Annotated in this window: 45 protein-coding genes, 4 pseudogenes and 1 CRISPR repeat array; of the genes and pseudogenes, 25 read left to right on the forward strand and 24 right to left on the reverse strand. The window is 70.6% G+C overall.

Annotated features, from left to right (window positions below):
- Positions 1-91 precede the first annotated feature (91 nt).
- Together ACWDCZ_RS22120 and ACWDCZ_RS22125 are read right to left on the reverse strand one after the other, a co-directional pair.
- Positions 92-910: a hypothetical protein gene (locus ACWDCZ_RS22120; RefSeq protein WP_449816745.1), complete on the reverse strand. Its 819-nt coding sequence runs from the start codon at positions 908-910 to the stop codon at positions 92-94.
- Positions 907-1,095: a hypothetical protein gene (locus ACWDCZ_RS22125; protein ID WP_449816746.1), complete on the reverse strand. Its 189-nt coding sequence runs from the start codon at positions 1,093-1,095 to the stop codon at positions 907-909. Before ACWDCZ_RS22125 ends, ACWDCZ_RS22120 begins: the two co-directional genes overlap by 4 nt.
- A 48-nt stretch (positions 1,096-1,143) precedes the next feature.
- Between ACWDCZ_RS22125 and ACWDCZ_RS22130 the strand changes: the two genes are divergently transcribed.
- The 7 genes and pseudogenes from ACWDCZ_RS22130 (at position 1,144) to ACWDCZ_RS22160 (ending at position 6,391) form a co-directional block, all read left to right on the forward strand.
- Positions 1,144-1,890: a hypothetical protein gene (locus ACWDCZ_RS22130; RefSeq protein ID WP_449816747.1), complete on the forward strand. Its 747-nt coding sequence runs from the start codon at positions 1,144-1,146 to the stop codon at positions 1,888-1,890.
- A gap of 5 nt (positions 1,891-1,895) precedes the next feature.
- Positions 1,896-2,825: a tetratricopeptide repeat protein gene (locus ACWDCZ_RS22135; RefSeq protein ID WP_449816748.1), complete on the forward strand. Its 930-nt coding sequence runs from the start codon at positions 1,896-1,898 to the stop codon at positions 2,823-2,825.
- A gap of 828 nt (positions 2,826-3,653) precedes the next feature.
- On the forward strand, positions 3,654-4,013 hold the full coding sequence (locus tag ACWDCZ_RS22140) for a hypothetical protein (protein WP_380662435.1): 360 nt from the start codon (positions 3,654-3,656) through the stop codon (positions 4,011-4,013).
- Positions 4,014-4,397: 384 nt separating this feature from the next.
- Positions 4,398-5,219, forward strand: a pseudogene (locus tag ACWDCZ_RS22145) (IS5 family transposase); the annotation flags it as partial.
- Between the two features lie 46 nt (positions 5,220-5,265).
- Complete coding sequence (locus ACWDCZ_RS22150; RefSeq protein WP_449816749.1) at positions 5,266-5,709, forward strand: hypothetical protein; 444 nt, start codon at positions 5,266-5,268, stop codon at positions 5,707-5,709.
- Positions 5,710-5,809: 100 nt separating this feature from the next.
- A complete protein-coding gene (locus ACWDCZ_RS22155) occupies positions 5,810-6,121 on the forward strand; it encodes a hypothetical protein (RefSeq protein WP_380662434.1) in 312 nt (103 codons plus the stop codon).
- Between the two features lie 75 nt (positions 6,122-6,196).
- Positions 6,197-6,391, forward strand: a complete 195-nt coding sequence (locus ACWDCZ_RS22160) for a hypothetical protein (protein WP_449816750.1) — start codon at positions 6,197-6,199, stop codon at positions 6,389-6,391.
- Here the strand turns inward: ACWDCZ_RS22160 and ACWDCZ_RS22165 are convergent.
- From ACWDCZ_RS22165 to ACWDCZ_RS22175, 3 genes and pseudogenes are all read right to left on the reverse strand, one after another.
- Entirely contained in the window at positions 6,388-6,675 is a 288-nt protein-coding gene (locus tag ACWDCZ_RS22165; RefSeq protein ID WP_449816751.1) for a hypothetical protein, read from the reverse strand. The two genes, ACWDCZ_RS22160 and ACWDCZ_RS22165, sit on opposite strands and share 4 nt — an antisense overlap.
- A gap of 41 nt (positions 6,676-6,716) precedes the next feature.
- Positions 6,717-7,040 (reverse strand): hypothetical protein, encoded by a 324-nt coding sequence (locus tag ACWDCZ_RS22170; protein WP_449816752.1) that lies wholly within the window; start codon positions 7,038-7,040, stop codon positions 6,717-6,719.
- A 328-nt stretch (positions 7,041-7,368) separates the two neighbouring features.
- A pseudogene (locus tag ACWDCZ_RS22175) lies at positions 7,369-7,842 on the reverse strand (helix-turn-helix domain-containing protein); the annotation flags it as partial.
- A 62-nt stretch (positions 7,843-7,904) separates the two neighbouring features.
- Here ACWDCZ_RS22175 and ACWDCZ_RS22180 point away from each other — a divergent pair.
- On the forward strand, positions 7,905-8,240 hold the full coding sequence (locus ACWDCZ_RS22180) for a hypothetical protein (protein ID WP_449816753.1): 336 nt from the start codon (positions 7,905-7,907) through the stop codon (positions 8,238-8,240).
- A gap of 6 nt (positions 8,241-8,246) precedes the next feature.
- On the opposite strand, the gene ACWDCZ_RS22185 is transcribed toward ACWDCZ_RS22180, so the two are convergent.
- On the reverse strand, positions 8,247-8,438 hold the full coding sequence (locus ACWDCZ_RS22185) for a RapZ C-terminal domain-containing protein (RefSeq protein ID WP_380665711.1): 192 nt from the start codon (positions 8,436-8,438) through the stop codon (positions 8,247-8,249).
- An 839-nt stretch (positions 8,439-9,277) separates the two neighbouring features.
- Between ACWDCZ_RS22185 and ACWDCZ_RS22190 the strand changes: the two are divergent.
- Positions 9,278-9,536: pseudogene (locus tag ACWDCZ_RS22190) on the forward strand (hypothetical protein); the annotation flags it as partial.
- 34 nt (positions 9,537-9,570) lie between these two features.
- Entirely contained in the window at positions 9,571-10,383 is an 813-nt protein-coding gene (locus ACWDCZ_RS22195; protein WP_449816754.1) for a hypothetical protein, read from the forward strand.
- Positions 10,384-10,858: 475 nt separating this feature from the next.
- Here the strand turns inward: ACWDCZ_RS22195 and ACWDCZ_RS22200 are convergent, their stop codons facing one another.
- From ACWDCZ_RS22200 to ACWDCZ_RS22210, 3 genes are all read right to left on the reverse strand, one after another.
- Positions 10,859-11,812 (reverse strand): recombinase family protein, encoded by a 954-nt coding sequence (locus tag ACWDCZ_RS22200; RefSeq protein WP_449780100.1) that lies wholly within the window; start codon positions 11,810-11,812, stop codon positions 10,859-10,861.
- Between the two features lie 258 nt (positions 11,813-12,070).
- Positions 12,071-12,721 carry a response regulator gene (locus tag ACWDCZ_RS22205; protein ID WP_449780099.1) on the reverse strand — a complete coding sequence of 217 codons (651 nt, stop codon included), beginning with the start codon at positions 12,719-12,721 and terminating at the stop codon, positions 12,071-12,073.
- Positions 12,718-13,869: a sensor histidine kinase gene (locus ACWDCZ_RS22210; RefSeq protein ID WP_449780098.1), complete on the reverse strand. Its 1,152-nt coding sequence runs from the start codon at positions 13,867-13,869 to the stop codon at positions 12,718-12,720. The genes ACWDCZ_RS22205 and ACWDCZ_RS22210 overlap by 4 nt, the downstream gene beginning before the upstream one ends.
- Before the next feature lie 133 nt (positions 13,870-14,002).
- Between ACWDCZ_RS22210 and ACWDCZ_RS22215 the strand changes: the two genes are divergently transcribed.
- Entirely contained in the window at positions 14,003-14,755 is a 753-nt protein-coding gene (locus ACWDCZ_RS22215) for a class I SAM-dependent methyltransferase (RefSeq protein WP_449816755.1), read from the forward strand.
- On the forward strand, positions 14,752-15,345 hold the full coding sequence (locus ACWDCZ_RS22220; protein WP_449780097.1) for a DedA family protein: 594 nt from the start codon (positions 14,752-14,754) through the stop codon (positions 15,343-15,345). Before ACWDCZ_RS22215 ends, ACWDCZ_RS22220 begins: the two co-directional genes overlap by 4 nt.
- Before the next feature lie 111 nt (positions 15,346-15,456).
- Here the strand turns inward: ACWDCZ_RS22220 and ACWDCZ_RS22225 are convergent, their stop codons facing one another.
- From ACWDCZ_RS22225 to ACWDCZ_RS22235, 3 genes are all read right to left on the reverse strand, one after another.
- Complete coding sequence (locus ACWDCZ_RS22225) at positions 15,457-18,675, reverse strand: Tn3 family transposase (RefSeq protein WP_449816756.1); 3,219 nt, start codon at positions 18,673-18,675, stop codon at positions 15,457-15,459.
- Positions 18,676-19,050: 375 nt separating this feature from the next.
- A complete protein-coding gene (locus ACWDCZ_RS22230; RefSeq protein ID WP_449816757.1) occupies positions 19,051-19,671 on the reverse strand; it encodes a 2'-5' RNA ligase family protein in 621 nt (206 codons plus the stop codon).
- Positions 19,668-21,158, reverse strand: a complete 1,491-nt coding sequence (locus ACWDCZ_RS22235) for a helix-turn-helix domain-containing protein (protein WP_449816758.1) — start codon at positions 21,156-21,158, stop codon at positions 19,668-19,670. Before ACWDCZ_RS22235 ends, ACWDCZ_RS22230 begins: the two co-directional genes overlap by 4 nt.
- A gap of 433 nt (positions 21,159-21,591) precedes the next feature.
- Here ACWDCZ_RS22235 and ACWDCZ_RS22240 point away from each other — a divergent pair, with 433 nt between their 5' ends.
- Positions 21,592-21,894 carry a TfuA-like protein gene (locus ACWDCZ_RS22240; protein WP_449816759.1) on the forward strand — a complete coding sequence of 101 codons (303 nt, stop codon included), beginning with the start codon at positions 21,592-21,594 and terminating at the stop codon, positions 21,892-21,894.
- 355 nt (positions 21,895-22,249) lie between these two features.
- Positions 22,250-22,477 (forward strand): annotated as a pseudogene (locus ACWDCZ_RS22245) (transposase family protein); the annotation flags it as partial.
- Positions 22,478-22,624: 147 nt separating this feature from the next.
- Here ACWDCZ_RS22245 and ACWDCZ_RS22250 read toward each other — a convergent pair.
- The gene (locus tag ACWDCZ_RS22250) at positions 22,625-23,392 is read right to left on the reverse strand and encodes a hypothetical protein (RefSeq protein ID WP_449816760.1); all 768 of its coding nucleotides are present in this window, start codon (positions 23,390-23,392) and stop codon (positions 22,625-22,627) included.
- 30 nt (positions 23,393-23,422) lie between these two features.
- Here ACWDCZ_RS22250 and ACWDCZ_RS22255 point away from each other — a divergent pair, with 30 nt between their 5' ends.
- Positions 23,423-24,331, forward strand: coding sequence for an RICIN domain-containing protein (locus ACWDCZ_RS22255; protein ID WP_449816778.1), 909 nt, complete (start codon positions 23,423-23,425; stop codon positions 24,329-24,331).
- A gap of 193 nt (positions 24,332-24,524) precedes the next feature.
- Here the strand turns inward: ACWDCZ_RS22255 and ACWDCZ_RS22260 are convergent, their stop codons facing one another.
- The 5 genes from ACWDCZ_RS22260 to ACWDCZ_RS22280 form a co-directional block, all read right to left on the reverse strand.
- Positions 24,525-24,758, reverse strand: coding sequence for a hypothetical protein (locus ACWDCZ_RS22260; RefSeq protein WP_380670520.1), 234 nt, complete (start codon positions 24,756-24,758; stop codon positions 24,525-24,527).
- A gap of 63 nt (positions 24,759-24,821) precedes the next feature.
- A complete protein-coding gene (locus tag ACWDCZ_RS22265) occupies positions 24,822-25,742 on the reverse strand; it encodes a hypothetical protein (RefSeq protein ID WP_449816761.1) in 921 nt (306 codons plus the stop codon).
- Between the two features lie 74 nt (positions 25,743-25,816).
- Positions 25,817-26,245 (reverse strand): peptidase inhibitor family I36 protein, encoded by a 429-nt coding sequence (locus ACWDCZ_RS22270; RefSeq protein WP_449816762.1) that lies wholly within the window; start codon positions 26,243-26,245, stop codon positions 25,817-25,819.
- Between the two features lie 332 nt (positions 26,246-26,577).
- A complete protein-coding gene (locus tag ACWDCZ_RS22275) occupies positions 26,578-26,997 on the reverse strand; it encodes a DUF2690 domain-containing protein (RefSeq protein WP_449816763.1) in 420 nt (139 codons plus the stop codon).
- 134 nt (positions 26,998-27,131) lie between these two features.
- On the reverse strand, positions 27,132-27,734 hold the full coding sequence (locus tag ACWDCZ_RS22280) for a hypothetical protein (protein WP_449816764.1): 603 nt from the start codon (positions 27,732-27,734) through the stop codon (positions 27,132-27,134).
- Between the two features lie 334 nt (positions 27,735-28,068).
- On the opposite strand from ACWDCZ_RS22280, the gene ACWDCZ_RS22285 reads away from it, so the two are divergent.
- The 3 genes from ACWDCZ_RS22285 (at position 28,069) to ACWDCZ_RS22295 (ending at position 33,629) form a co-directional block, all read left to right on the forward strand.
- Complete coding sequence (locus ACWDCZ_RS22285; protein ID WP_449816765.1) at positions 28,069-31,941, forward strand: nSTAND1 domain-containing NTPase; 3,873 nt, start codon at positions 28,069-28,071, stop codon at positions 31,939-31,941.
- A gap of 544 nt (positions 31,942-32,485) precedes the next feature.
- A complete protein-coding gene (locus tag ACWDCZ_RS22290; RefSeq protein WP_449816766.1) occupies positions 32,486-32,761 on the forward strand; it encodes a hypothetical protein in 276 nt (91 codons plus the stop codon).
- A gap of 4 nt (positions 32,762-32,765) precedes the next feature.
- A complete protein-coding gene (locus ACWDCZ_RS22295) occupies positions 32,766-33,629 on the forward strand; it encodes a hypothetical protein (RefSeq protein WP_375876886.1) in 864 nt (287 codons plus the stop codon).
- A gap of 53 nt (positions 33,630-33,682) precedes the next feature.
- Here the strand turns inward: ACWDCZ_RS22295 and ACWDCZ_RS22300 are convergent, their stop codons facing one another.
- Positions 33,683-34,300 (reverse strand): hypothetical protein, encoded by a 618-nt coding sequence (locus ACWDCZ_RS22300; RefSeq protein ID WP_449816767.1) that lies wholly within the window; start codon positions 34,298-34,300, stop codon positions 33,683-33,685.
- 439 nt (positions 34,301-34,739) lie between these two features.
- Between ACWDCZ_RS22300 and ACWDCZ_RS22305 the strand changes: the two genes are divergently transcribed.
- Complete coding sequence (locus tag ACWDCZ_RS22305) at positions 34,740-34,886, forward strand: hypothetical protein (RefSeq protein ID WP_375876884.1); 147 nt, start codon at positions 34,740-34,742, stop codon at positions 34,884-34,886.
- A 902-nt stretch (positions 34,887-35,788) separates the two neighbouring features.
- Entirely contained in the window at positions 35,789-37,114 is a 1,326-nt protein-coding gene (locus ACWDCZ_RS22310; protein ID WP_449816768.1) for a hypothetical protein, read from the forward strand.
- A gap of 152 nt (positions 37,115-37,266) precedes the next feature.
- On the opposite strand, the gene ACWDCZ_RS22315 is transcribed toward ACWDCZ_RS22310, so the two are convergent.
- Both ACWDCZ_RS22315 and ACWDCZ_RS22320 read right to left on the reverse strand, forming a co-directional pair.
- Positions 37,267-38,154, reverse strand: a complete 888-nt coding sequence (locus ACWDCZ_RS22315) for a serine peptidase (protein WP_449816769.1) — start codon at positions 38,152-38,154, stop codon at positions 37,267-37,269.
- Positions 38,151-42,458 carry a hypothetical protein gene (locus tag ACWDCZ_RS22320; RefSeq protein ID WP_449816770.1) on the reverse strand — a complete coding sequence of 1,436 codons (4,308 nt, stop codon included), beginning with the start codon at positions 42,456-42,458 and terminating at the stop codon, positions 38,151-38,153. Before ACWDCZ_RS22320 ends, ACWDCZ_RS22315 begins: the two co-directional genes overlap by 4 nt.
- A gap of 257 nt (positions 42,459-42,715) precedes the next feature.
- A CRISPR array of direct repeats spans positions 42,716-43,171; the repeat unit is 29 nt; unit sequence GGAGCCATCCCCGCGCGTGCGGGGCCGAC.
- Positions 43,172-43,855: 684 nt separating this feature from the next.
- Between ACWDCZ_RS22320 and ACWDCZ_RS22325 the strand changes: the two genes are divergently transcribed.
- The gene (locus ACWDCZ_RS22325) at positions 43,856-44,494 is read left to right on the forward strand and encodes a ParA family protein (RefSeq protein WP_375876880.1); all 639 of its coding nucleotides are present in this window, start codon (positions 43,856-43,858) and stop codon (positions 44,492-44,494) included.
- A 29-nt stretch (positions 44,495-44,523) separates the two neighbouring features.
- A complete protein-coding gene (locus ACWDCZ_RS22330; protein ID WP_449816771.1) occupies positions 44,524-45,660 on the forward strand; it encodes a ParB/RepB/Spo0J family partition protein in 1,137 nt (378 codons plus the stop codon).
- A gap of 274 nt (positions 45,661-45,934) precedes the next feature.
- Here the strand turns inward: ACWDCZ_RS22330 and ACWDCZ_RS22335 are convergent, their stop codons facing one another.
- Genes ACWDCZ_RS22335 through ACWDCZ_RS22345 form a run of 3 tightly spaced genes read right to left on the reverse strand, consistent with a single transcriptional unit; the run spans position 45,935 to position 48,043 of the window.
- Complete coding sequence (locus ACWDCZ_RS22335; RefSeq protein WP_449816772.1) at positions 45,935-46,129, reverse strand: hypothetical protein; 195 nt, start codon at positions 46,127-46,129, stop codon at positions 45,935-45,937.
- Between the two features lie 60 nt (positions 46,130-46,189).
- Positions 46,190-46,732, reverse strand: a complete 543-nt coding sequence (locus ACWDCZ_RS22340) for an N-acetyltransferase family protein (RefSeq protein ID WP_449816773.1) — start codon at positions 46,730-46,732, stop codon at positions 46,190-46,192.
- A 9-nt stretch (positions 46,733-46,741) separates the two neighbouring features.
- Positions 46,742-48,043: a hypothetical protein gene (locus ACWDCZ_RS22345; protein WP_449816774.1), complete on the reverse strand. Its 1,302-nt coding sequence runs from the start codon at positions 48,041-48,043 to the stop codon at positions 46,742-46,744.
- 546 nt (positions 48,044-48,589) lie between these two features.
- Between ACWDCZ_RS22345 and ACWDCZ_RS22350 the strand changes: the two genes are divergently transcribed.
- From ACWDCZ_RS22350 to ACWDCZ_RS22360, 3 genes are all read left to right on the forward strand, one after another.
- A complete protein-coding gene (locus ACWDCZ_RS22350) occupies positions 48,590-49,156 on the forward strand; it encodes an ATP-binding protein (protein ID WP_449816775.1) in 567 nt (188 codons plus the stop codon).
- 350 nt (positions 49,157-49,506) lie between these two features.
- The gene (locus ACWDCZ_RS22355) at positions 49,507-50,457 is read left to right on the forward strand and encodes a hypothetical protein (RefSeq protein ID WP_449816776.1); all 951 of its coding nucleotides are present in this window, start codon (positions 49,507-49,509) and stop codon (positions 50,455-50,457) included.
- Positions 50,454-50,726: a hypothetical protein gene (locus tag ACWDCZ_RS22360; protein ID WP_449816777.1), complete on the forward strand. Its 273-nt coding sequence runs from the start codon at positions 50,454-50,456 to the stop codon at positions 50,724-50,726. The genes ACWDCZ_RS22355 and ACWDCZ_RS22360 overlap by 4 nt, the downstream gene beginning before the upstream one ends.
- The last annotated feature ends 146 nt before the right edge of the window (positions 50,727-50,872 follow it).

Genomic DNA, 50,872 nt, shown 5'->3' on the forward strand with positions numbered 1-50,872 from the left:
CGCCGGACAACATCACCCGAAGGGTGGGGAGATCAACTGAGCAGGTTTGGCCAACCTCAGAGCACAGACTGGGGAAATTCAGAGAGCGTCATCAATGACGCGCGAGGAGAACGGCAGCCAGGCGGACAAGCCCAGGCGTCGGCCGCAGAACTGGTGGGAACTGCCCGACCGGGAGTTGCAACCGCCTCGTCCAGCAGGGGCTTCCAACGATCCCGGTACCCCCTCGCCCCGCTCTGGCGGTCCTTCCGGGGAGGCTGGTGAAACCCGTGTCCGCAATCAGATCAGCGGCAGTGTCGTTCACGGGAACGTGATTCAGGGCGGGGTCGTGCACATCCACCCCAATCCCGTCCAAGGCGGCAACAGCACCGGTGGTGGGCGGCACCTCGGGAAGCCGATCGGACAGTGGGACCCGCACGACCTGGAGGTCCACCCGGCCGGCACCGGCCGAATCGAGCAGGGCCGGCTGGACAGGCGGCAGGTCCGCGTCATGCCGGGCTACGTCCGCCGAGCCCACGACCGGGAACTCGACAACGCCGTACGCGACGCCACCGAAGGCCACAGCAGGATGGCGGTCCTGGTCGGCTCGTCGTCCACCGGCAAGACCCGGGCGTGCTGGGAGGCCATCCAGCCGCTCGCCGGCCAGGGATGGACGCTGTGGCACCCCTTCGATCCCACCCGCGCCGAGGCCGCTCTCGCCGACCTCGACCGGATCGGGCCGCGCACGGTTGTCTGGCTGAACGAGGCGCAGCACTACCTCGGCGACGCGCGACACGGCGAACGCATTGCGGCCGTGCTCCACGGTCTGCTGACCGATCCTGGCCGGGGCCCGGTTCTGGTCCTGGGCACGCTGTGGCCCGAGTACGCCGGGCGGTACACGGACCTTCCACAGCCGGGCGGCTCGGATCTTCACAGCCGGGTCCGGGGCTCCTGGCCGGGCGTCTTCTCACCGTTCCCGAGGCCTTCGACCGGCACGCGCTGGACGCTGTCCGGGTCCTCGCCCGCGGCGGCGACCGGCTGCTGGCCGACGCCCTCACCCGAGCCCTGGACACCGGGCGCCTGGCCCAGGACCTCGCCGGCGCGCCGGAGCTGCTGCACCGTTACGAGCAGGCCGGTCCAGCTTCCCGGGCTCTGCTGGAGGCCGCCATGGACGCTCGCCGCCTTGGTGTCGGTCTCCACCTGCCCAGGGCGTTTCTCGCCGACGCCGCCGTCGACTACCTCGCCGACCACGACTGGGGCCAGCGCGCGGACAACTGGGCCGAGGCCGCGTTCGCCGATCTCGCCCGCCCCGTCCACGGCAAGCAAGCCCCCCTGCGCCGCGTCAACGCCCGCGCCGGGTCCCGGCCACCAGTCGCTCCGGCGCCCACTCCAACACCTCGCCCGGACGAGGGGCTGGTGTTCCGGCTGGCCGACTACCTCGAACACCACGGCCGCGTCACCCGCGGCCGGATCTGCCCGCCCGCGTCCTTCTGGCACGCCGCCCACACCCACCTCACGAGCCCCGACGACCTCAACGCACTCGCCGAGGCGGCCCTTAACCGGTACCGCTACCGCTGGGCCCACCACCTGCGACGCCGAGTCGCCGAGGTCGGCGACCCAGAGCTCCTGGTCAGATTGGCGAAGCAGCGCTCCCTGGGCCCAAGAGACGTCAAGACCTTCTATCAGGCGGCCGCCGACGCCGGCCACCCCGACGCCGCATTCGAACTGGCAAGAGACCGGGAGCTGCACGGGGACCGGGAGGGCGCCGAGGCGCTCTACCGCCAGGCCGCCGACTCCGGCCGCCCCAGGGCCCTCACCGACCTTGCGCGGCTCCGGCTGAAGGCCGGGGACCAGGAAGGCTCTGAGGCGCTCTACCGGGGGGGGCGGCCGCGACCGGCGACCCCGATGCCCTGATCGACATGGCGGCGATGCAGAACCCCGTCCGGCTCACGGAGACGGCCGAAGCCCTGATTCGGCAAGCCGCCGATGCCGGGCACTTCAGGGCCCTGGTCCACCTCGCGAAGGAACGGGAGCGGTTTGGAGACTGGAAGGGCGTCGAAGCCCTCTATCGGCGGGCCGTCGACAACGGCGACATCGCTGCCCTGCTCGGCTTGGCACGACTCCAGAACGACCACGGGGAGCTGACGGGCGCGGCGGAGGCGATCTACAGGGTGGCCGCCGAGGCCGGCTACCCCGAAGGTCTGTCGTTCGTATCAGAGGAACGGGAACTGGCCGGGGACCAGGAAGGCGCCGAAGCACACGCCTGGCGGGCAGTCAACGCCAATGAGGCGTACGTGTTCTGTCTCTTCGAGTTGGTGCGGACTCGGCAGCTTACCGGGGACGGAGCGAACGCCGAACGCCTCGCCCGGCAGACTGCGAACGCTGGTCACCCTTTCGTCCTGTCCTTCCTGGCAGGACAACGGGAGAAAGCCGGTGACCTGGAGGACGCGGAACGCCTCTACCGCGAGGCCGCTGTCCACGAGCGCACTGGACTCTTCGACGTAGCCAGGATGCGGGACCGCGCCAGGGACCTGGAGAGTGCTAACCACCTCTACCAGCAGGCCGCCGACGCCGGCAGCACTCGAGCCCTGGCCCGCCTGGCACTGATACGGGAATTCGTCGGAGACGGGGAAGGCGCCGAGGACTTTGCCCGGCAGGCCGCTGACGCTGGTAGCCCTGACACCCTGGTCAAACTCGCGGAAAGCCGGGAGCAAGCCGGTGACCTGGAGGGCGCCGAGCGCCTCTACCGCGAGGCCGCCGACACGGGCACCGCGCTCTCCACCTCGGCACCGGACCGCTGGCCCCACGGACTGGACCCCGACGGCACACCCACACCCCCCTGGCGCTGACCACCAAGGGCCAGGTCGACCAGGGCGTCACGGGTGGCCTTGTCGTTCCGGCGAGACCAGATGCCAGAGCTCACGAGCGGTGGCGCGCTGGAACAGGCCGAGCGACACCAAGACCCCACGCCGCACCGGTTCCGTCGAGTCCGCCTTCCACCGCACCCCAGCAGCGGCAGGAAGAGGGTTGTCGCCACGGCTTCGGCCCCTTGTCCTGGGCTGCTGGCCTGCGGAAACGGGCTGATCCGGCGTCGGGGGCGCTGAGGTGCCGGCGGAGGTACCCGCGGAGGCGGCGCCCGGGACCGGGCCGAAGGCCGGGGCGGGGCCCGGGCCGTCGACTACCTGCGCGGTGTCCTGCTCGACGTCGGGCGGATCCACACCGCCTTCGTTGCCGACGCCCGCCGGCGCGGTGAGGCCTGCGGGCCCGCTCGACCTCCTGCCCGCCCCGGAGCTGCCGGTCGGGGGCGGCGGGGTGTACAGGCCCGCCGCCGAGCTCGCGTACACCGCCGGCACCGGTGAGGAGCGGCACCGGCTGCGGGCGTTCGTCGAACGCCACCGCCCCGGGGTCGGCGCCGAGGAGACCGCGGCCCGTCCGCACCCATCTGGCACCCGCTCGGCGGCAGCGGGCGGGCCTGCGGGTGGACTGCGCTGTAGACGCCGGGGCCGGAGCAGTGCGGTGACCTACCGTCCGGTGCGGGAGCGGAGAGCGGGCCGGCCACCCTCGGCGCAGGGCCGGAGCGGGCATGGGGCGGGATAGAGCAGGCCCACCCCGGACGGTGCCTCGCGGACCCTGCCGAAAGTGGTCAGCGTCACTGGTAGGACGCCCCGGTCGCCACCGTGCGCTACCTGCGACTGGTCCTGAACGGGATCCGCGCCTTGGGCCTGACCCGCGCCGGCCAGGTGCTGGAAGGGCTGCCGGCGGACTTCATGCTGGGCCCTCACGACGTCCGGGACCTGGCCGCCGCCCAGATCAAGCGCCAGCGCCGCTCGCTCGCGCGCCAGGACGCGCTGCAGCAGCGCGCCTACGCGCGCCTGGTCACCGAACTCGCGGGCCCCGAGCGAGGTGGCAAGACGCGCGCCGGCAAGGCCCTGGGTGTCACCGATGTCCAGATCGGCCGGATCATCCGCGAGGACCAGGAGCGCCGCGCCCTGCTGGCCAGCAAGGTCAGCAACGCGCGCGACGACTACGACCTCTGAATAACAGGGCGGCCCACGGAAAGGCCATAGCCCTGAAGGGCTTGGGGCGGACGGGCTTCTGGCCTGTCCGCCCCGCCAACGTCCCGCCGCCGTCCCTACGGGACTACGAGGCTGAACCGTGCGCGCCGGGGTGAACAGGTGGGTGCCCAGGTCCTCCAGGAGCTCGCGCACCGCGTCCGTGCCCGGGTCACCGGCCACCGTACGGCGCAGCACCAGCAGGACGTCCCAGAGGGCTTCCTGAGTACCCGGGAGGCCGGACAACAGCCAGCACCCGCGCTTGAGAGGGTGTTCTGCGAGTCTTGGGCGGTTCTCGTAGTTCTTTGAAGGCAAGTTGTCCGGTTCCGGTACTTCACGGCGGGCCGTCGGCGCGGTGTGCTGACGGATGTGGGTGAGCGCCCTGCGTACCCGAGCGACCTGTCGGATGAAGCCTGGGAGCTGATCCGGCCGGTCCTCACCGCTTGGAAGGCGAGGCATCCCTCGGTCAGCGGCCATGCGGGCCGGTACGAGATGCGGGAGATCGTTAACGCGATCCTCTACCAGGCCCGCACCGGATGCCAGTGGCGCTATCTGCCCCACGACCTGCCACCCAAGAGCGCGGTGTACTACTACTTCGGTACATGGCGTGACGACGGGACCGCCGAGACCATCCACGACCTGCTGCGCTGGCAGGTCCGCGAAAGCCGCAGGCGACACGAGGACCCCACCGCGGTCGTCCTGGACTCCCAGACCGTGCGGGCCTCGACGAACGCGCCGAAGGAGACGACCGGACTGGATCCCGGCAAGAAGAGCCCGGGGCGCAAACGGGGCATCGCCACCGATGTACTCGGCCTGGTCATCGCCGCCGTCGTGGTCGCGGCGAGCGTCCACGACAACGCGATCGGCATCGCGCTGCTGGACAAGGTCGCCCGGAGCGCGCCGACCGTGACCAGGGCATGGGCGGACGCCGGGTTCAAGAACGCCGTGGTCGAGCACGGCGCCGCCCTTGGCATCGATGTGGAGATCGTCCGGCGTGATCCACGCGCACGCGGGTTCACACCCGAGCCGAGACGGTGGGTGGTCGAGCAGACCCTGGGCACTCTCATGCTCCATCGCAGGCTCGCACGTGACTACGAGGCGAAGCCGGCCAGCTCGGTGGCGGCGATCCACTGGTCCATGACCGACGTGATGCTCCGGCGGCTCACCCGTGCCGCCACCTTGACCTGGCGTGATCCGCCACCGTGGCATCCGCCACCTGTGACCGGCAGGAGCATCGATGAGGGAACTCCTGGACAAAATCGAGTCCCGGCAGCGGCTCGTCCGCGAGACAGTCGAACAACTGCGTGAGCGGATCGCTCGTCTCACCGAGCAACTCGCGGCCGCCGAAGACACCTTGAAGCGTCTTGAGATCACCCGGGAGACCGTCCTGGAACTGGCGGCCGAGACCGGCACGGAGCCGCCGGAGTCGCTGCCGCCCGGATATCGCGCGATCCTGGAGGTCATCGAGGCGTCGGAGGAAGGGCTCCAGGCCAAAGACGTCTGCCAGGCGATCGGCCTCGCCCCCCGAGTCACGGCATATCGAAGGCACCCGCGCCAAGCTGAAACGCCTGGTCAGCCGCGGCATTCTCACCGAACCCGAGCCCGGCGTGTTCGTCCTCACCAACCCGACACCGGCCACCCAGACCTGAACTCCGGCGAAGCCTCACAGAACACCCTCTGAGTTCGCCGCTGGAGGCTGCGGCGAAACAGTGATTTCACACCCGCGTCGCCGCCCGGTGCGGCACGCTGGGGTGCGACGACCTTGAGTGAGGGGAAACAGGGTGGGAACGTACGATCCGACGTACCAGGTCCAGGACGCCGCCAAGTCCGTGCGCACGGTGGCCCAGGACCTCGCCGATGGCAAGGCGGAGTGGGACCGGCCGCGGGATCTGGCGAAGACGCTCGAATGGATCCAGGCCCTGACGGACGACGTGTCACGGATCCTCCTCCAGCAGGCCGGCGCTCTGCCCCGGATGACCACCGACTCCGATGCGCCCGAGGCCGGCCAGCGTATTGCCGAGGCTGCGGCCACCGCAGCCCAGCTGGGCAACCAGATCCGTCGGGCACACCAGGTCGCGGAGACCGTCCGCTGAGACGACCCGCGGTGCCGCGCCGCCCAGCCCGTACGCTGCGCGGCGCGGGGGCGGGCGCGGGACCGCGGGCCGTCCTTGGCCGCGGACCACGCCCTGCGGCGCCTGGTGACCGCCGTCGACCGCGGCAACGCCATCGTCCTCCCCCACACCCTCCGCGACAGCGCCCACCTCGCCCACTGCCGCATCCGCCTGCTCACACGCCCGACGGCCGCCATCAACGCGCAGCCCTGGCCGCCTACACCGCCGCCTGGAGGAGCACCCCGGACCTAAACGGACGACGCCGCGGACGGAACCGGCAGCGGCCCGGCAAGCTCGATGGCCGGTGGAAGGGCGCCGCGGTCCCCATGAATCGTCCCCTGGGCCGAGGCCGCGAGCGCTGGCTCCAGCACGGCCGCAGCCTCGGGGCCGAGGAGGTCGAGGAGGTCGAGCAGCGCGTCGACGCCGCCGAGGGTGTCGGTGGCCGCCGACGGCGACCAGCCGTGCGCCGCCACCCGCTCGGCCAGCCCGCACACGACGTCGGTCAGCGCGTCGGTCCGGTCGTTCAAGGCACCCATGCCCAGGTCAACGATCCGGTCGCGGGCCGGGTAGCAAGACGTCAGCGGTGCGGGCCGATCAGCAGCACGGTGAGCACCGCGTCACCCTGGCCCTCGTCCTCGGGGCGACCGGTCGCGTCCGGGCCCCAGGCCCAGTAGATCCGCCAGGCTCCGGCGCCGTTCTCCACGTAGGAGTCGAAGACGCGGCGGCCGATGTGGCCGGGCAGGGCGTGGTAGCGGTGGGTGCGCAGGCCGGGGTGGCGGGGGTCGGCGGCGAGCTGATCGAGAGCGCGGCGCACCCGGCGCAGCTTCGCCGCGTCCGTGCGGTGGCGTTCCAGGCAGCGTAGGACGCGGGCGGCGGCGGGGGCATAGTGCAGCGTCGGCAAGGGGTCTCCTTCATCGGGGCATGGCGGAAGGGCCCGCCTCTCCGGAGGCGGGCCCTTGGTGCGGTGAGTGGGCGGACGCGCTGTTCGTCGGGCAGGGTGCCAACCGTCAACCACCGGGTTCAGCTCAGTTACTGGGCGGCCGGGCGGTTCTGTTTGCCCCGGACGCCTCGGCACGTTCGTTCCTTGGGCATGCAAAAGGGCCCGCCTTCCCGGTGGGAAGGCAGGCCCTGGTGAGTCGGGTCGGTCAGCCAGTGGGGGCGGCGGTTGGGCGATGGACTTGCGGGCGGCGTGGGCCCGGCCGGCCGCGGTGAGCAGCGAGGCGAAGTTGCGGGTCTCGGCGCGCTGCCAGTGCTCGTCGTCGCTGGACGCCCTCCTCGCGGGGCAGGACCCGAAGGCCCTCGTGGCTGATGTCGTCGACCACCCCCTCGGCGACCAGGAAGTCGGCCAGCTTGGCCAGGCTCCAGGTCGAGAACGGCAGGCCGTGCTCGGCCGGCTTGGACTTGACGATCTTCTTGATCTCCCGGCGCTCGGGCAGCGTGAACGTCCTCGGCCGTCCGCCCCGGTACTTCGGGTAGAGCGAGTCGAAGCCGTCGGCGTTGAAGTTGTGGATCACATCCCGGACCCGGTCCGGGCTGGTGAACGACACGTCGGCGATCTTCGCCACGGGCATGCGCTGGGCGGACAGCAGCACCATCTGGGCCCGGCGCCAGGTCACCACCGACCCGGTGCCCCGGCGGACGATCCGCAGCAACCGTCTACCCTCGTCGTCATCGATCTCACGGACCTGCACGCGTTCAGCCACGTGATCATTCTGACTGTCCCTCCCGGACTACGGATGTCAGCCGGTTGAGGCAGGATCCCGGCATGCTGGTGATGAAGAATCGGGCGGGCTTGCTGGCCAAGCGACCGTCGAAGCCGACCGTGAGCGCGGCAGTAGCCAATCTGCAGCGCGGCGGCGCTCTGATCCTCGAACGCGTGGATGAGGAGTCGGGAGACTGGTATGTCCAGGTCCGGATGCGTGAGGACAACACGTTCCAGCTGGAGTACCGGGAAGGCGTCCCTGCCGAGCACTACCAGACCCGGACGGTCTCACGTGACAAGGTCATCGCGGCCGTGCTCGGCTGGATGAAGGGAGAGCCCGAGTGGAAGGCCCCCTTCATGTGGAACAACATCGGGTCCTGGTTCGAGGCTGAGAGCTAGAGCCGGTCACCGATCGCTGGTCTTCAGCACGCGTGGCAGGTGGAGGTGCTCCACCTTCACCTGGTGGCTGCGGTTTCGGAGTTTGCAGGCAAGGGTTTCGGTGAGACCGCTGGCGCGGTGCCGCCCGGCGCGGCAGCCGGGCGGCACTTCGACGGGGCGAACGTTGCCTGATGCGGCACTAGCGTGCCCCCGGGCCACGTTCGTCGAGCAGGCGGCTGGGCTGACCGTCCGTCACGGACGGCGGAGCCAGGGTTTGCAGACCGCACTGCAGCAGCTCGCCCTGGCCCTGGCTGGCCGAGACCTTCGCGGTCCCGGTTAGCCGCTCCACGCTCCTGCGGCTGATACGTGCCCTGCCGGATCCGGCGCACGCGGTGCCGCGCGTTCTGGGCATCGACGAGTTCGCCCTGGAGCGCTTCGGGTGGACCATGCCAGGTGAGCAGCGGGTCGCGGTGATCGTGCGCCCGGTCAAGGTGCGGCACATCGTTGGAGTGGAGCGGTTTCGACCGGGCGGCCCTGTCCCTGAGCACTGCACCTGCGTTGCTGACAGTCGGAAACCGAAGGGGCCGACCACCATCGCGTGCCCAACGCCTTCGGTTCGGCTTTCCAGCGGGCACAGGGCCGCCGCACCACTCCAGAGTGACTTCCTATAACAGCCCTAGGCCTTAGCCATGCACTCAGCCGTCGCCGCGCGCGCCCCTCACGTACGCGTGGAAACGGCGGTTCGGAAGGCTGGCCAGGGTAGTTGGTGACGGTAAGGCTGTTATAGAAAGTCATTTCTGAGGGAATCTGGGCGGCGCGTCTCCATGGAGAGTCGTTCTATCAGGAGCCCGAGAGATTCCTCCTGGCGGAGTCCGGGAAGGGGTCAGTGGAAGACGAGGACGTGGCCGCCCCCAATTGGGCCAGAGTCCGGGAACGACCCCTGACGGCGACGGGTCCGCTGCCTCGCCGACAGCCTTGTCTCGGGGGCGAGGAACATCGGAGCGACACTGGCGCTAAACCCTCTCCACACTCTCCAGAGCCCGTCGACCTGCGCTTTCATGGTGGCTGAACCTTCGGCGGTCTCGTTGCTCAACCGCCTCGCGGTTCGGGGTGCCGGTCAAGTTCTGACGGATGAGCAGGCTGCGGGGTACACGGCGTTCCGAGGGGCACCGACCCGCGCGCGGAGCTGGAGCGGTTCTTCCTGGACGACCCGGCCGACGTGCCGACGAAGTCGCAACGTACCCGGCCGAGCACCTGGACATCGAGGACGCCTCGGTGCTGGAGGCGTACGGCGAGCGGGAGAACACCCGGCTCGACACCTCCCCGACCGGCCTGTGACACCCTGGGCCCCATGCACATCCCAGCCGGCGAGCCCACCTCCGAGGAAGAGTTCCCAGTCCTCCGCCCCGATCCCGAGCAGGTGCTCGCCGACTGGCTGACGACCACCCCGCTCGGCGACAGCGCCCGGCTGAACTACCCGCGCGAGGTCATGCGCTGGATCGCGTACATCGGGGACCGGGTCTGGACCGCCGGCGGCCGCGACGTCAAGAACTGGACCGCGGGCGCGGACAACGCCCGTACCCGCGCCTTCCTCGTCAGCGCGGTACGCGGCTTCTACCAGCACGCCCAGCGCTTCGACCCCGGCATCGTCAACCCCGCCCCCAAGACCCTGCGCCCCTCCGTCGCCGACCTCCCCGGCCGCCCCGCCCTCACCCGCGCCGAGTCCACCCTCTACGTCTCCGCCCTGGACCGCTACAGCGGCCTGATGCCCCACCGCGCCCGCGCGCTCGGCTACCTCGTCCTCGGCCGCGGCCTGCGCGCCCACCAGGCCGTCGCACTCGACGTCGAGGGCATCGTGCGCGAGCAACACCGCACCACCGCCCTCGTCACCCTCAAGGGCGGCGGCACCGAGTTCCAGGAGCTCCCCCCGCCCGTCGCCCTCGCCGTCGAGGACTACCTTCCCCACCGCCGCACCACCGCCCCCCACAGCAGCCCCGAGGCCGGCCCACTGCTCACCAGCGGCCGCGGCCGCCGACTCGACCCCGCGCCCAGCGTGCGCGACCTCCTGCGCGCCGTCGCCTCCACCCACCCCCAGCTCAGCCACCTCACCGACACCCTCACCGCCGACGGCCTCGCCGCCAGCCCCAACCCCTTCCTGGGGTAACGGGTCGAGACCGGTAGAAACGAAAACCGGCGCTCAGTGGGCCTTTCAGCCGTGATTCAGCTGGTGGGTCTTGTTCTGCGGGCCGTAGGGTCGCCCCGGCTACCGTGACTCCGAAAGACTGATGGGGCAGCAGTGTCACCGGTGTACAGCTGTCCACCGGAACTGCGCGGGTTCCACAGAGCCGCGCTGGCCCTGCCCGCGCCGTCCACGCGCCGGCCGGCGTCCGGGCGGCCGCCACCGTCACCGAGCTGCTGCGCTCGACCGTCAGGACGGACGTACGGACGCAGCGCGGCATCGCGGCCCAGTTCCTCGTAGGGCGCCACGGTTCGCAGGCGGCTGCACGGGTGGAGCTGGGCATCGCGAAGTCGACGCCGAGCGAGCTGTTGTCGGGTAGTTGAGGGAAGCGGTGTGAATGGGGTCCGGCCAAGGTGCCTGCAAAACCCACATTGAGATGATCTTGTAGGCCGATCTGCCGTCAGTTGGTCTGGAGGGCGGCGAAGTCGGCCTGGGCCTGGGCGACGGCTTCGGGGTACGCCTGGCGCTTCTCGTGCTCGGCGAGCGCCCGGTAGATGCTGGCCAGGCCGGGGTTCTGGCCCTTGCGCTTGCCGGTGGGGATGATCAGGTCGGGGCGGATCTGCTCGACGGACTCGCCGCCTGCCCGGCGCCGCAGCACGGTGTGCAGCATGTCGTCGGTGATGACGGGCGGCCGGCCGCCGTGCTTGCCCTTGCGGGCGGCGGCGTCGAGTCCTTCGAGGGTGGCTTCGCGGATGCTCTCACGCTCGGTCTCAGCCATCGCGGCGAAGAACCCGAAGAGCATCCGGCCGGGGCCGGACGGGTCGTAGATGCCGGGCAGCGGGCCGGCGAGCATCTCCAGGACCAGGCCGTGGGCGGTGAGGTGGTCGGCCAGCGCGGTGAGCTCGGCGGCGTCGCGGCCGAGGCGCTTCATCTCGTAGACGGTGAACAGCACCCGGCAGTGCGGGGCGTGGGCCTTGATCTCGCGGGCGAGGGTGAGGGCGGCCTCGAACTGGGGGCGGACCCGGATGCGGGTGCTGATCTTCTCCGAGAAGATCTTGTCGCGCGGGATGCCGTGCGCGCTGAGCGCGTCCAGCTGCGACTGCAGTTCCTGGGTGAGGTGGCTGCACCGGGCGTACCCGATGCGGATGTCCGCGCCGGGGGTGTCCGTCTCGGGCGCGGACGGCGGCGGGGTACCGGGCCGCCAGGGCTGGCCGGGGCCGCGGTCGGCCGGGGTCGGCACCCGCAGCAGCTTGGCGAGCCGGGCCACCTTCTTGAACCGGCCGGTGTGGTAGATCCCGGCGACGGCGCCCGAGCGGGATCGGCAGGGTGAGCCGGGCTGGACACCGCAGCGCGGGCAGTCGTGGCGCTCGACGTCGTCGGCGTCGCTGTTGGTGGTGTCCTGAGGGTCCGTCACGCCCGAAATTCTCTCACAAACCATTCCCAGAACAGGGGTCCGCCGTTACTTGAGTGAGAACGAGTTCTGAGAACCGATCGGGCGTCCCGGCCGCCCCTGGCGACCGTTTCCGATCTTGCTCCCGGAAAGGGTCGTTTGTGAGAGGCCGGCGGGGGCTGAGCACGACACTGCGTGGGGCAGGCAGGTCGGTCGCTCCGGACCGGGCCGGTGTTCGTTCGGGCGCCCGGTGTTTTGCCGCTGGGAGCGGTGGCTGTGCGGTCAGGTGGTGAGGCCGGCGTCGCGGGCGAGGAGGGCGGCCTGGACGCGGTTGGTGACGTCGAGGGTGGTCAGGATGCGGCTGACGTGGGCTTTGACGGTGCTTTCGCGCATGGCCAGACGGGTGGCGATGTCGGCGTTGGTCTCGCCTTGGGCGAGGAGGGCGAGGACGTCGCGTTCGCGGGGGGTGAGGCGTTCGATGCGGGCTTGGGCGGAGGCGGCGACGGGTCGGTTGGTGGCGTGGTAGCGGTCGATGACGCGGCGGGCGGCGGCGGGGTGGAGCATGGCGGAGCCGGCGGCGACGAGGTGGACGGCGCGCAGGATCTCGACGGGGTCGGTGTCCTTGAGGAGGAAGCCGTCGGCGCCGGCGGCGAGCGCGTTGTAGACGTACTCGTCGAGGTCGAAGGTGGTCAGGGTGATCACCTTCGGGGGGTGGGGCAGGGCGCGCAGGCGGGCGGTGGCGGTGATGCCGTCCATGCGGGGCATGCGGACGTCGACGAGGGCGACGTCGATGCGGTGGGCGGTGGCCTGTTCGACGGCCTGGAGGCCGTCGGCGGCCTGGGCGACGACCTCGATGCCGGGGTCGCCGTCGAGGAGGTCGGTCAGGCCGAGGCGGACCAGGGCGTCGTCGTCGACGATCATCGCGCGGATCATGGGCGGGGGCCGTTCTGGTCGAGGGTGGTGGGGTGGGGAAGGCGGGCCGCCAGGTGCCAGGCGCCCGCTCCGGCGGGTCCGGTGTCCATGTCGCCGCCCAGGGCGCTGACGCGCTCGCGCAGGCCGACGAGTCCGTAGCCGGAGCCGGAGGAGGCGTTCGCGCCGGGGACGCCGGCGCTGTTGGTGACCTCGACGCGGGTCGCGGGCGGCCGGTAGTCGACGCGCACGGTGACCCGGGCGCCTTCGGCGTGCTTGCGGGCGTTGGTCAGCGCTTCCTGGACGATGCGGTAGACGGCCAGGCGGTGCGTGGTCGGGGCCTGTTCCGGTTGGCCGTCGACCGTCAGCTCGACGGCCTGTCCGGCGGCGCGCGCCTGCTCGACCAGATCGTGAACCTCCCGTATCGCCGGTTCGAGCGCGGCGCCCTCGCCTGCGGTGTCAGGCTCGCGTAGAGCGCCGAGGACCTCGCGCAGGTCGGCCAGCGCCTCGGTGGAGGCGCCGCGCAGCAGGGCGAGGCGTTCGGCGACCGGGGCGGGGAGGTCGGGGCTGCGGGTGACGAGGACGCCGGTGTGCAGGGCGATGAGGCTGAGGCGGTGGGCGAGGACGTCGTGCATCTCGGAGGCGATGTGGGCCCGCTCCGCGGCGCGGGCGGCCTCCTCACGCAGCCGGGCCTCGGTGCGCAGGTGCTCGACCTGGTCGGCGAGCGTCTGGAGCAGGCGTCGGCGGTTGCCCTGCCACAGGCCGACGACCAGCGCGAACAGCAGGACGGTCACCGCTGCCACCCACTGCCGCCCGTTCCACACGGACGTGGCCTCGACGCCGAGCAGGTTGGCGCTCAGGGCGACGGCGATGCAGACCAGCGCGACCCGCGTGCGGCGGGCGAGCGCCAGATCGAACGAGGCGACCGCGAGCAGCGGTGCGAGGGGCCACCCCCACCAGGCCACGGCCGCGGTGGCGACAGCGGGCGCGGCGGGCCACCGCAACGCGGGCACCGTCAGGACCACCGCGCACACCAGCGCCACGGCGAACACCGGGACCGTGTAGCGGCCGCCGGCCACGGTCGAGGCGTTGGCCGTGGCGGCCGTCACCAGGAGCGCCAGGAACACCGCGCGTGTCAGGGCTGCCCAGCCGGGTCTTGATCGTGTGCTCACCCTGCCGATCGTAGGCACCGCCACCGCGGGCACCCCGCGACGATCGGCTACCGCCACACCCCTACTTTCGTAGGGGGTAGGCGTCGCACAACGGCCGAACCGTGGCCCCTTCCCGGTTCCTACCGTGGAATCCATGAACCACACCGACAAGCAGGACACGAACCGGGCCACCGCCGCGACACGCACCCGTACGGATGGCTGGGCGTTCCTGCGGGAAGCCGTGCGCGACCTGCGCACCACCGGCGCCATCGCCCCCAGCGGCAAGGCCCTGGCCCGCACCCTGACCGACCCCGTCCGCGTCCGTGCCCCGCGCCCACTGGCCGTTCTGGAGGCCGGTGCCGGCACCGGCGCGGTCACCAGCGCCCTGCTGCCCCAGCTGCCCCGCGGCAGCCGCCTCGACGTCGTCGAGGCCAACCCCCGCTTCACCCCCCGGCTCCGGCACCTCGTCGACACCCGGGCCGCCCGGCACACCCAGGTCACCGTCCACCAGGCCCTGGTCGAGGACCTGGACACCGACCGCCGCTACGACGTCATCGTCTCCGGCCTGCCGCTCACCAATTTCACCCCCGACCAGGTCGAAAAGATCATGGCCCGCTACATGGACCTCCTGCACCCCGGCGGCACCCTCTCCTACTTCGCCTACCTCGGCACCCGCAAGGCCCGCACCCTGTTCTCCTCCCGCGCCGAAACGCGCCGCCACGCCGCCGTCGACGAGATCATGACCGCCTACCAACACCGCTACGCCGCCGGCCGCTGGACGGTCCTCGCCAACCTGCCCCCGGCCCACGTCTGGGAACTGCGGCGCCCCGAGACCCCCGGTGACCGGGAGCGCACGCACAATGTCTCCCTCAGACGAGACAGCCGACGGGCCGGTGTCCGGCGATGAACTTCCTTACCGACGCCCTCGCCCACCTGCCTCCGATCGCCGTGTACGCGGTGCTCGCCCTGGTCGTCTGCGCCGAGTCGGCCCTGCTGCTGGGCGCGTTCACCCCCACCCTCGCCCTGTTGCTGACGGTCGGCGCCATGGCCCGCGCCGGCACCGTCAGCCTTCCCCTCGTCATCGCGGCCGCCGCCGGGGCGGCGGTCGTGGGCGACTACCTCGCCCACCGCACCGGAGATTTCCTGGGCGAGCGCCTGCGCACCGGCCGCATCGGAGCCCGCATCCCCGCCGCCGCCTGGCAGCACGCCGAAACCCTTATGACCCGCCACGCGGGCCGCGCCGTCTTCCTCGGCCGCTTCCTGCCGATGGTCCGCACCCTCACCCCCCACCTCGCCGGCGCCACCCGGCTGCCCTACCGGCGCATCGCCCCTTACAGCGCCGTCGCCGCCGGCCTGTGGGCCGCCGCCGAAGCCGGCACCGGATACCTCGCCGCGACCTCCCTTCAGCGCCTTCTCACCCTCGGCGGTCCCGTCCTTGGCGTCGTCGCCCTCGCGGTCATCGTGGGTGTGGTCCTGTGGCTGAGGAAGCGCAGGTAGCTGCCCGGTCCAGCCCGAATGGTGCCGTCCTGCCCGAAACACCCGGCACGGCATCACACTGTGCGGCTCTGACGTCGGTCGGCCGACCGAGGCCGGCAGCGGGGCGGACCGTCAGGAAGCCTCGGTGTGGTTCTGCGGGTCGAACTTGGTGAAGTCGACGTCCAGGTGCTGCTCGTACGCCTCCGGCGCCAGGTCGAGCTCGTGGGTGGAGTACTCGCCGAACCGCATGATCTTCTCGGTCAGATAGGGCGAGACCTCCGCCAGGTCCTCCGGCTCGACCTTCCAGCCCTCGGCCTGCAGCTCGCGCACCGCCTGGGCGATGTCCAGGGTGTTGTGGAAGATCAGGCAGTTGCTGAGCAGGGCGTTGAACTTGACCGTCTTCTCCTGCTCGACCGGGTCGTTGTCGGTGATGACGCCCCGGTTGCCGAACCGCACCCACTCGGAGAAGCCGTTGTACGCCTCGACCTTGTTGGTCGCGGCCGTCACCCGCCGGCGCATCTGCGGATCGGTCAGGTAGCGCAGCAACTGGATGGTGCGGATCACCCGGCCCACCTCGCGGAACGCCGCGTAGTGGGCGTTCTTGCGCGACCCGGAGCGCAGGCGCCGCAGCAGCAGCACCGAGGAGACGGTGCCCTCGCGCACCGACAGCGCGACCCGCATCAGGTCCTTGAAGTGGTGTTCGATGAGGTCCCAGTCGATGACGTTGCGCCCCGCCTCGCCGAACAGCGCGTCGATGTGGACGTAGGAGGTCTGCCGGGTGGGCCGGAAGAACACCAGGTCCTTCCAGTTCCTGATCCTCGGCATCAGCTCGAACCCCAGCAGGTGTGCCAGGCTGAACACCGGGTAGCTCTGGCCCTGCGTGTCCGCGTGGATCGTGGTCGGCTGGATCTCGGACTCGTTCTTCAGCAGCCCCTCGATGATGTACACCGCCTCCCACACGCCGCAGGGGATGAAGTGGGTGAACAGCGCGATGTAGGTGTCGGCGACGTGGTGGTAGGCGATGCCGCCGGGCCGGCCGTAGCGGATCGAGGTCTCGGCGACCAGGTTGTTCAGGTAGGTGTCCATGTGGGTGCCGTCGGCTGCCACCGCCGTGCCGTCGCCCCAGGCCCGGGACATGTCCAGCTGGCCGTGGGCGTTGACCACGTCCGTGATCGCCTGGTTCAGCTTGGCGACGGTGAAGTGCCGGTTCGCGGTGGCCGACAGCTCGTGCCCGCTCACCCCGCTGATGTGCCGGGCCGCCTCGTAGGGGCCCATGTTGGTGCCGTTGACGAAGGTCGTGATGACGTACCGGCCGAAGGCGTCCTTGAGCTTGGGGTCGTGGCCGGAGGCCGGCCCGAAGCGCCGCCACCACTCGATCCAGTACGCGGTGCGCGCCAGCACCCCGAGTAGCGACCGCTCGGGCAGGCGGGCCTTGATGGCCTGCTCCAGCTTCACCGCGCTCGGGCGCCGCTCGTCCGCCCGATACTTCTCCAGCGTGGGCACCCCGGTCTTCGGGTCGATGAACAGGCCCTCGTTCTCCGGGTAGCCGCAGTCCGCAGCGGCCGCGGCCTCGGTGAGCCGGTCCTGCAGCTGGGCCCGGAACGCGGCGGCGTCGAACGGCGTCCCGTCGCCTGCTTCGCGGAAGCCCACCTCGACCAGGTAGGCCGGCAGCCGCTCCTCCACCTCCCGCCATCCCAGCAGCTGCCGGCTCCAGTCGGCGTACTCCTCCGAGCCGGGGACCGCGATGTCCCCGCACCGCAGCTCCTCGGCGAGGTTGAAGAGCACCATCGCCTCGAAGTGCCGGCGCACGTACGAGTTCGGGCGGGTCCGGTCCCGCACGATCTTCTGCCAGTTCTGGGTGGCGAAGCGGATGTCCACCACCCCGGTGTCGCGACCCTTGTCGTCCACACCCCGCACCGGGATGTAGTCGCGCGAGTTGCGGAACCGCAGCAGGTGCCTGAAGGCGTCCAGCACACGGCTGTCCTCGCTGGTGGCCACCAGGTCCAGGCTCTCCAGCAGGTTCAGCATCACCGAGCGGTCGGCCTTCAGGTGCCCGTGCATCAGCACCTCCCAGTTGTCGCCGTGGTGGGCGGAGACCTTCTCGATCTGGGCGTACTGGGCGTCGAACCCGCCGAAGCCGTCCACCGCCGAGGTCACGCTGAACAGGCCGTTGGACTGCACCATCAGGCCCTCGGCCAGCTTCAGGAACGCCGCCGCGACCTGCCGCTTCAGGCGCCGGTTCACCTCCGAGGCCCCGGCCGCCTCGTCCAGGCCCTCCAGCGCGTCCAGGGTCTCCTTGGTCAGCGCGCCGGCCTTCGCCCGGGCCCTCTGCGCGGGCCCGTCCGTGTCCACCTGCCGCAGCAGCGTGCGGTAGTTGCCGATCAGGCCCTCCACGATCGCCTGCTGCCGGCTGCGGATCTCCTCCAGCTCGGTGCGGGCCCGCTTCGCCTTGATCGCCACCCGCTTGGCGAACATCGTGGTCAGGTCGTCGCGCACCCGCATCCGGGCCTTGTGGACCAGGCACGCGATCAGCGTGACCCGCTTGACCTCCGCATAGTCCTGCAACACGCCCGCGTCCGCCACCTCCGCCTCCCCGGCGAAGTCCGCGATCTTCCCCGCCGCCAGGCCCTCCAGCCACACCCCGGTCTCGCCCAGGCCGTCCAGCCACTTGCGGTGGTCCGCCAGCTTCCTCATGTTCGACCAGGTAGCCCGCTGGGCGGACTGCTTGAGCTGGTTGAACACCGTCTTGCGGTCCAGCCCCACCACGGTCAGCAGCCGCAGCAACCCGGCCCGTTCCTCCTCGCCGACCCGCTCGTAGACCCGGGTGAAGATGTCGCTGTTCACCTCCGTGCGGATGCTCATCGCCATCCGGTCCAGCGTGGAGAACGCCGGCAGCTCCAGGCCCTTCTGGACCAGCTGCTCCAGCGCCACGTTGATCAGGTCCGCCGGGTTGTTCTTCGAGCCGGCCTCGGCCCGGATCACCTCGCGCGCCACCTGCCGGGCCTCACCCGCGTCGAACCGGATTCCCTCGACCCGGGCCCGGACCAGGCCGCGGTGGGCCTCCGCCGTCCGCACCGAGGCGTACCGGCCCGGCGCGGTGCCCTCCGGCAGTTCCACCGCCTTGCGGACGAAGTCGACCACCGTGTCCGGTACCTCCTCCCACTTCGGGAAGCGCGCCATCCGCTGGTAGGACTTCAAGAGCAGCAGCAGCGACAGCTGGTGGTCCTCGCTGTCCGCGCGCTCCTGGCACCACGCGACCTCCTCACGGCTCGGCGAGAAGAACAGGTGCAGCTCACGCGCGGTGATCAGCCGCTTGAACCGCGGATACGCCGTCCGCTCGATCAACGTCATGTCCCACTGACCGCCCAACTCCGATGCCAACACGACCACGGGAGCACACCCGCGCGGTGGGCATCGTCATGGAAGAGCGACGGGCGGGGACCGGAACGCCCCAAGCCAGGACATGGCAGAACGCCAGATGATATTGATCCGCTCATGGGGACCCGGCCGGCGGATCAAGGCTTCAAGATCATCTCAATGTGGGTTTCGCAGGCACCTTGGCCGGACCCCTGAATGTCCTGTCTCGCTGGGCCGAGCGCCGCTGGCTCAGCAGCCGGGTCGGCGTTCGGGCCCGAAGGCCCGGGCCGGTGTGGGATCGGGCGGAAAGGAGCGTGGGGCAGCGGGCTCCGGCGCTCCTGGCCGGCCTGAGCCTGAACCTGGCGCTGTTCAGCCGAGCGCGACGCGGGCGGCGGTCTCCCACTCGTACATCCGCCGGTCGCGGCCGAGGACGATGAGTTCGGCGGCGGTGACGCGGGCGGTGGCCGGGTAGGTGGTGACGCCCGTGAGGGCGTCGGCGGCCGGTCGGGCCGGGCCGGCGGCGTTGGAGTAGGCCACCGAGACGTGGGGCCGGAAGTTGTCGGCGGGCTCGGGGACCTCGGGCCAGACGTCGGCGATGGCCGCGCGGATGGCGGTGCGGACGGCGCGCACGGGCTCGGCCGGGTCGATGGTGAGGAGCAGGGCCTCGGGAGTGACGATCGCCGGGCCCAGGGCGAGGTCGAACGCGGGGATCTTCGCGAGGTGGTGGGCGGCGGCGTCGGCGATGGCGCGCGCGTCGGCCTCGCTGACCTCGGTGGTGGAGCCGAGGCCCTGCATGGTGAGGTGAAGCCAGCGGTCGGGGACCAGGTCGAGGCCGGGGACGTCGGCCAAGGCGTGGCGGTAGTCGGCGGCCAGGCGGTGGACGTCGTCGGCACCGTCGAACGTCAGGTGCCAGGTGTACCAGCGGGTGCCCGGTTCCCAACCCGGGCGCCACCACCAGTGATCGGCCATGTGCGCAGGGGTGTCTGTCATGAGCCGATCCAATCACTGTCCGGGCCGGTGAGGCAGAGGGCGAGTTTGGCTTCGCGGACGGCGGTTTCCACGACGGCTTGCAGGCGGCGTCCGGCGGCGCTGTTGCCCATGGGCGATCCGGCGGCGTCCCGGGCGAGGTCGCGCAGGCGCCGGCGGACGGGGGCGGTGCGGTGTTCGGCGGGCAGTGCGAGGACGGGGGCGAGTGCGTCGAGGACGCCTTCGGGTTCGTCGGCGAGCAGGTGGGCTCCGGCGCGGGTGATGTGGAGCTGGGCGATGGTGCCCAGGGGCCGGATGTCCTGGCGCTGGAGAGCGGCGAGGCCGTGGTCGGCGTGGGCCAGCGCCCTGGTCGGGTCGTCACCGCGCAGGCAGATGCCCGCCCCGTAGTTGGCCAGCCGACCGTCCGTGCAGGCGAACAGCCCGCCGACCTGGTCGTGGAAGGCGTTGGCGAGATCGAGCCCGGCGGCGTCCTCGGCTCGGCCGAAGGCGGTCTTCGCCTCGGTGTGCGCACCGACTTCCGCCCACGCGTCCGCGGCCTGGCAGTGGAGCAGCACGGTGACGGTTCCGGGTGCCTGGAGGGCGGCGCCGTGTTCGGCGTGCTGGATGGCCGCGCGATACTGCCCGTCCCAGTACGCGAGCTTGCTGCGGGTGGCGGCGACCCATGCCTGGAGGCCTCGGTCGCCGGCCATCTCGGCGGCCACCATGGCGGCGCGGATGTGTGTTCCGGCCTGCCGCGTGTGTCCGAGGTCGCTGGTCATCCAGGCCATCATCGCGGCGAGGTAGCCGGCGGTCGCGAAGAGTTTCTGGCGGTGCTCCAGGTTCTGGTGCCCGTACAGCAGGTCCCAGACCCGGACGAGTGATCTGTGGGTCTGCCCGTAGACCTTCAGCGGGTCCTGGGCCATGAGGTAGTCGGCGGCGAAGCCGCGGGTGTCGGCGGCGTACTGCTCCACGCTGACCGGCCCGCAGTTGGGGACCTCGGCCCACTGCGTCCACTGCGCCGACTCGTCGGCCGCGGTGTGGATGAGCTCGGCGCCGGTGAGCGGCACGTCGGGCACCGGGGGGAGGGGCGCCGCAACGGCCGTGGCCGGATCGCCGGCGGCCTGGTGTCGCAGCACGCGCAGATCGGACTCGGGCAGGGCGCGGCGGTCTTCCAGATCCAGCAGGTCTTCCAGGGAGGCGCCGTAGAGCTCGGCGAGGACGGTGAGCACCCGCAGGGTGACCCGTCGGCCCGCCGCGGCCGGCCACTTCTCCCATTTGCCGAGAAGGGAGGCGTCCGTCGCGGGCCCGGCGGCGCCGACGGCGTTGTTGAGTCGGTCGGCCGCCTCCTGGAGAGTCCAGCCGTGGGCGTGGCGCCAGGCCTCCCGTGGACGGCAGCCGAAGCGGGTGCGCATCTCGGCGGCGATCGTCGCGATCGGGGCGCCGACGGCGAGGAGTTCGGTGCGGAGCGAGTCCCGGTGGGTCTTGGATCCGGGCTTGGGGGGTGGAGGCATGGTGGCTCCCGGATGGGTGCGGTGAGCGGCCTGACCACCTCACCGTAGCGACCCGACTACGCCACATGGGTCACACTCCGCGATTCCCACATGACGCACTGTCCTCTTCTGGGCCTGCCTCGAAACTCCCGCCCAGGTGAGCGAGCTGACGCCGGTCCGGAAAAGGCGGTCACCGCTGCCCGTGACCGCAGCGGGTCGAAGACGGGACCGTAGTGCCACCGCCGTTCACTGCGCGTCCGCTCTCGGACGGCAGGGGCGCGATTCGAAGGAAGGCACCATGCTGTCGAAGTCCGCCGCCATCGCCATCGCCGCGAGCACCGGCCCGGAGGAGAAACCGCAGGCCCTGGAGGACCTGGTGCTCGCGGAGGGCGTCGACCAGGAGTGGTAGTCACCGCCCGCTTCCTGAACCGGGATGTCCTCCCTGGGGGATCCGATGAATCATCTGTACGTCGGCCCGACGCTGCGCCCGCGCGAGCCCGTGCTGCGGCACCCGCGAGTCCGGGTGCACCGCCCGGCCCGGCACGGCGACCTGTTCGCTTTCTCGATCGCCGACGGCGACCGGATCGTGCTGATCGACGGGGTCTTCCACCAGAGCCCGGCCCTGCGCCACAAGGAGATCCTGGCCGCCCTGCGGCGCGGCATCGAGGTGTTCGGCGTAGCGAGCACCGGGGCGCTGCAAGCGGCCACCTGCGGGTGCTGCCGCCGGACGCGGACCCCGATCGCAGACGGGACCTGACGCGGTGGATCGACATCGGGCTGCTGACCTTGGGCGACCAGCTCGCAGCGAGTGCCTTCCTGCGGCAGGCACTCGGCCAGACCGTCGCCGACCTGGCCGCCGGGCGGGAGTGACGCACCGAGCCGTAGGCTTCCAGTTTCAACTGCGCTTACTGACAGCATAGTTAACTGTTCATCACATTGAGAGCGAGCACTGCATGTCTGACACGGTGGAGACCGCCACCACCAGCACGGAGACCCCGGAGGAGCTGCGGACGGCCATGGTCGAGCGGCTGATCTCCATGGGCGAGATCCGGACCGCCGCGGTCGAGCGCGCCTTCCGTACGGTGCCGCGCGAGGCCTTCGTGCCGGAGGCGCCCGTCACCGGCCTGGTCGTCCCTCGCCGCCGACGACCCGGGCGCCCGCTCCTGCGGGCCCAGGAGGAGGACAACGCCGAACACCGCCGCGTACGCGCCCACGTCGAGCACACCTTCGCCCGCATGAAGAACTACAAGATCCTCCGAGACTGCCGACAGAAAGGCGGCGGCCTGCACCACGCGGTGCAGGCCGCCGCCCACATGCACAACCTCGCCCGAACCCCGTGAACCAGCAGGCCAGACCACACACCGACCTGCCCACACCCGACCTTCTGCAACAAGCTTTAGCCGGGCCAGCGCGGCGACCGTTTGGGCCAGGCGGACGGGCCCGGCCGATGGCTTTGAACGAGGCAAGTCCGCGCTGACGGCCAGAAGTCACGAATGGAATCGGACACGGACGATGATGGCGTCCTCCGGCAGGTTGTGGAGGTACTGGTCCGCGAAGTCGAAGTACGCGTTGGCCGCGACCGGTTGCTGCGGCGTGGGGGTGTACTCGAAGCGGTCGATCCACCGGCCGTCGATGGTGACCAGGATATTCGTGGTCTGGACCCGTATCGCGGCTCGATGCATGTACTGTTCACGGCTCACGTCGAAGTGCCCGATGGGGTCTGAGTGTTTCGTCCAGGTGGGCGCGTACGGGTCGGACTGCTGCCAGGCGGCAATGGCCTGGATGAGCGGCTGTTTCCTGAACGCCTGGTAGGCCGAGCCGGCAGCGGAGGACCCGGACCGGCTGCGCTCGGTGATTGTCCGGAGGGAGTGGGCCGGTGGGAACCGGGCAGCGAAGGTGAACCAGGCATCCCACTCGGTGGCAGCTGCGACAGCTGCGGCTGTGCGCTCGGTGTCGAGGTCGAGGAGGCCTCGGGGCCCGCCGTCGCAACGGTGTGCGGGCTGTGCCGGGCGTGGGGAGCCGTCCAGCCAGGTGGGATGACGGATCAGTCGCGGGTCGTTCTCATGGCCCAGACGGACGGCAAGGCCATGCTCGCCGTCGCCTCCGTAGACGTGCCACCAGTCCCATTCCCCTTGCCAGCGGTTGTCGACCGGCTGGGACTCGTGCGCGAAGGGGGCGAGGGAGGCAGTGAGAGCGGCCATGACATTCTCGGCAGGGGTCGCCTCCAGGCAAGCCGTGGCGATGTCTCTGGGCATACTTTCTCCTTGTACGGAAGCGGCATTGAGGTGGCCGCTGCCCGCCGTCGACGAGGCGGGCAGCGGCCTGAGCGCGGATCAGGTCATCGGACCTTCAGGCATCGGACACTCCCAGCAAACCTCGACATCACCAATGGATTGACCGACAACGGCGCGCCGGTCAATCTGTACGGCTGCCACAGCGGCGCCGCCCAGAAGTGGGTCCCCGGTCCCTACCCGGGCACCCTGCAGAACCCCAACTCCGGCCGCTGCCTTACCGTCCCTAGTGGGAGCAACGTGCCGGGCACCCATCTGATCATCTCGGGCTGCCTCGACAACAGCAGCCAGTACTGGCAGGCGCCCACCGCCACCACGGCCCTCGTCGGAGGCTTCAGCTCGGCCACGTACCCTGTGGTCGACTCTCCCGGTGGCATCAACGGTGACGGGTACCCCGACCTGATCATCACCGACAACAACCACAGCCTCGTCCAGTACCTGGGCATCGCGCCCGAGGCTGGCCTGCCGCGCTTCGGTGACATCCGCGTCCTGGACACGCCGAAGCCCGCCTCGTACAACATCAACTCCGCCGCCAACCCCAACCGTTGCCTTGACAACTCTGGCGCGAGCAACGGCACCAACCTTCGCTTCTACGACTGCTGGGCCGGCGCCAATCAGAAGTTCACCTTCGGCTCCGACGGCACCCTGCGCACCAGCGGACGCTGCGTCGCCACCAAGAACAACGCCACCAGCTCCGGTACCCAGGTCGTGATCACCGACTGCGTCGGGGCCACCGGTCAGGTCTGGACCCTGCGCGCCGACGGCAGCATCTATAATCCGACCGCCGACCGCTGCCTCGACCTCCCCGGCGCAATCGACGCCAACGGAACAGTCCTTGCCATCGGGGGGTGTCTCCCTGATCATGCCAACCAGCGTTGGACCATGTACCCGAACAACACCTGACCCCCCACCCTGGGGCCCGCGATGCATCCGGCATTGCGGGCCCCACCCGCGTTTTCTGGGGCCGCCGATCTCCCCGACCGCAGAGCCCTTGCGGTCTGCCCGGCTGGTGGAAGTGCAACAACAGATTCGACCGGGTCAGCCGACCGGTCTCCTACGCCTTGCTCGTGTCCCTCGCGACGCCCGAGACCGACCTCTACACCGCCGGGTCAGCGGCGGAAGCCGCGCCCCGGGTTGCGGGCTTGGACGTTGTCGAAGGCGTGAACCAGGCAGCAGGGCGCATGTCGCCGATGCCCATGGCCTGGTTGGCCATGTCGTCGGGGTCTTCGATCCCGTCCAGGTGCGCGCTGAAGAGCATCAGGATGTCGGTGCCCTGGAAGAGGAGGTCGACGCAGGCATCCCAGTCGTAGTCATCGCCGTGGTGGGGCACCGACCGGGCGCCGTGCCGCAGGCCCGCAGTGGCCCCTGCCCTGGGGGTTCCCTGGCCCGGTGACTACTCGAAGGCGGCCGAGTGGCTCGGCCCGGACGCCGGACCTTCGGCGAGGACAGTGTCCGCTTCGCTGAGCATGCGGCGGCGTTCGGCCAGGACGTTGTCGAACGCGATGGTGTTCTGCTGGATCAGGGTGCGTTGGATGGCGGCCTCGGCTTCGTTCCAGATCCGGACGAGCCGGGTCTGTTGTTTGCAGACGACGTCGGTGATCGCGGTCGTCCGCTCTTCGTCGGTGGGTAGTTCGGAGGGCCAGGTGCCGGTCTGCAGCGGTGTCGCGTAGTCGTGGCTGGCCTGCTTCATGCACCGGGACCACGCGGCGACGGCGGCCACGACCTCCGGGTTCTTCGTCGATTGCTCGAAGGACTCCTGGTTGACCGACCGGACCAGGTAGGCATCTCCGGGGTAGCTGGTGGTGCCGGTGATCCGGCGCGCGGCGGATTCCTGGCAGCCCTGCGGGCCGGTGAGCGCGTTCAGCTGGTCAGGGGAGAGCCGTACCTGTGCCGGGTCCGGGTGGGCGGGCAAGTGGTAGCCGGTGGTGCGGGCCCCGGAGGCGCTGGTGAGTCCGTAGCGCCGTTCGTACCGGCCCAGCACGGGGGTCGGGGCGGTGGCCGGGGCGGGTGGTCGGACTCCGGCGTTACGCAGGCAGTCGGCGACCAGTCGGTCCAGGGCGGTGTGCAGTCGGGCGTTGTCGGCGGGTGGGAGGAAGTACGGGTCCAGGGGCAGGGAGATGACGGTGGGGTCGTCGGCGGGGTCGGGCGCGGTCTTGGTGCTGTCGGCGGAGGTGCCTGCCGGGCCGGGTGGCGTTCCCCTGGTAGAGGTCGGTGCGGTGCCGGTGGTGGTCCCGCTGTTCGTGGAGCAGGAGGCGAGCAGCAGAAGGCAGGTGGTGACGGCCGCGAGCGGGGCGGTGAGCCGTGGTGTGTCCATGGTGTCGAGGGCCTCGTGTCTCCGGTCGGCTGGGCCGTCCGAGGAGTCGGACGGCCCAGCCGGGTCCTGCTGGGTCAGCCGTAGACGTAGAACGAGGCGTTTTCGTTCTTCGTGTTCACCAGGTTGATGTTGCCGCAGGCCGGAACGTCGTCCGAGGGCCCGCTCCAGCCGCTGTTGTAGTACACCCTGACGTAGCCGTAGCAGTTGCCGGGGAACTGGTAGGTGGCGGAGGCCGCGTTGTTCTTCACCGCGACGCCCTGTCCGTTGCCGGGGCCCTGGAACGCGCCGGCGTAGGCGAGGTCTTCGAAGCCCTTGAAGCCGGTGAGCAGGTCCCAGCCGGCCACCGAGCCGGACTGGTTGCTGTTGTACCAGAAGCAGAAGGCCCGGGCGCCGCGGCAGTTCCCGTTGTTCGGTGCGGCCTGCGCGGCGGGCGTCACCGCCAGCGTCGCGGTGGCCACCGTCCCCGCCAGCAGCAGGGTGGTGAGGATGCGTCGTGTCTTCATGTTCTTCCTCCTGGTGTCTGCATTCCGGGCCGGGAAGGTCCCGGCCCGGAATGCGTGTCGATGCCATGTCCGTTTCGGTGGTGCTGAGCCTTTGGGTCCTGTCCTGGGGGGTCGCTTCGCAACGGGGCCCGCAGAACGGCGGTGTCACGGAGTCCTGAGGTTCTCCGATGTCGCATGCCGTGGCCATGGCCCGGGGGTGCGGGGCGCCGAGCGCCGTGGCCGTCGCTCGAACGCGAGCGCGGCGGGTGCTGCCGGAGAGTCAGCCGCCGGCCCGGGGACGGGGAACCAGCGCGAACCGCGCGGCTTCCCGACCCCGGCCGGGCAGAGGAGTCTCAGTGCCAGCCGGTGCAGGGACCGTTGCCGGAGATGCAGGCGCGCGCGCTGCCCGATCCGTCGACCATGTCGCCGTAGCCGGCGGAGCCGATCGCGTTCCAGAACTGGATGTCGGAGCTGTTCTCCACCCAGAACAGCTGTCCGTTCGAGGCACCGGAGATCCTCGCCCAGTTCGCCTTGCACGAGGAGCTGTAGCGGAGTTCGATCGTGCCGTAGGCGGAACTCACCGATTCCACGGTGTAGGCGTCCGCGTTGCAGCCCATCTGGATGGGGTCCCGTCCGCTGCAGGAGGACGCGTAGCAGCCGGCGGTGACCTGGGACGTGGCGGCGGACGCGGCGGGGACGGCGAACCCGGTCAACGCCGTGGTGGCCGCGGCGAGACCGAACAGGATCCCGGTCAACCGGTTCATGCGCTTCATGGGACGTTCCTTCCTGAGGAGAGAAGATCGGCGTTGCCCGGCGGGCAGTACCGTCCGCTGTCGGCGCGACGGTCCTGGAGCCGGTGCGGAACGCAACCTCCTGATGGTGTGGAGCCGGCCTCTTCCTTGACCGGTCAGTTCCAGGCGGTGCATGCGATGTTGGTGCCCCACCTCGGGTTGCCCCACGGGTCGTTGTCATCCCCCCATGAAGCGCCGCACGCCCGCACCCAGTTGCCCGGCCCGTCATAGACGCTGGCAGTCTCCCGATGTGACTGCCCGCCGACGGTACCCAGGTTCTGGGCCTGCCACGGCCAGTGCCCGTTTCCCGCAGTCTGCGAGACGTCCAGGTACAGCCCGTCCCAGGCATAGTTCAGGTAGGCCTCCGCGTACGCTCGGTCGTGGCCGTCGGAGCCGCTGAACACGTGCATTCGCACATCGTTCACCTCTCCGCCCGCGTACGGCGTCCAATGCGCCCACGGCGTTACCCACGACGAGGCCAGGCCCTGCTGCTCAGCGCCGGAGCGCAGCCCCTCGGCAGCCTCAGGGGAGATCTCCTGCACCGCACCGACCACGTGGTAGCGGCCGGAATGCGCGGTCTTCTCGCCTGGCGCCGCATGGGCCGCTCCCGCTGCAGGAAGCACCAGCAGTACCGCTGCCGCCGTGGCCGCGGACAATCGCTTCGCCTTCAGCGTCGGGGTGAGTGCGACCGTTGCGGCACGGATCTTGGCCAATCGCATGGCTGTCTCCTGTCGGTGCGAAACAGAGGGGTGAGGGACGTTGCCCGGCTCGGAATCTCCGCCGCACGTGTACCGCAGCCCACGCGGGCGGCGGTACCGCGGGGCGCGGTCGGGCCGGCGTCAGGGGCGGTGGTGTCGCCTTCCGGCCCTGACACGACCGAGCTTTCACGGTCGACTGGTTGTTGCGCAGCCCTCCTCACCACGTGAAACAAAGTGCCGCTCCGTGGGCCGGAACGACGGATGAAACAGGACAGGCCGTTGGGAAGCCGTTGCCGCGGCTCTCTCCGGTGCGTACGTTGACGGTCCGGGTGCCGCCGAGCGGGGGAGGACACGGATGGGCCGCCAAGAAGGCCCGCTGGATCCGGCCGCAGGACCGGTCCAGCGCTTCGCGTCCGAGTTGCGCCAGCTACGCCGGGAGGCGGGGAACGTCACCTACCGCGCGATGGCCAGTCGTACCCGCTACTCGGTCGCGACGCTGTCGCGGGCGGCCGGCGGGCAGCAGCTCCCGTCGCTGCCGGTGGTGCTGGCCTATGTGGAGGCCTGTGGCGGGGACCCCGCGGAGTGGGAGCGGCGTTGGCACGCCGCGGTGCGGGACGTGGCCGCGGAGGACGGTGATGATGCCGATGCGCCGTACCGGGGCCTGGCCCGCTTCGAACCGGGTGACCGGGAGCGGTTCTTCGGCAGGGACAGGCTCGTCGCCGACCTGCTGGGACTGGTGGACTCCCGTCGTCTGGTCGCCGTCGTGGGCGCCTCGGGCAGCGGCAAGTCCTCCTTGCTCCGCGCCGGACTGATCCCAGCGCTCCGGGACCGGGGCGGGACGGGCACGGGTCCGGCCGCCATCCGGATCTTCACTCCGGGCCCGCGGCCCGCCTGCGACCACGCCGCGCTGCTGACGCCCGGGAACGGTACGGGCGACACGGTGCTGGTGGTGGACCAGTTCGAGGAGGCGTTCACGCTGTCCACCGAGCCGGCGGAGCGTGCCGCCTTCATCGGTCTGCTGCTGGCGGCGTGTGAGCCGGAGAGCCGATTACGGGTGGTCCTGGCGGTGCGGGCGGACTTCTTCGGACGCTGCGCGGAGCACCACGGGCTCGCCGTGGCCCTGCGGGAGGCCACGCTGCTGGTCGGGCCGATGGGCCCGGCGGAGCTGCGGGAGGCGATCGTCAATCCGGCCGCCGGCGCGGGCCTGATCGTCGAGCGCGCCCTGACCTCGAGGATCATCGAGGAGGTCGACGGCGAGCCGGGCGGGCTCCCGTTGCTGTCGCACGCCCTGCTGGAGACCTGGCGCCGCCGCAAGGGCAGGACACTGACAGAGGCCGCCTACGAAGCCGCCGGAGGTGTGCACGGCGCCATCGCCCGCACCGCGGAACAGACCTACAACCGCCTGACGCCGCAGCAGGCCGCCGTCGCCCGGCGCATCCTGCTGCGACTGGTCACCCCGGGAGAGGGCGCGCAGGACACCAGCCGACCCGCAGACCGCACCGAACTCGAGTCTCTCGGTACCGGTGACGCCGACACCGCAGCGGTGCTGGAAAGCCTGACCCGCGCCAGGCTGATCACCTTGGACGGAGACACCGTCCACCTGGCGCACGAGGCTCTGATCAGCTGCTGGCCGCGCCTGAGCGCTTGGGTCGAAGACGCCCGCGACAGGCTGCGCCACCACCGGCACCTCACCGAAGCCGCCAAGGCCTGGGAGGAACTGGGCCATGACCCCGGAGCGCTCTACCGGGGCACCCGCCTGGCAGCGGCCGAAGCCACCTTCGCCGGCGCCGGGCACCGCGACGACCTCACCCCGCTGGAGTCCCGCTTCCTCACCGCCGCCCTCACCGCCCGCGACCAGGAGAACCGGAAGACCGCGCGCTCCGCCCGGCGGCTGCGCACCCTGCTCGCCACGCTGTCCGCCCTGGTCGTGCTCGTCCTGCTGGCCGGGGTGATCGCGTGGCAGCAGAACCTGACCGGCGAACGCCGCCGCACGGAGGCCGCCGCCCGCCGGGCCGCCGCGGTGGCGGACGGCATGCGCTCGTCCGACCCGGTCACGGCGATGCGGCTGAGCGTCACCGCGTGGAAGACCGCCGATCTACCCGAGTCACGGTCCGCGCTGCTCGGCGCAGCCGTCCAGCCGGACCAGGACGTCTTCACCGACCCCCCGTCGAGCAAAGCCGTCCCGCAGACCCACTTCCTCAGCGGCGACGGACGCACCCTGGTCGGTGTCGGCCGGGACGAGGTGGTGAAGTGGGACGTCGGCACGCACCGGCGAGTAGCAACACTCCCCGGCCTGGGGGCCGAGGCCGAGGACGTGGAGGACATGAGCGCCGACACCCGAACACTCGCCGTGTTCGGACTCGATCATGTGAACGTGTGGGACCTGCCGGCGGAGAGTACGGGCGGATCCCCGGTGGCACGCCACCCGTTCGACCCCGGTCTGACCGGAACCGCGGCTCGGCTCGGTCCGAGCGGGCGGACCCTGGTCCTCTTCGCGACCGAGGGCACGGACGACGTGGTCCAGGTCCGGGACAGCCACAGCGGCCGACTCCTGCTCGAACGACGCACCGGGGGCGGCGTACACAGAGCGCCCACCCGCGACGAGACGCGCCGGATACCGGAGGTCAGGCAGCGGCGGATGTGGGGAGAGTGGCCCCGCCTGGAGAACTTCCCGTATCCCGAGGCGTCGGTCAGCCACGACGACCGCCTGATGGCGCTGTGCGTTCCGGGCGGGCCGGTCCAGGTGTGGAACGTGCCCGAGCAGCGCGAGGTCCCGCTCGCCGGGGCTCCCGACGCCACCGCGCAGCAGTGCCTGGACCAGGCCGTCGGGTTCTCACCGGACAGCCGCCGGTTGGCGGTCGTCGACAGCGGCGGCGTCCGGATCTGGGACATCGCCTCGGGAACGGAACTCCCGCGGGTCGAACACGCCGACCTCAGGGAGGCGTCGTTCAGCGCGGACGGAACGCTCATGGTGGCATCGGACGGCAAGGAGGTGCTGCTGTGGCGCCTCGACATCCCGTCGGTCCCGCTCCTGCGGCATCCACTCGCCAACACCGACGCCAGCCAGTTCAGGCTGGATCCGGACGAACACCGGATCCGCTACCAGGAGGGCTCGACCGGAGCCGCGGTACGCACCATCGACCTCACGAACGTCCTCGCCCCGGCCTGGACGAGCCAGCCGATCTCAGCCGCCGTGTTCAGCCCGGACGGCAGCACGCTCGCCACCCTGCTGTCGTCCGCGGGCGACCACACGCACCACATCCGACTGCGGGACCTCCGCGGCGGAGGACACGTCGTCGACCTGCCCGTCCTGTCCTGCCTGCCGCCTCCCGAGGGCAGACGGCTCTCCTTCTCCTGCACCGTTCTCATGGCGTTCCGTCCCGACGGGCGAGCCTTCGCCTACGGCATCGTCGACCACAGGCAGCCGACCTCACCACCCAGAGTGTCCGTCTGGGACGTCTCCGCCGGCCGCACGACCGCGACCCTGGATCTCGCGGCTCCCGAACGGCGTGCGGTGGACGACGTCAATGCGATCGCCTTCACACCGGACGGAAGGTCGCTCCTGGTGTCACGGATACCGCAGCAGGAGGCCCTGGAAGTCTGGGACCTGCCCCAACGGGCCAGGACCCGGGTGCTCTCCGGCCTTGGCGGGGAGCAACTCGCCGTCCGGCCGGACGGACGGCTCCTCGTCACCTCCCACAACCAACTCGCCGACCTGCCGTCAGGCCGAGTGGTCCCTCGTACGCTCACCCAGAACACGACGCACACCGTGGCGTTCAGCCCGGACGGCACGTACCTGGCCACCGGCGACGAAGCCGGCCGCGTCACGCTCTGGGACGGCAACGCCGAGCGGAACCTGGGCGTCCTGCCCGGCAGCTTCAGACCCAACGCCACGGGGGCGTTCGACCCCATCTCCGCATTGGCCTTCTCCCACGACGGCCGCATCCTGGCCGCCGCGGGCACCGACGGCACACTGCGGATGTGGGACCTCGCATCCCACCAGCCACTCGGCCCCGCCGTCCCCACGACAGGAGGCGCCACCCTCTCCCTGTCCTTCGGCCCCGACGACCGCACCCTGCGCATAGCGACCGAGCACGTACCGGCGCACGAGATCACGGTCGCCCCGGACCAGGAAGCCGCCGACATCTGCGAACGAGCCGGAGGCGGACTGCCGCAATTCGACTGGGACACGTACCTCCCCGAGGTGCCCTACCGGAAGGTCTGCTGACCCCGACGGCTTCACCGTCGACGAGCGATGGACGGTCACCGTACGACCAAGCCGGGAGGCGTTGCGTCGGCCTGTGTCAACGGTCACTGAGATGCCCGGGTGGGATGCCGTGGCTTGCCGACATGCGCGAAGTACCGGAGGACCGCGCCGTACGGAGCTTTCTGTCAGCGATCCGCGTCGGCGACCTGTGTGGTGGGGTCGCGTCAGAGGTCACCCGCTCCGGGGTAGCGGTGACGTTGGACGGGTCCCCGGCGAGAGCGTTGGGGTTCGTCGGCTCGTTGGACCTGCCCTGAGGGCGGCCTCGGAGCGAGGATGTGGAGGTCGGTCGGCGGATCACCGCTGAAGTCATCGCCGTCGACCTGCCTGCGACGGTGGACGGGCTGCGGTTCGACACCCCGGTCATCGACGCGAACGACGAGGCCCTGCCCCGGGCAGGAGGACGAAGGCGTCCAGGAACCCGGTCCAGGAGTCCACCCGTCCCCGTCAGCCGTAGGATGACGGTCGCCGGCGGGGCGTGCGCCGTGGCCGGGAAGGGGTCGGGCTGATGGGGACCATCGCCGAGGAGTACTTCGGCTTCATGCAGCCCCAGCACGGCTGCCTCGTCGCCGGCCGGCGCACCGAACAGCTGCTTCAGGTCGACGTGGTCGGGTACATCCGCCAGTACCGGACGCCCTGCGGCGCCTGGCGCTGGGAAGGCCAGGCGCCGCCGCGGTGGCACCGCGACGGCGCCATGGTCTCCTACCGCACCTCCCAGGACGGCTTCGCCACCCCGTCGGCGGTCGCGAAGTGGGTCACCGCCCAACCGTTCGCGGAGGCTTGAGCCGGTGGCCAGTCGCAGCAGCGCGATCCGCTCATTCGTCTTCCAGCTGTCCAAGATCCACCAGTGTGGCATGGACACGGACTACCACGACCACCGACGGAAGTGGGAGATCCGGTGGTACGACGGGCCGACCGAGGCCACAGTGCACGCCGCCGTCGAGCGGCAGCTGCCGGAGTACAAGGAGATCATCTGCACCGACCGGAGTTTCTCCGAGGAGGCGATCGTCCTCGCGGCAATCCGGTGCTTCGTCTCCGGAGAGGACAAGCGGTGGCTCGACCTGCGCTACGCTGCGCAGCGCTCGCTGGAGGATGTGGCGTTCCCGATGCGCACCGCGAGCGCGCGGGAGAACGCCATGGTGGAGCGGGTGCTGAAGGAGTCCGCTCAGGAGCGCGGTCGGGGCCGGGATGCCACCTACGCGCTGGAGCTCCTGAAGGAGCGCCGGGGAATCGGCTGGCTCCTCGCCCCGCCCGTCCCCGCCCAGGACAGCCGTCAGTCAGAGACTGACGCCCCCGTGTCGGCCGCCTTGGAACCGACTCCGGTCGAGTTGCTGACCGCCCGCTACGCCCGGGGCGACCTCGGCGAGGCCTGGCGGCAGCGCGCCGCGCCCATGCCGGCGGCGGAGGCCTTCGCCGCCGCGCTCGTGGACGAGGAGATCGACAAGGAGGCCGCGCTCGCCGCGCTCGCGCTCGTCATGGAGCTGCAGGCCGCCCTGGACGCGAACACCGCCACCCTGATGGCCAAGGCGCGAGGCGCCGGCGGCTCCTGGAACGACGTCGGCCAGGCGCTGGGCGGGATCACCAAGCAGTCCGCCGCGAAGAAGTACCAGGTGCTCACCCGCTCAACCGAGAAGCCGTCAGCCGCAGGCTGACGCTCCCTGCCGCCGGGGCGTCGTGTCGAAGGGCAGTGGCCCGGGCGACGCCGTCAGTCTACGGCTGACGGACTGCGCAGGGCGGGCGCCCGCGCCCCCGGCGCCGCGCCGGCGCAGCACGTCCGCGCCGAAGGTGTTCCTGCCGGGGCCCGGGGCGTTGCGTCGCATACCGTGTTCACCCGCACGGGTGACCTGTGCCTGTCCGACCGGAGGTCGTCGATAGGCTCCCGCAGAGCGCAGCGGTTGCGGCAGGAAGGCCCGCAGATCAAGCCGACTTCGGGCGGTTCGGCGCATGGCTTCGGCACCTCTAAGCTCGGCCTCATGACAGCAGAGACAGCGCTGATAGACGCGTCCATGCCTTCCTCCGGTCCCTGTGGGGGTGAGACGACATCCAGGTCGAGATGGGTGCCGTCCGCGCAGTAGACCTCGACGCGGAAGAAGAACCGGTTGTCGGCGAGGTCTTGCATGCACCCGTCGCCATGCCGGTTGTACGCCTCGCCGATCGCATGGAGCGCCTGCGCGAGGCCCCTGCAGGCCAGGGAAGGGATGTTGCGGAAGGCGACCGGACGGACTTCCGAACGTCCGCTGATGGCCCAGTCGTTGGGCAGGCCACGGACGTTGATGACGATGCTGGCCGAGCCGGTGGAGATCCGGTGCGCGACGGCGTCCACAGCGGGCCGTGCCGTTCCTCCAGGGCGACCAGTCGACTGCGGGCGGCCTCGCGCAGACCATCCGGCACCCAGTCATCCTCGGCAACCGCGCGCCCTCAGCTTCTCGTCCATGGCCACTCTTCTCGCAGTGGGCCTCCAGGATGCCGCACAGCAGGGACATCGCCGGGGCGCCATCGGCATCACAGCAGTTCGCACCTGAGGGTCGCTACCTGGTGGCAATCCAGAGAACCGCAGGTCAGCTAATTGATTGCATACGAAGAGTCATGACTAATGCCCTCAAGTTTTGAAGCCCCGTCAATTGGCTATAGAATCGGCCGCGTCACTGCCATTCGAGGGGGCATCCCCTCGACCCTTCCCGATGATCTTGGGTTCTCTCCGGACCCGGGGGCTCGGGCGTAGCCATATACGCCCACCCATCAAGGAAGGGGAGCAGCGTTCCATGACTGGACAACCGAAGGACCCGAACGCCGGCCGCGAGCCGGAGCAGGAGAAGCCGGACGACCAGCGGGAACGCCGCGTGCAGATGGTGGGCGCGATCGTCATCGAGGCACTCAAGTTGGCGGCGGAGATTTTCCGCCGGCTCTGAGTACGGCTGTGCGGCCCGGGTTGCGCCCCGGGCCGCACAGGTGATGGTGATACGCCGCACTGCGCGCGGTCCGCGGCCGCCCGGTTGCTTCCACTGTGAGGAGCCGGGCGGCTTCACCATGCCTCCGGAGGAATCAATCTCCGGAAGTCAATCTTTAGGTCCTAATCGAAAACAGCCCCGGAGGCCTAATAGCGGACTCCGAACTATCGACTAACGCATTCGATTTGATTTTCCATCCTCAACCGTTATCGAGGCCTGGAAAGTCGGATCCATCAGTCTTTCGATGACCTAAGTCTCAATCTACCACGGCGTGGAAAAGGATTGAGGTCTTCGGTAGTCAGCTGGAGGACCCATGAAGAGTCCTCTGTGCAAGGCATCGATGTGCTTCGCTGGACCGTCTCACGTGAGACGGTCCAGCCACGGGCCCGTCAACAGGGCCTCCGTGGGACCAATTGGTCCCACGGAGGCTGCTCACCGTGACAGCCAGGCGAGCCGCCGGCCGCCGTCCCGTCCTCGTCGCCGGAAGGACCACCTAGGAACGTTCCTAGGTGCCCAGCGGCGAACCTCCGCCTGACCAAGACCCCTCCTACTCACGTGAGGAGGTCTCGCCGCCGCCCTCGGCCGGGGCCGGCCGTCACCTACAAACGTTGGTAGGTGCTCGGGCGGAGCGAGCGGGCCTCTATACCCCCGCCTGACCTTCCGTCGCGCGTTAACGATCGTTAGCCTCGTATATCTGGCAATATACGAGGCAACTGCTGTGAGAAGCTTCCTCCGTCAGCAGCCCGTGCGCGCAGGAGAGCCGAGTTGAGTACCGAACCCACACCCGGCGCGCCCGCTGGGCCCGCCACCCACGGATCCGCACAGCTCGGACGGCAGTGGCACCACCTCCACGGCGGGCAGGCATGAGCGACGAACTCGACGTCGTGGAAGCCGAGTTCGTCGACAGCGACGACCAGAGACTGCCCGCCGCCCGCTCCCGCGGGCACGGGATCGACATCGGCGGCTTCGACCGTGACACCGTGCTGGTGGCAGGCCGACCGCTGCCGGCCGCGTTCACCGCGCCCGAGTACGCGGCCGGGGACTTCGTCATCAGCGAGGAGATCGCGCAGCTCCTCGGAGAGTCGACGGTGCCCAACACCGAGCGCAACCGCCAGGCCCGGATCCGGGTGTTCCAACGCTGGTGCGCCGAGCGCGGACGGGTCGCACTGCCGTGTACCACGGCGACGCTGATCGAGTACGTCGGGTGGATGATCCTCAGCGACGTCTACGACCCCAACACGGTCTCCGACTACCACAGCACCGTGGTCACCTGGCAGGAGCGGGAGACCCCAGGGAACACCCGGCCCGGGACCATCCAGACCAGCAGGATGATCGCCGCCTTCCGCAGGAAGTGGTCCGCGACCAAGACCGAGAGGCAGTCGCCCGCGATCCTGGAGGCCGACCTGGAGGAGATGGTCGCCGACTGCGACCGGGACCACCGCCAGGGCATCGGCCGACGCGACGCCGCCATGCTCACGATGGGCTGGCACCTGCTCAGCCGCCGCATCGAGCTCGCCCACCTGGTACCCGTGCACGCCGAACTGCACCCCGACGGCATCGCCGTCCGCCTCGTCGCCCGCAAGACCCGCAAGGACGGCTCGGTCTTCGAAGCCTGGATCTCGGCCCGCGACGACGCCCCGCACCTGTGCCCGGTACGCCGCCTGCGCGCCTGGCTGGAGTACGCCCGCACCGTCCGCATGCCGCTCGACCAGGCCCTCTTTCGCGCGCTCGACAAGGCCGGCCGCCTCCAGGTCCGGCTCACCCCGCAGACCCGGCCGAAGCACCGGGACGGGCAGCCGAAGGCGGACCACGAGATCGCCGTCGAGGAGTGGGTGGAGCTCTCCTACCTGTCCGGCGACGCCGTCAACACCATCGTCAAGTCCCGTGCCCGGAAGGCGTATCAGCACGTGGCCGACCTCTCGGAACAGCAGCGCGTCGAGTCCGGATACAACGCGCTCCTGCACGAGGCCACCGCCAAGGCCGTCACCGCACACGGCCTCCGGGCCGGCGGGGCCTCCGCGCTGCGCGAGGCCGACGTTCCCGAGGACCAGATCGCCGAAATGGGTGACTGGCGCAAGGACTCCGCCGCGATGCGCCGCTACTTCCGCCGGATCCGGGTCCGGAAGCAGAACCCCTGGGCGACCGCCCGCACCGGCCGACTGGAGGGACGGAACGCACCACCTCTGTAGCCCGGCTGACCGCCCCCGGTGGGAAGGCGACAGGGGAGGGACAGGCGAGCGGAGGGGCAGGGGACTGGCTCCCGCCCCAGGCGACGTCGGCGGGGAGGAGACCGAATCCGTAGGCGGCGGCCGCTCCTTCCCTCAGCGTGCGACGGCGCTCGTCAGCTCGACGAGCCGCCCCCGCCCAGGAACGGGGCGATGGTCGCAGCCACCGCGGCCGACCGGAGGTACGGTGCCACCTTGTGGAAGTCGAACGGGGCGATGCTGTCGACCAGGTCGAGGTCCACGGTGGGGAAGCGTCGTTTCAGCGGTCGGGGGATCGCGACGATGTCGCCGTGGTCGCAGAGGTTGACCCAACGGCGGACCCCTCCCGGTCGCTGCCCGGTGCCGTCGACAGGCGTCGGTGACAGCCGGTCGAAGACCCCGTGGGGAAGCCCCAGCGGCGAGCCGAGGGTCAGGAGGAGGTCGACCTCGAGCTCGGGGTGCGCGTGCAGGGCCTCGTAGGCGACCACGCTGCCGAGCGAGTGGGCGATCACGACCCGTGCCCCTGCCGACGCGATGACGGCGGCCACCTCGTCGCGGGCGGCGATACGGGTGGCATCGTCCCGTTGCCCGAGGTAGAGGGCGACGTCCCGGAAGAACAGGCCGATGAAGGCCCGGGTCAGCCGGCCGTCGAGGCTGAGGCGCTCGGCGATGACCGACACGAGCTGCCGCAGAGGCACGGCCAGACGTCCCTGCGCCGTGACCGCCGGCAGCCCCAGGCCCAGGGACTCGTCCAACGATTCCGCCCAGTCCGTGACCCCGGCGACCGCCTCCGGATGCTCGCGCACAAGCTGTTCGAGAGCGTCCGCCGCCCCTTGCGCGACCGGCCGGTCGCGGTGCAGGTGGTGGGCGTAGTAGGCGTAGGTCAGTGATATCCGGTCGGGGGCGACGCCGAGTCCGGCGGCGAGGTCCCCGGTCCAGAGCGTCGAGCGAGCGGCGACGACATCCACGGGGGAGTGGCCGGCCGCGTAGTGCCCGACGCCGTGCACTCCGACGATGGCGGTCATGCGGTCCTCGTTTCTTGTGCCGGGGCCGTCCAGGGCCGCAGGGGGAACAGGTGATCGGTCGGCTCCAGGCGGACGATGTCCGGGCCCACGCCTGCGAAGACGGTGCTGTCCTCGGCCACGGCGATGGCGAACACGGTGTCGGGGAACCAAAAGACGTCGCGTTGCCGACCGGTCGTCAGGTCCCACAGTCGCATCGAACGGTCCATGCCGCCGGTGAGGACGTGTGCTCGGCCCTGGAACGTGACCGGTACGACGGTGAAGACCGCACGGGTGTGTCCGACGAGGTCGACCTGCGAGGTGCCGTCGAACGCCGTCAGGCGGAGCGCTCCCGCGTGGTCCCCGCTGATGGCGTGGAGCTGCCCGTCGAGTTCGACCGTGGCCACCGCCCAGACGGCAGTGGGGTGCCGGGTGAGCTCGCGTCCTCCGGACGAACCTCGCAGCGGTGCCGATCGGACGACACCCGAGCGGTACCCGGCGACGATGTGGCCGGCCGAGGCGGCCATGCAGGCCACGTCTCCGGGCAGGTCCAGCTCGCGTTCGCCGGTGGGTGCGCTCGGCCAGTCTCCGTGGCCATGGGGCCAGGCCGCCAGGTAGTCCACACGATCGAGGCTGTAGAGCTTGACGGTCGGGCCCGCGCACGCGATGTGGGGCACGCCGTCGATCACAACCGAGACGATGGCGTCGGTACCGGGCAGGGAACCGTCGACCCGTCCCTCGAGCGTCTCCTCCGCGACGCTCGTGTCCCACAGCGCGAAGTCCTCCCTGGCGCAGGAGGCGACGATCCGCGGGTGCTCTCCGTCCTCCAGCAGTGCGACGCCGGTCGCCTCATCCGGCATCAGGTGGCCGTCGTGATCAACGTGGAGGGAGACCTGCTGCATCTCCCCGGTCTCGGTGTCCCACAACGCCAAGGTCCCGTCGGCGCCGCACGAGACCAGCCGGCCTCCCGGCAGGGCCAGCAGCGCGGTGACGGTGTGGACGTGCCCGGAGTACCGCTGCTGGGTCGTCTCGGCCGTCAAGTCCCAGATCCGGACGGTACCGCCCTCGCTCGCGGTGAGGAGTCGCATGCCGTCGGGGTCGGGAACCACTGCTACACGAGTGATCTTCGTCGTGTGACTGGCCACCTGACGCGCGCGCCACGGCTCACGCGTCTCGATCAGTCGGGCGGTTCCGTCCGCGCTCGCGCTGACGACGAAGGCGGAGCCCTCCAAGGAGACACGGGCGAGGTCCGTGATGGCATCGGCGTGCGCTTCGTCCAGGAGCTCGTACCCGATCAAGACCATGCCGTCACGGTCACCCGAAACCGGTTCGAGATCGGATCCGCGCTCGATGTACCGCACTCGCGTCGGCCGTTCCGGCACGGTGAGCAGCAGGTCCTCGTCTCCCAGTTCCTCACCGTGCACCGTGAGCACCGAAAGCCAATCGTCGTAGCAGACGGCGACGCAGTCGCCCCGGCCGGGGACCACGACATGGGAGAGCTGCCATACCTCACCGCTGATGGGGGGCGCGTGGAGTGATTGCATCCGGATGTCGGACAGCAGGTCCCCCGAGGACGGGCGCCAGAAGCGGATGACCTTGTCCCTCCCTGCGGTGGCAAACGCCGGCGCCCCGCCGTAGGGCATGGCCACCATGGACCGGATCGGACCCGTGTGGGCCTGCCTCGTCCAGAGGCGACGTCCCGTCGTCAGGTCCCAGCCCCTCAGGACTCCGTCCTCACATCCCGTCACCGCGATGTGCGCACCGTCCGCCTCCACAACCGCGACGCAGTTCACCGGCGAGCCGTGACCGGCCAGTTCGTGTGTCGTCTCGGCCGAGTCCAGGTCCCACAGGCGCGCCGTACCGTCCCGTCCGGCCGTCAGGGCATGGGGCCGCTCCTGGATCACGAGCGTCGTCATGTCCGAGATCTCGCCGCGATGCCCGGTGAGCGTCCTCAGCAGGCCGGGGTGCAGATCGCGTCCGGCCGTCCAACGGATCCTCCACGCCGTGTCCCGTGACAGCTCGGAACTCAGCTGCCACTGCTGGTGCCGGGCCGCGTCGATGGCGAGAACTGTCCGCCGCTGGTCGGGCGGCCCGTCGTAGTGGGCTCCGTAGGACGTCAGATAGACGGCAGCGCGCGGGCTCCGTTCACCGTGGTACAGCTCGTTCACCAGCGGGGCCGGATCCGCGTGGACGAGGAATTCGGCGTCTTCGAGCAGCTCGTCGAGCCTGCCGGCGGAGGCGCTGTGACGGGCGGCATGGCTCAGCAGGTACGGCACGGCGGTCGACCAGCGGCCCTGCCGGGCACCGGCCGGCCGTACCGTGGCCACGAGCCGCTCCCAGACCGTCGCCGCGTCGAGACCGGGCCGACCGCGCAGTTCGTCGGCGAGCCCCTGGTGGAAGAGGCGGTACACCGGCGTTCCTTCACGGTCGACGTTCCGGCGCACGTAGAAGCGCGCGATCTGAAGGAGTTCCGCCGCGTCCGCCCACTCGTCGCTCCCTCCAGCCGACGCGATGTCCGCGACACGGACCAGCAGTTCCTCAGGCATCCCGTCGCCTTCGGCCCACGCCAACGCGGCCAGGAGTTCGCGAAGTCCGGGCCGGGCGAGGACCTCCAGGTCGAGGTCGAGGACCGCACCGAGGGTACGGGGGACGTCCCGGCCCAAGGCCTCGGCTTCGGCCACGTCGACCGGGGGCGCGGCCTGGTCCCGCAGCAGGCGGAGGTAGAGGCCGGCGACGAGGAACTCACCGTACTCCCGTGTGCCGGTGAGCAGCGTGTCCGCCATCGCCCTGCCGAGGCTCTCGGCCGCGGACAGGGAACACCACGCGGGCTCGTCCGCCATGGGGCGCAGCACGCGGCTGACGAAGTTCACGAGGTCCTTGCGCAACCGGGCCGGGGGGACATGGTCCAGGTCGATCGGATCGCAGTACCGGGCGGTGACCTCGAAGAGGTGCCGAAGGCTCTCCTCGCGACGGGTGGCGATCAGCACCCGGCACAGCGGCTTCATGTCCGCGCGTTCGATCGACAGCAGGGGCAGCAGCAGGGCGGTGACGAGGTCAGCGGGATTCTCGGCCTCGTCCACGGCGTCCACGATCAGGTGGGGCGGTTCGGCTCTGGTGCGCAACGCGGCCACCAGCCGGTCCGTGGTCCACGTGGTCGTGGGGTCTGCTGGTTCCAGGTTCCACTGGGCTGCGAGGGAGGAAAGGATCCTGGCGACGGTCCGCCGTCGCGCGTGGACGACGGCAAGCCCTTCGACGGCGTCGGGAAGGTCACCGGCCGACGGTCTCCACAACCACTCCGTGGCCTCGCGCAGCAGGGGATGCGCGGTGCAGGCGAGGATGCCGACCAGCGTGGACTTGCCCGCCCCGGGCGCCCCTGTGACGATCCGCACCGGGGCGCCCTCACTCTCCGCCCATGCCGTGAGTTCGCGCAGCTCGGCACTTCGGCCGGTGAAGGTCGACAGACCGCTCTCGGCGGCGGCGCCGTTGCCTCCATGCGCCCGCCCCACGAAATGGCGAGCGTCGGCCACCTCGTCGAGGAAGGCGAAAACCGCCGGGTCGACGCCGGCGCGGCCGCGCGGACCGCCGGGCTCGTAGCGCGGGTTGGGGAAGAACCGGAGGTGGGAGAGGTCGGTACCGAGCGCGACGAGCGGGCGCTCCACGGCTTGGGAGTAGGAACCCGCACCCTGGTCCTCGACGTGGAGGGCCACTTCGCGGCAGAGGCGGTCGATCGGTATGTGCTCGTGCGACTCGTCGAGTTTCAGGGCGCCTGATGCGAAGCCCCGGAGGACTTCGTCGAACGCCAGGCTCAAGCGGCCGTCGTAGGCCGACTGGTCGGACTGACAGGCCGCCAGCACCCATACCCGCCGATGTTCCGGCCGGACCAGCGACCGCAGGTGCTCGGTAACCACCGTGCCGGAGTGGCAGAGGTCGAGCACGAGCAGGACGGCGGGCTCGCTGTCCCCTCCCGTCGTCAGGTTCTCAGCCAGGTCGACCCAGCGGGAGAGTGCCTCGGTGAGCTCACCGTCACCTCCGACGACCTGGAGCCCGTGACTGTTGCGGGTGGGCGCCCCGTGCCCGAGCAGGTGGATGACGATGAAGTCGGCCCCGCTCTTGACCGCTGCCGTCAGCGCGTCACTGAGCGCGGCCGCGGTGGACGCGGGATCCGGGTCGGGCTCCAGGAGGACGTAGGAGTACTGCTTGCCCAGGACCTCGCGCAACCGTTGCGCATAGGGGGCCGCGTAGGCGAGCGGCGGCCAGTTCGGAGGCGACTCATCAGTGAGGCTCGCGGCCGCGCCTCCCACGCCGACCACCAGCGCATGACGGCGCACTTCCGATCCCCGTTCTCGGCTGTTCTGGTGTGATGTTCGGATCCGACCGACCCGATCCGGAGAGACTACGCCGTTCAGCCGGCCTCGTGACAGGCTGCTGGCACCGGTTCGCCTTCGGCGGCACGCCGTGTCCTGCGGCGGAGGCCTTCAGGGGGCGGGCTCGGAACCGTGCCCAGTCGAAGCTTGTGGAGCCGGTGGGCGCTGGTTTCGGCCAGGCCCTTCAGCCTGCCGCCGCCAGGACCACGCCGGCTCGTCATGGAAGCCGCCCCACGCGTGCGGGGCCGACGGACACGGAGTGGGCGCCCCATGGTGACCCGCGGAGCCATCCCCGCGCGTGCGGGGCCGACATGTCCCAACGCCGGCTGCGCAGCCAGTCTTCGGAGCCATCCCCGCGCGTGCGGGGCCGACCGCGCGAACCTCGCGGTGCACACCCCGGCCGCGGAGCCATCCCCGCGCGTGCGGGGCCGACGAGCCCGAGGAGAAATCAAAAAGGCCCTCGGTGGAGCCATCCCCGCGCGTGCGGGGCCGACAAGCTGTCGCGCGGCGGCGGCGAGCGACGGAAGGAGCCATCCCCGCGCGTGCGGGGCCGACGCCGTCAGGCCCGAGGAAGCGGTCGACCAGCGGGAGCCATCCCCGCGCGTGCGGGGCCGACACCACGGAGGCGCCGCTGCTGTTGGTGGACAGGGAGCCATCCCCGCGCGTGCGGGGCCGACACTTTCTGACCTGCTGTGATTCGGCTCAGAGTACGCCAATTAGTTCAGTTCGAGTCCACAGCCCCGACTATGCGGGGCCAACCTGGCGCTCCGTTCTCCCAACCGAGCAGGGCTACTTCCTCGGTTGGCCGACCCTTGGCACATCGCTCCGCCACGTCACCCCACAGGGGAGCACCTCGAGCAGCGGGATCACGGGATCACCGTCGCGCGTCCCGTGCTGCTCCGAGGTGGCGCAGTCGGCTGGGCACCACCGACGTTCACCCTGCCCAGTTCGGGCCCGGAGCCGGCCGTCACCCGGTGACCGGCTCCGGGCGGGACCCACCGTGCCACGACAGTCGGCCTGCGTCGCGAAAGCCGGAAAGCGCACGACGGGCCCTCCCATGCGAATGACCAGTGCTCACAGATTCCCCCCTCCGTCAAACATGCATCACCGCAGGTGGAAACCCTGGAGATTGGACGCCACTTCAGGGAAGAAGGACGATTCTCCGGAAGTCCGGCCACCGCGATCCAACCCCTTTTGTGCTCCATGACACGCGGGTCGTGTCAGGCTCCGGGCTGATCATCTGGAATGCTGTTCCCTGTCCGCCGACCACGGCTTTGAGCGGCGGGCATCCGCAGTACCGGGCAGTCGGCCCGGGAAGCCCACGGAGAGAACGGAACATCATGAAGCCATCCGTGCTTGTCGTGTCCACCGACCCTCAGGGGTCCGCCGTCGTCTGGGCCGAGCGGGTGGGTGACAACCTGCCCTTCGACTTCATGGCTGCACACGACCACGCCGAGCAGCTGATCCACCTGAAGAACACCGGCGCGAAGATCCACGTCATCGCCAACCAGAAGGGCGGCGTGGGCAAGACCACCACCACGGTCAACCTCGCGGCGTGCACCTTCGACGTCCTCGGCGAGAAGGACGAGTACCAGCACATCTTCATCGACACGCCGGGCACCCTGGCGGACGAGGAGATCCTGCGCAGGGCGCTGGAGATCGCGGACGACGTCCTGGTCCCGATGATCACCGAGCCGCTGTGCTTCGACCCGACGGCCCGGACGATCCAGAAGGTCATCGAGCCCATGGACATCCCCTTCCGGATCGTCGTCAACAACTGGGACCCCCGGGACGGCCGCGCCGACCTGGAGGACACCGAGGCGTACATCACGGCGAAGGGGTGGCCCCGCGCCAAGACCGTCCTACGCCGGTACAAGATCCACTCGCGGGCGGTGGCCGAGGGAACGGTCGTCACCCAGTACAAGGAGAGCGGCACCGCCTACCGGGCCCGCGAGGACTTCTTCCGTCTGTCCCTCGAGCTCGGTTACGGGGGCCGCTGATGGCAGGCCGTCGTGTTTCCTTCGCCTCGATGGCCACCGACCCGGTCGTCGACGCTCCGGGTGTGGACAGCGCCAACGACGCCCCGGTGGCCAAGTGGATCCCCACCGCCAGCTGCCTCCCCAACCCGCGCAACCCCCGTGACGAGCTGGGCGACCTCTCCGACCTGGCGAGCATCAAGGACCGCCAGCTGCAGAGCTGCCTCGCCGTCACCCCGGCCGCCTACCTGCGGCTGTGGCCGGAGGACCGGCAGACGCTGGGCGCGGGACCGCAGGACGTCGTCATCGTCAACGGCAACCGCCGGCGTGCCGCCGCGGAACTGTACGGGCGCGAGCAGCTGCTCGTCGTCGTGGACGACTCGGTGGCGGAGTCCAAGGCGACCCTGCTGCGGGCCGCGCTCGACGAGAACATGGCGCGCAAGGACTTCGACCCGATCGAGGAGGCCAATGCGGTCCTTCTCATCGTGGCGCAGTACCCGACCGCCAAGGAGGCCGCCGAGGCGGAGGGCTGGTCCCAGAGCTGGATCTCGCACCGCAAGAACCTGCTGAAGCTCCACCCCGAGCTGCAGCGCCAGGTGCGGGCCAAGGCTCGCGGCGAGGAGGGCGTCTCCATCAACGTCGCCCGCCGGCTCGGGTCGGTGAAGGGCATCGAGGCGATGTCCCTGGCCGGGCAGACCGCGGAGCTGGAGCAACTGCTCCAGGCCGACGCCGACGCCGTGGCCGCCAGGCGCGCCGCGAAGCTGGAGGCCAAGGCCGCCGCCAAGGCGCCTGCTGAGGCTCCCGCACCGCAGCCCGCCGCGACGCCCGTCACCGCATCGCCAGCCCAGTCGGCTGCGGCAGCGGAGACGGCACCGGCCACTGTGAAGGCCCCGGCTCCTGTCACCCCTCGGCCGGAGCCCGCAAACCGCAACCCGGTCGCGAATGCCGAGCCCGTCCGGAGCACCGAGCGATTTTCCGCGGAAAATTCCGAGCCGCTCCCGATGCCGGAGCAGCGGGCCGTGGCCCCGGTGGACGAGCAGTCGTCGACCGCCCCGCAGGCGGAACTCGGCAGCGTCGACTGGCACAACGTGGAGGAGCTGGCGGACGCCATCTGCCGTACCCTCTCGGCCGACGAGGCCTACCGCCTCGCCGACGCCCTGGCCAACCGGCTGCTGACGACCAGCAACTGACCCACCCGTGGTGCCCCGGCCCCGCTGTCCTGGCGGCGGAGCCGGGGCACCATGGCATCGGATTCCTGCGCGACCCGGCGACGTCACCGGGCAACAGCCCATTGCGGCGGCTGCAGCCGGGACCGGGCGCCGTTCCGTCTCGACCCCGGCTCGTCGCCGAGGGTCTTCGCCTTCACGTCAGAGGACGGAACTCGGGGCGGGCCGCTCGTCCAGGACTCCCTGCCCTCGAGCCAGGACGCCGGCCATCAGGGCCGACACCCGGTGCGAGGAACCGTCAGCCCGCCGCGCCGTCCAGCCGCCTGAGCACCGCTGTCAGCGCCCGGACGCGGTCGCTGCCCTGCGGGAGTGCGGGAAGGCAGGCACGCAGGCGCCGCATCGCGTCGAGCCGCACGTTCCCCGGCCCGACGGCGTCGGCGACCGAACCGACCGCCTGGAATGCCCAGCCCAGACCACGGCCTCGACCGGTCACTCCGTGTTGATCCGGCCAGCCCGAAGAGCCTTCCGGACTGTCGGACGTCAACTGTGAAGCTCAGACGATCATGCGGAGCATGGAGTCGTAGCGCGGCCCGTCCGGGTAGGGCTGCATGGTGCCCATGCGGGAGTATCCCCACCGCTCGTAGAGCGCCCTGACCCGCGGGTGGTCCTCCTCGACCAGAAGGTGCGAACGCTCCTCGGTCCGTTGGGACAGCAGTTCCTCGTGCAGGGTGCGCGCGACGCCCTTGCCCCGCCAGGCCGCGCGGACCATCACCTCGCACAGGGCGAAGGTCCGGGTATCCGTCTCCTCCAGCAGCGAGGCCGGCGCTGGGGTGATCAGCCCGCCCCACCGGTAGGCCTCCGTACGGGCGAAGCCGTAGGCGTATCCGACCGCCTCGCCGTCGACCTCGCCGAGAGCGCAACCCCAGCGCGGCCCGGCGGCGTGACGGTGCAGACGCTCGGTGAACCGCTCGACGGAGAAGAAGGGGTCGGTGGCGGCCTCCTGTGAGTACACCTCGGCGTACACCGCGATCAGCCGGGTCTCGATGGCGGGCAGGTCCCCGGCTGTGTAGTAGCTGATGGTCAGGGTGGCGGCCACAACGGCTCCTTATGAAGTGGTCAGGATGTCGTAGCGTTCCACGAAGGCCCGTGTCACCGGTAGGTCGAGCTCAGCCACCTTCCCTCGGAATGCGCCGAGGCGCACGCCCCATCGGGGGCAGTTGACCGACGGGTAGAGAGTGAGGGCCTGGTCTGCCGTGTTGACCGCCTTCTCCGGCTCGTTGGCGGCGAGGTAGCACTCCGAGAGGTGTGTCAGCTTGGCGAAGCGGTTGCGCCGGAACTTTGGGTCCAGCAGGCGCATCCCCTGTTCTTCCTGGTCAGCTGCCCGATCGGCCTGGCCGAGGTCCATGTGGGCCATCGCAACGGCGCCTAGCAGCTCACCGGGGCCGACGAAGGCGAGCCACGCCGGAGGTGTCGCACCGCTGACCCTGTCCAACGCGATCTCCGCCCGCGCCAGAGCAGTCGCGCACCGGCTGCTTTCTCCCGAGGCCGCGTAGCCGAGGGCAAGTCGACCGTGCAGCAGTGCGCTGAGGCGGTGGTCACGACCATTGCGTGTGGCGTCCAACGCCCGGCGGGCGATCGTAACGGTTTCTGTTGCTCTGCCGAGTTCCCACGACTGACGGGCCATGTAGGCCCAGATACGGGCTTGGAGCATGCGGTCGCCGGCCAGCAGGGAGGCGCGCAGGCCCGAGTCGAAGTTCCTGCTCGCGCGGGGCTGGTCGCCGGTGTCGAAGGCGAACCACCCTGCTGAGGCATGCAACTCACCGATCACCTGGTAGAGTGCCGCCTCAACCCGAGGACCGTACACGCACCGCCCCATGGCCGACTCAATCTGTAGGACGGCCTCCTCCGCGACATCGGCGAGCTGTTCGCCCCCATAGGCGTCGTCCACGGCATGCAGTTCGTCGATGCTCCCCCTGATGCGGTCGACGTCGGTCATCCCTATCCGTCCGGAGGCCGGCAATGGTGCAAAGGCAAAACCGATGAGGCTTCCGGTTGCGGCGATCATGAAATGGCGGCGGAGCACGTGGTCCTCCTTGGCAGGCGCTTCTCCCAGCAGCGTAGATCGAGGCTGGAGTACGGCAAGCTGTCGGGCCCTTGCACCCGTTAGAGTGAAGCCGAGCTGATCGGCAGCCAGGTCGAAGACGTCCATGAGCGCCACGAGATAGTGCATCTGCGGCAGTCCTGTCTCACCAGAGAGCCAGCGTCGTACGTGCCTGTCCGAGGCATTCCCGGGTTGCCCAAACCGCTTCTCTTCAGCGGCGTTGACGGCTCGCGCCAGGTCATTCGCGGACAACGTGTTCGCGAGCATGAGTCCCCGAAGGACGTGGTTCGGGGCGGCAGTTGCCATGGGCGCACTCCTCGGTCCAGTGGGGCGACGTTACCTCTCTCAAGCCCGTCGTCAACCCCCGGAGAAATGTCCGAGGGGCGTGAAGGCGCCCAGGCAGAAAAGTCCTATCCATTCCTGAGGTTGCGCTAGTTGACTGTTCGTCAGTGGCACCGGACCTGGCGAATCACGAAGGACCCACAGGAATCCGGCCCGCTGGCCCGTACGTCTGCGATCGCGCGGCGGTTCGGGCCGAGCCCCGGCCTGGGCCTCACGGGCCCTGCGGCGGCTCCATCACACACCGGCGCTGCCGGAGATCGGCAGCCTCCCAGAAAGGACACATCGATGAGCGACGGCAACAACAACCACGGCACCGAGCACGACAGCGGCAACCAGCACGAAAACGACAGCGACGAGTAGTCGGCGGATCTCCCGGGCCTCGTACTCCCCCTTCCGAGGCCCGGGAGATCCGGCTGCCGAGAGCTACCTGCCCCGACGAGTCACGAACGTGCTCATCGTCGGGTCCTGAAGATGCCAGCCTCCCGTTCCCCCAGTAGGTGAGACGCCACCATGGAACCGAGATCACGCACCATCACAACAAGGTTCCCCTCCGAGCGAGTGCGGATCAGGGGCCTCCGCTGCTGGGCAGAGGAGGCCTTGCCTCTGCTCGGCTTGGACGGGCCGCAGCAAGACGCGGTGCTGGACGATGTGCGGCTCGTGCTGTCCGAACTCGGCACGAACGCCGTCGTGCACGGCTGCGGCGGCGAGCGGCCGGACCTGATGCTGACCGCACGCCTGCGGTACGCCGCGGGTGTGCTGCGGGTGTCCGTGACCGACCCGGGGCTCGGCCGCCCCGAGTACCGGTCGGCCACCAACGAGGCGACCTGCGGGCGCGGGCTGATGCTCGTCACGGCGGTCGTGTCCCGGTTTGGGGTCGAGGACTGCCCCGAGGGCGGCAAGGAGATCTGGGCGGAGATCGGGCTTCCCGAGCAGGTGCGTCCGGCAGCCACCATGGGCAAGCAGGTCGACCTGCAGGCCGCGGTGCCGTGCACGGACGCGCTCGTGCGGGAGTTCCGGCCTCGGCCCGCCATGCGCAGGTCGTACGGGCAGCCGGCGCTCGACCGAATACCGGCGTGACCGGCACCTCGTAAGCCTCCGGTAGCACGTGTTGCCACCGGACTCCGGAACACCCGCCCCGAGAACGTCGCGGCGGCGGGTGGCGGAAGAGCACCGCCCCGCCCGCATGGGGCGCGCACGCTCACCGCGTCCAAGGCGACGTTCCTCACTGCAACCGGGAGAGTGCAGGCGCGGACACCCGCAGGGCCCCGCATGAGGGGTGGGTCCTGTGGCTCCGGGTGGCGCCGTTCCCGCAGACGGTGCCACCCGGTGTGCTGGCCCGGCCTCGGGAGCCCGGCCGTCCCGGACGGATTCCCCTCCCGTCCATTCCCGTCCATCCATCCGATTCGTTCGTATTCGAGGACTGTGCCGTGAGCGTCGGAACCCGCACCAAGACGCTGCTCAAGACCGTCAGCCCCGCCCGCAGACTGGACATCGCGGCCTCCTACGAGGCCCTGACGCAGGCCTGCGTGGCCACCGGCGACGACCCCGCGAAGGCCGAGCTGGTCAGCGACAGCCCGAACCACCTGTGGTCGCTGCCCGACTCCCACGCACTCGCTGTCGTCCACCCCGACCTGGACGAAGCCTGGGCCCTGGTCAGAGGTGCGCAGTTCCTCCGGCAGCACCGGCTGCCCGTCGTCTGCCCGTACTACACCGAGGTCCGCGCGGCCGCCGACGGCCGGGCCGTGACCTTCTGGCAGAACCCCGGGAGGCCGAGCACCGACACGTCCCTGTCCGCGTGGGTGACCGCCCTCACCCATCGCATCGACCCCGGGACGGCGTCCTGGCTGCGGGAGCACGACCCGTTCGCCTCCCTGCTGGACGGCCTGGACGACACCCCGCTGGACGAGACCGCCCGCCGGTTCCTGCGCGAACGCGCGGCCCAGCTGCGCGAGGAGTGGGACTACCTCGACTGGCCAACCCCGGACACCGTCGTCCTCGGCGCCCTCGGCATGGTCCCCGTCCACGACGACGGCACCCACGTCGGACTCCTCCTGCGCCGCCCGCTGACCCGCGGCCACCGCGAGTGGGACCTCGTCGCCGCCCGCTGGCGCTCCGAACTGCTCGCCGGCCCGCGTCAGGACCACCGGACCTACGCCGACACCTACCTCTCCTACGAACGCGAAGACCACGCCGTGGCCCACCCCTACATCGGCGCCTGGTCCGGCTACCAGACCGTACGCGACACCGTTGTCCTCACCGCGGTCATGGACACGGTCCGCCGCGCCCGGCTCGACCCCGGCGCCCGCCGGCAGGCCGCCCACCGCCTCGCGTGCCTGCGCGGCGCCCACCCCGCCCCGTGGAACTGGGGACCACGATGACGGCCGCCCGCGCGAACGCCCTCCCGCTGCCGGAGGTCCACGAGCCCCGGGTCCTGCGGTGCGGCCACCACATCACCGAGGAGATCACCGAGCCCGAGGCCCAGGCGCTGAGTCACCTGGTCACCGACCTGAACGCGATCGAGATCGCGGCCGCCGTCAACGCCCTGCCCGATCGCCGGGGCACCGCCCGCGAACGCGCCCGGGCTGTCCTGCCCGAGCCTGAGCCCGAACCCGCCGGGCAGCGCCCCCATCGGCCGGCCACCCACTGAACACGAGGACACCACCACCATGCCCATGGCCCCGTCGCAGAGCACCGACCTTGATGAGGATCTTCGAAATTCCCCAGCCCCGATCGGGTTCCCCACTTGCTTGACCAGGTCAAAGGAGTGGGGAGGGTGGGGATCGGGGAGCGCGT

The organism is Kitasatospora sp. NPDC001225, assembly GCF_053597855.1.

Bases quoted from the DNA above. Each gene is read 5' to 3' on its own strand.
- ACWDCZ_RS22130 (WP_449816747.1), top strand. From the start codon at position 1,144: ATGGACGCTCGCCGCCTTGGTGTCGGTCTCCACCTGCCCAGGGCGTTT.
- ACWDCZ_RS22135 (WP_449816748.1), top strand. From the start codon at position 1,896: ATGGCGGCGATGCAGAACCCCGTCCGGCTCACGGAGACGGCCGAAGCC.
- ACWDCZ_RS22150 (WP_449816749.1), top strand. From the start codon at position 5,266: ATGAGGGAACTCCTGGACAAAATCGAGTCCCGGCAGCGGCTCGTCCGC.
- ACWDCZ_RS22165 (WP_449816751.1), bottom strand. From the start codon at position 6,675: ATGGGTGCCTTGAACGACCGGACCGACGCGCTGACCGACGTCGTGTGC.
- ACWDCZ_RS22180 (WP_449816753.1), top strand. From the start codon at position 7,905: ATGCTGGTGATGAAGAATCGGGCGGGCTTGCTGGCCAAGCGACCGTCG.
- ACWDCZ_RS22195 (WP_449816754.1), top strand. From the start codon at position 9,571: ATGCACATCCCAGCCGGCGAGCCCACCTCCGAGGAAGAGTTCCCAGTC.
- ACWDCZ_RS22205 (WP_449780099.1), bottom strand. From the start codon at position 12,721: ATGATCCGCGCGATGATCGTCGACGACGACGCCCTGGTCCGCCTCGGC.
- ACWDCZ_RS22215 (WP_449816755.1), top strand. From the start codon at position 14,003: ATGAACCACACCGACAAGCAGGACACGAACCGGGCCACCGCCGCGACA.
- ACWDCZ_RS22220 (WP_449780097.1), top strand. From the start codon at position 14,752: ATGAACTTCCTTACCGACGCCCTCGCCCACCTGCCTCCGATCGCCGTG.
- ACWDCZ_RS22225 (WP_449816756.1), bottom strand. From the start codon at position 18,675: ATGACGTTGATCGAGCGGACGGCGTATCCGCGGTTCAAGCGGCTGATC.
- ACWDCZ_RS22230 (WP_449816757.1), bottom strand. From the start codon at position 19,671: ATGACAGACACCCCTGCGCACATGGCCGATCACTGGTGGTGGCGCCCG.
- ACWDCZ_RS22235 (WP_449816758.1), bottom strand. From the start codon at position 21,158: ATGCCTCCACCCCCCAAGCCCGGATCCAAGACCCACCGGGACTCGCTC.
- ACWDCZ_RS22240 (WP_449816759.1), top strand. From the start codon at position 21,592: ATGAATCATCTGTACGTCGGCCCGACGCTGCGCCCGCGCGAGCCCGTG.
- ACWDCZ_RS22250 (WP_449816760.1), bottom strand. From the start codon at position 23,392: ATGCCCAGAGACATCGCCACGGCTTGCCTGGAGGCGACCCCTGCCGAG.
- ACWDCZ_RS22265 (WP_449816761.1), bottom strand. From the start codon at position 25,742: ATGGACACACCACGGCTCACCGCCCCGCTCGCGGCCGTCACCACCTGC.
- ACWDCZ_RS22270 (WP_449816762.1), bottom strand. From the start codon at position 26,245: ATGAAGACACGACGCATCCTCACCACCCTGCTGCTGGCGGGGACGGTG.
- ACWDCZ_RS22275 (WP_449816763.1), bottom strand. From the start codon at position 26,997: ATGAAGCGCATGAACCGGTTGACCGGGATCCTGTTCGGTCTCGCCGCG.
- ACWDCZ_RS22280 (WP_449816764.1), bottom strand. From the start codon at position 27,734: ATGCGATTGGCCAAGATCCGTGCCGCAACGGTCGCACTCACCCCGACG.
- ACWDCZ_RS22285 (WP_449816765.1), top strand. From the start codon at position 28,069: ATGGGCCGCCAAGAAGGCCCGCTGGATCCGGCCGCAGGACCGGTCCAG.
- ACWDCZ_RS22290 (WP_449816766.1), top strand. From the start codon at position 32,486: ATGGGGACCATCGCCGAGGAGTACTTCGGCTTCATGCAGCCCCAGCAC.
- ACWDCZ_RS22305 (WP_375876884.1), top strand. From the start codon at position 34,740: ATGACTGGACAACCGAAGGACCCGAACGCCGGCCGCGAGCCGGAGCAG.
- ACWDCZ_RS22310 (WP_449816768.1), top strand. From the start codon at position 35,789: ATGAGCGACGAACTCGACGTCGTGGAAGCCGAGTTCGTCGACAGCGAC.
- ACWDCZ_RS22315 (WP_449816769.1), bottom strand. From the start codon at position 38,154: ATGACCGCCATCGTCGGAGTGCACGGCGTCGGGCACTACGCGGCCGGC.
- ACWDCZ_RS22330 (WP_449816771.1), top strand. From the start codon at position 44,524: ATGGCCACCGACCCGGTCGTCGACGCTCCGGGTGTGGACAGCGCCAAC.
- ACWDCZ_RS22345 (WP_449816774.1), bottom strand. From the start codon at position 48,043: ATGGCAACTGCCGCCCCGAACCACGTCCTTCGGGGACTCATGCTCGCG.
- ACWDCZ_RS22350 (WP_449816775.1), top strand. From the start codon at position 48,590: ATGGAACCGAGATCACGCACCATCACAACAAGGTTCCCCTCCGAGCGA.
- ACWDCZ_RS22360 (WP_449816777.1), top strand. From the start codon at position 50,454: ATGACGGCCGCCCGCGCGAACGCCCTCCCGCTGCCGGAGGTCCACGAG.